The sequence below is a fragment of the Streptomyces sp. NPDC055243 genome (genome assembly GCF_044544025.1).
Taxonomy (GTDB): Bacteria; Actinomycetota; Actinomycetes; order Streptomycetales; family Streptomycetaceae; genus Streptomyces.
Map to the genome: position 1 here is coordinate 55830 of NZ_JBITWR010000013.1, position 51735 is coordinate 107564.

At 70.2% G+C, this 51735-nt stretch carries 62 protein-coding genes and 1 riboswitch (1 of these 63 cut by a window edge); of the genes, 33 read left to right on the plus strand and 29 right to left on the minus strand.

Going from position 1 to position 51735, the window contains the following annotated elements; genetic code table 11:
• The 4 genes from ACIGXX_RS31710 to ACIGXX_RS31725 all read right to left on the minus strand — a co-directional run.
• Positions 1-519, minus strand: the beginning of a protein-coding gene (locus ACIGXX_RS31710; protein WP_399980741.1) for an ABC-F family ATP-binding cassette domain-containing protein. It extends 1128 nt beyond the left edge of the window; only the first 519 of its 1647 coding nucleotides appear in the window; it begins with the start codon at positions 517-519; the stop codon falls past the left edge of the window.
• A 10-nt stretch (positions 520-529) separates the two neighbouring features.
• The gene (locus ACIGXX_RS31715; protein WP_351164255.1) at positions 530-1543 is read right to left on the minus strand and encodes a hemolysin family protein; all 1014 of its coding nucleotides are present in this window, start codon (positions 1541-1543) and stop codon (positions 530-532) included.
• Positions 1540-2871, minus strand: a complete 1332-nt coding sequence (locus tag ACIGXX_RS31720; RefSeq protein WP_351164256.1) for a hemolysin family protein — start codon at positions 2869-2871, stop codon at positions 1540-1542. The genes ACIGXX_RS31715 and ACIGXX_RS31720 overlap by 4 nt, the downstream gene beginning before the upstream one ends.
• Positions 2872-3052: 181 nt before the next feature.
• Complete coding sequence (locus ACIGXX_RS31725; protein ID WP_399980745.1) at positions 3053-3478, minus strand: GNAT family N-acetyltransferase; 426 nt, start codon at positions 3476-3478, stop codon at positions 3053-3055.
• 100 nt (positions 3479-3578) lie between these two features.
• Between ACIGXX_RS31725 and ACIGXX_RS31730 the strand changes: the two genes are divergently transcribed.
• Complete coding sequence (locus ACIGXX_RS31730; protein ID WP_361466792.1) at positions 3579-5147, plus strand: PQQ-binding-like beta-propeller repeat protein; 1569 nt, start codon at positions 3579-3581, stop codon at positions 5145-5147.
• Positions 5148-5283: 136 nt separating this feature from the next.
• A complete protein-coding gene (locus ACIGXX_RS31735) occupies positions 5284-6900 on the plus strand; it encodes a PQQ-binding-like beta-propeller repeat protein (RefSeq protein WP_399980748.1) in 1617 nt (538 codons plus the stop codon).
• Between the two features lie 18 nt (positions 6901-6918).
• On the opposite strand, the gene ACIGXX_RS31740 is transcribed toward ACIGXX_RS31735, so the two are convergent.
• The 3 genes from ACIGXX_RS31740 to ACIGXX_RS31750 are packed head-to-tail and all read right to left on the minus strand — an operon-like array spanning position 6919 to position 11290.
• Positions 6919-7809 (minus strand): LLM class F420-dependent oxidoreductase, encoded by an 891-nt coding sequence (locus ACIGXX_RS31740; RefSeq protein ID WP_351164261.1) that lies wholly within the window; start codon positions 7807-7809, stop codon positions 6919-6921.
• Positions 7810-7857: 48 nt separating this feature from the next.
• Positions 7858-10422, minus strand: coding sequence for an ABC transporter permease (locus ACIGXX_RS31745; protein ID WP_399980752.1), 2565 nt, complete (start codon positions 10420-10422; stop codon positions 7858-7860).
• Between the two features lie 13 nt (positions 10423-10435).
• Entirely contained in the window at positions 10436-11290 is an 855-nt protein-coding gene (locus ACIGXX_RS31750) for an ABC transporter ATP-binding protein (RefSeq protein ID WP_383821346.1), read from the minus strand.
• Between the two features lie 233 nt (positions 11291-11523).
• On the opposite strand from ACIGXX_RS31750, the gene ACIGXX_RS31755 reads away from it, so the two are divergent.
• Both ACIGXX_RS31755 and ACIGXX_RS31760 read left to right on the plus strand, forming a co-directional pair.
• A complete protein-coding gene (locus tag ACIGXX_RS31755) occupies positions 11524-11751 on the plus strand; it encodes an antitoxin (protein WP_190078868.1) in 228 nt (75 codons plus the stop codon).
• 4 nt (positions 11752-11755) lie between these two features.
• Complete coding sequence (locus ACIGXX_RS31760; protein ID WP_351164265.1) at positions 11756-12127, plus strand: fic family toxin-antitoxin system, toxin component; 372 nt, start codon at positions 11756-11758, stop codon at positions 12125-12127.
• 30 nt (positions 12128-12157) lie between these two features.
• On the opposite strand, the gene ACIGXX_RS31765 is transcribed toward ACIGXX_RS31760, so the two are convergent.
• A complete protein-coding gene (locus ACIGXX_RS31765) occupies positions 12158-12508 on the minus strand; it encodes a VOC family protein (RefSeq protein WP_351164266.1) in 351 nt (116 codons plus the stop codon).
• A 50-nt stretch (positions 12509-12558) separates the two neighbouring features.
• Between ACIGXX_RS31765 and ACIGXX_RS31770 the strand changes: the two genes are divergently transcribed.
• Entirely contained in the window at positions 12559-12921 is a 363-nt protein-coding gene (locus ACIGXX_RS31770) for a VOC family protein (protein ID WP_351164268.1), read from the plus strand.
• Positions 12922-12929: 8 nt separating this feature from the next.
• On the opposite strand, the gene ACIGXX_RS31775 is transcribed toward ACIGXX_RS31770, so the two are convergent.
• The 4 genes from ACIGXX_RS31775 to bioB form a co-directional block, all read right to left on the minus strand.
• Positions 12930-13601, minus strand: a complete 672-nt coding sequence (locus ACIGXX_RS31775) for a class I SAM-dependent methyltransferase (RefSeq protein WP_351164270.1) — start codon at positions 13599-13601, stop codon at positions 12930-12932.
• A 535-nt stretch (positions 13602-14136) separates the two neighbouring features.
• Positions 14137-14859, minus strand: coding sequence for a dethiobiotin synthase (gene bioD / locus ACIGXX_RS31780; protein ID WP_399980759.1), 723 nt, complete (start codon positions 14857-14859; stop codon positions 14137-14139).
• A 2-nt stretch (positions 14860-14861) separates the two neighbouring features.
• On the minus strand, positions 14862-16151 hold the full coding sequence (locus ACIGXX_RS31785) for an adenosylmethionine--8-amino-7-oxononanoate transaminase (RefSeq protein WP_366463883.1): 1290 nt from the start codon (positions 16149-16151) through the stop codon (positions 14862-14864).
• A complete protein-coding gene (bioB, locus tag ACIGXX_RS31790; protein ID WP_399980762.1) occupies positions 16144-17409 on the minus strand; it encodes a biotin synthase BioB in 1266 nt (421 codons plus the stop codon). The genes ACIGXX_RS31785 and bioB overlap by 8 nt, the downstream gene beginning before the upstream one ends.
• 163 nt (positions 17410-17572) lie before the next feature.
• Here bioB and ACIGXX_RS31795 point away from each other — a divergent pair, with 163 nt between their 5' ends.
• On the plus strand, positions 17573-18715 hold the full coding sequence (locus ACIGXX_RS31795) for an 8-amino-7-oxononanoate synthase (RefSeq protein ID WP_361466823.1): 1143 nt from the start codon (positions 17573-17575) through the stop codon (positions 18713-18715).
• Here ACIGXX_RS31795 and ACIGXX_RS31800 read toward each other — a convergent pair whose 3' ends face one another.
• Both ACIGXX_RS31800 and ACIGXX_RS31805 read right to left on the minus strand, forming a co-directional pair.
• Complete coding sequence (locus tag ACIGXX_RS31800) at positions 18716-18940, minus strand: DUF397 domain-containing protein (RefSeq protein WP_249585990.1); 225 nt, start codon at positions 18938-18940, stop codon at positions 18716-18718. It abuts the gene before it with no gap.
• Between the two features lie 9 nt (positions 18941-18949).
• Entirely contained in the window at positions 18950-19810 is an 861-nt protein-coding gene (locus tag ACIGXX_RS31805; protein WP_351164275.1) for a helix-turn-helix transcriptional regulator, read from the minus strand.
• 270 nt (positions 19811-20080) lie between these two features.
• On the opposite strand from ACIGXX_RS31805, the gene ACIGXX_RS31810 reads away from it, so the two are divergent.
• Positions 20081-20548: an ATP-binding protein gene (locus tag ACIGXX_RS31810; protein ID WP_351164277.1), complete on the plus strand. Its 468-nt coding sequence runs from the start codon at positions 20081-20083 to the stop codon at positions 20546-20548.
• Here ACIGXX_RS31810 and ACIGXX_RS31815 read toward each other — a convergent pair.
• Positions 20537-21448 carry a LysR family transcriptional regulator gene (locus tag ACIGXX_RS31815; RefSeq protein ID WP_351164278.1) on the minus strand — a complete coding sequence of 304 codons (912 nt, stop codon included), beginning with the start codon at positions 21446-21448 and terminating at the stop codon, positions 20537-20539. The genes ACIGXX_RS31810 and ACIGXX_RS31815 overlap by 12 nt on opposite strands.
• A gap of 130 nt (positions 21449-21578) precedes the next feature.
• Here ACIGXX_RS31815 and ACIGXX_RS31820 point away from each other — a divergent pair, with 130 nt between their 5' ends.
• Complete coding sequence (locus ACIGXX_RS31820) at positions 21579-22208, plus strand: LysE family transporter (RefSeq protein WP_361466830.1); 630 nt, start codon at positions 21579-21581, stop codon at positions 22206-22208.
• Here ACIGXX_RS31820 and ACIGXX_RS31825 read toward each other — a convergent pair.
• From ACIGXX_RS31825 to ACIGXX_RS31840, 4 genes are all read right to left on the minus strand, one after another.
• Positions 22186-22740 carry a DUF6328 family protein gene (locus ACIGXX_RS31825; protein ID WP_351164281.1) on the minus strand — a complete coding sequence of 185 codons (555 nt, stop codon included), beginning with the start codon at positions 22738-22740 and terminating at the stop codon, positions 22186-22188. The two genes, ACIGXX_RS31820 and ACIGXX_RS31825, sit on opposite strands and share 23 nt — an antisense overlap.
• Before the next feature lie 139 nt (positions 22741-22879).
• Positions 22880-23353: a C40 family peptidase gene (locus ACIGXX_RS31830; RefSeq protein ID WP_351164283.1), complete on the minus strand. Its 474-nt coding sequence runs from the start codon at positions 23351-23353 to the stop codon at positions 22880-22882.
• A 2-nt stretch (positions 23354-23355) separates the two neighbouring features.
• A riboswitch (cyclic di-AMP (ydaO/yuaA leader) is annotated at positions 23356-23529 on the minus strand.
• 354 nt (positions 23530-23883) lie between these two features.
• Positions 23884-24192 (minus strand): hypothetical protein, encoded by a 309-nt coding sequence (locus ACIGXX_RS31835; RefSeq protein WP_361466835.1) that lies wholly within the window; start codon positions 24190-24192, stop codon positions 23884-23886.
• Positions 24193-24199: 7 nt separating this feature from the next.
• Positions 24200-24835 (minus strand): ATP-dependent Clp protease proteolytic subunit, encoded by a 636-nt coding sequence (locus ACIGXX_RS31840; protein WP_366463879.1) that lies wholly within the window; start codon positions 24833-24835, stop codon positions 24200-24202.
• Positions 24836-25038: 203 nt separating this feature from the next.
• Here ACIGXX_RS31840 and ACIGXX_RS31845 point away from each other — a divergent pair, with 203 nt between their 5' ends.
• The 13 genes from ACIGXX_RS31845 (at position 25039) to ACIGXX_RS31905 (ending at position 33595) form a co-directional block, all read left to right on the plus strand.
• Positions 25039-26571 (plus strand): amidase, encoded by a 1533-nt coding sequence (locus ACIGXX_RS31845; RefSeq protein WP_351164287.1) that lies wholly within the window; start codon positions 25039-25041, stop codon positions 26569-26571.
• The gene (locus tag ACIGXX_RS31850) at positions 26531-27004 is read left to right on the plus strand and encodes a phage holin family protein (RefSeq protein ID WP_361466841.1); all 474 of its coding nucleotides are present in this window, start codon (positions 26531-26533) and stop codon (positions 27002-27004) included. The genes ACIGXX_RS31845 and ACIGXX_RS31850 overlap by 41 nt, the downstream gene beginning before the upstream one ends.
• Before the next feature lie 66 nt (positions 27005-27070).
• The gene (locus tag ACIGXX_RS31855; protein WP_399981047.1) at positions 27071-27445 is read left to right on the plus strand and encodes a gas vesicle protein; all 375 of its coding nucleotides are present in this window, start codon (positions 27071-27073) and stop codon (positions 27443-27445) included.
• Positions 27446-27510: 65 nt separating this feature from the next.
• Positions 27511-27936 carry a gas vesicle structural protein GvpA gene (locus ACIGXX_RS31860; RefSeq protein ID WP_351164290.1) on the plus strand — a complete coding sequence of 142 codons (426 nt, stop codon included), beginning with the start codon at positions 27511-27513 and terminating at the stop codon, positions 27934-27936.
• Complete coding sequence (locus ACIGXX_RS31865; protein ID WP_351164291.1) at positions 27933-28712, plus strand: GvpL/GvpF family gas vesicle protein; 780 nt, start codon at positions 27933-27935, stop codon at positions 28710-28712. Before ACIGXX_RS31860 ends, ACIGXX_RS31865 begins: the two co-directional genes overlap by 4 nt.
• Before the next feature lie 3 nt (positions 28713-28715).
• A complete protein-coding gene (locus ACIGXX_RS31870; protein ID WP_351164292.1) occupies positions 28716-28979 on the plus strand; it encodes a gas vesicle protein GvpG in 264 nt (87 codons plus the stop codon).
• Positions 28976-29674 (plus strand): DNA primase, encoded by a 699-nt coding sequence (locus ACIGXX_RS31875; protein ID WP_399980775.1) that lies wholly within the window; start codon positions 28976-28978, stop codon positions 29672-29674. The genes ACIGXX_RS31870 and ACIGXX_RS31875 overlap by 4 nt, the downstream gene beginning before the upstream one ends.
• Positions 29667-30836, plus strand: coding sequence for an SRPBCC family protein (locus ACIGXX_RS31880; protein ID WP_399980779.1), 1170 nt, complete (start codon positions 29667-29669; stop codon positions 30834-30836). Before ACIGXX_RS31875 ends, ACIGXX_RS31880 begins: the two co-directional genes overlap by 8 nt.
• The gene (locus ACIGXX_RS31885; RefSeq protein ID WP_361466851.1) at positions 30833-31255 is read left to right on the plus strand and encodes a gas vesicle protein; all 423 of its coding nucleotides are present in this window, start codon (positions 30833-30835) and stop codon (positions 31253-31255) included. The genes ACIGXX_RS31880 and ACIGXX_RS31885 overlap by 4 nt, the downstream gene beginning before the upstream one ends.
• Positions 31252-32052: a GvpL/GvpF family gas vesicle protein gene (locus ACIGXX_RS31890; protein WP_399980783.1), complete on the plus strand. Its 801-nt coding sequence runs from the start codon at positions 31252-31254 to the stop codon at positions 32050-32052. The genes ACIGXX_RS31885 and ACIGXX_RS31890 overlap by 4 nt, the downstream gene beginning before the upstream one ends.
• Entirely contained in the window at positions 32049-32237 is a 189-nt protein-coding gene (locus ACIGXX_RS31895) for a gas vesicle protein (RefSeq protein WP_160509195.1), read from the plus strand. Before ACIGXX_RS31890 ends, ACIGXX_RS31895 begins: the two co-directional genes overlap by 4 nt.
• A complete protein-coding gene (locus ACIGXX_RS31900) occupies positions 32234-32527 on the plus strand; it encodes a gas vesicle protein K (RefSeq protein WP_351164298.1) in 294 nt (97 codons plus the stop codon). Before ACIGXX_RS31895 ends, ACIGXX_RS31900 begins: the two co-directional genes overlap by 4 nt.
• A gap of 57 nt (positions 32528-32584) precedes the next feature.
• Positions 32585-33595 carry a Ppx/GppA family phosphatase gene (locus ACIGXX_RS31905; protein WP_351164299.1) on the plus strand — a complete coding sequence of 337 codons (1011 nt, stop codon included), beginning with the start codon at positions 32585-32587 and terminating at the stop codon, positions 33593-33595.
• On the opposite strand, the gene ACIGXX_RS31910 is transcribed toward ACIGXX_RS31905, so the two are convergent.
• Positions 33576-33869: a WhiB family transcriptional regulator gene (locus ACIGXX_RS31910; protein ID WP_351164300.1), complete on the minus strand. Its 294-nt coding sequence runs from the start codon at positions 33867-33869 to the stop codon at positions 33576-33578. The genes ACIGXX_RS31905 and ACIGXX_RS31910 overlap by 20 nt on opposite strands.
• 165 nt (positions 33870-34034) lie before the next feature.
• Positions 34035-34424, minus strand: a complete 390-nt coding sequence (locus ACIGXX_RS31915) for an ANTAR domain-containing protein (RefSeq protein WP_351164301.1) — start codon at positions 34422-34424, stop codon at positions 34035-34037.
• Positions 34425-34557: 133 nt separating this feature from the next.
• On the opposite strand from ACIGXX_RS31915, the gene ACIGXX_RS31920 reads away from it, so the two are divergent.
• Both ACIGXX_RS31920 and ACIGXX_RS31925 read left to right on the plus strand, forming a co-directional pair.
• On the plus strand, positions 34558-34881 hold the full coding sequence (locus ACIGXX_RS31920; protein WP_351164302.1) for a helix-turn-helix domain-containing protein: 324 nt from the start codon (positions 34558-34560) through the stop codon (positions 34879-34881).
• Between the two features lie 131 nt (positions 34882-35012).
• Positions 35013-35300 carry a type II toxin-antitoxin system Phd/YefM family antitoxin gene (locus ACIGXX_RS31925; protein ID WP_351164304.1) on the plus strand — a complete coding sequence of 96 codons (288 nt, stop codon included), beginning with the start codon at positions 35013-35015 and terminating at the stop codon, positions 35298-35300.
• A gap of 101 nt (positions 35301-35401) precedes the next feature.
• Here the strand turns inward: ACIGXX_RS31925 and ACIGXX_RS31930 are convergent, their stop codons facing one another.
• Positions 35402-36418 carry an ABC transporter permease gene (locus ACIGXX_RS31930; protein ID WP_399980791.1) on the minus strand — a complete coding sequence of 339 codons (1017 nt, stop codon included), beginning with the start codon at positions 36416-36418 and terminating at the stop codon, positions 35402-35404.
• 124 nt (positions 36419-36542) lie between these two features.
• Here ACIGXX_RS31930 and ACIGXX_RS31935 point away from each other — a divergent pair, with 124 nt between their 5' ends.
• The 8 genes from ACIGXX_RS31935 to ACIGXX_RS31970 all read left to right on the plus strand — a co-directional run bounded on the left by ACIGXX_RS31935 (position 36543) and on the right by ACIGXX_RS31970 (position 43839).
• The gene (locus tag ACIGXX_RS31935) at positions 36543-37163 is read left to right on the plus strand and encodes a TetR/AcrR family transcriptional regulator (RefSeq protein ID WP_361466866.1); all 621 of its coding nucleotides are present in this window, start codon (positions 36543-36545) and stop codon (positions 37161-37163) included.
• Between the two features lie 199 nt (positions 37164-37362).
• Positions 37363-37665, plus strand: coding sequence for an urease subunit gamma (locus ACIGXX_RS31940; protein ID WP_135330105.1), 303 nt, complete (start codon positions 37363-37365; stop codon positions 37663-37665).
• 14 nt (positions 37666-37679) lie between these two features.
• Positions 37680-38009 (plus strand): urease subunit beta, encoded by a 330-nt coding sequence (locus ACIGXX_RS31945; RefSeq protein ID WP_351164307.1) that lies wholly within the window; start codon positions 37680-37682, stop codon positions 38007-38009.
• The gene (locus ACIGXX_RS31950; protein WP_399980797.1) at positions 38002-39723 is read left to right on the plus strand and encodes an urease subunit alpha; all 1722 of its coding nucleotides are present in this window, start codon (positions 38002-38004) and stop codon (positions 39721-39723) included. Before ACIGXX_RS31945 ends, ACIGXX_RS31950 begins: the two co-directional genes overlap by 8 nt.
• Before the next feature lie 11 nt (positions 39724-39734).
• A complete protein-coding gene (locus ACIGXX_RS31955) occupies positions 39735-40409 on the plus strand; it encodes an urease accessory protein UreF (protein WP_399980800.1) in 675 nt (224 codons plus the stop codon).
• 91 nt (positions 40410-40500) lie between these two features.
• The gene (gene ureG / locus ACIGXX_RS31960; RefSeq protein WP_351164311.1) at positions 40501-41184 is read left to right on the plus strand and encodes an urease accessory protein UreG; all 684 of its coding nucleotides are present in this window, start codon (positions 40501-40503) and stop codon (positions 41182-41184) included.
• Positions 41181-41954 (plus strand): urease accessory protein UreD, encoded by a 774-nt coding sequence (locus ACIGXX_RS31965; RefSeq protein ID WP_366463871.1) that lies wholly within the window; start codon positions 41181-41183, stop codon positions 41952-41954. The genes ureG and ACIGXX_RS31965 overlap by 4 nt, the downstream gene beginning before the upstream one ends.
• Before the next feature lie 529 nt (positions 41955-42483).
• Positions 42484-43839: a hypothetical protein gene (locus ACIGXX_RS31970; RefSeq protein ID WP_399980805.1), complete on the plus strand. Its 1356-nt coding sequence runs from the start codon at positions 42484-42486 to the stop codon at positions 43837-43839.
• 53 nt (positions 43840-43892) lie between these two features.
• Here the strand turns inward: ACIGXX_RS31970 and ACIGXX_RS31975 are convergent, their stop codons facing one another.
• The 5 genes from ACIGXX_RS31975 to ACIGXX_RS31995 form a co-directional block, all read right to left on the minus strand.
• On the minus strand, positions 43893-44171 hold the full coding sequence (locus tag ACIGXX_RS31975) for a hypothetical protein (protein WP_399980808.1): 279 nt from the start codon (positions 44169-44171) through the stop codon (positions 43893-43895).
• Positions 44172-44235: 64 nt separating this feature from the next.
• A complete protein-coding gene (locus tag ACIGXX_RS31980; protein WP_399980811.1) occupies positions 44236-45438 on the minus strand; it encodes an IS110 family transposase in 1203 nt (400 codons plus the stop codon).
• Positions 45439-46005: 567 nt separating this feature from the next.
• Positions 46006-46857: a helix-turn-helix domain-containing protein gene (locus tag ACIGXX_RS31985; RefSeq protein WP_399980814.1), complete on the minus strand. Its 852-nt coding sequence runs from the start codon at positions 46855-46857 to the stop codon at positions 46006-46008.
• A gap of 26 nt (positions 46858-46883) precedes the next feature.
• Positions 46884-47399, minus strand: a complete 516-nt coding sequence (locus ACIGXX_RS31990; protein ID WP_399980817.1) for a DUF6879 family protein — start codon at positions 47397-47399, stop codon at positions 46884-46886.
• A complete protein-coding gene (locus ACIGXX_RS31995; RefSeq protein WP_399980820.1) occupies positions 47371-47625 on the minus strand; it encodes a hypothetical protein in 255 nt (84 codons plus the stop codon). The genes ACIGXX_RS31990 and ACIGXX_RS31995 overlap by 29 nt, the downstream gene beginning before the upstream one ends.
• Before the next feature lie 208 nt (positions 47626-47833).
• Between ACIGXX_RS31995 and ACIGXX_RS32000 the strand changes: the two genes are divergently transcribed.
• Together ACIGXX_RS32000 and ACIGXX_RS32005 are read left to right on the plus strand one after the other, a co-directional pair.
• Entirely contained in the window at positions 47834-48058 is a 225-nt protein-coding gene (locus ACIGXX_RS32000; RefSeq protein WP_399980823.1) for a hypothetical protein, read from the plus strand.
• A gap of 627 nt (positions 48059-48685) precedes the next feature.
• A complete protein-coding gene (locus tag ACIGXX_RS32005) occupies positions 48686-50287 on the plus strand; it encodes an alpha/beta hydrolase (protein WP_351164313.1) in 1602 nt (533 codons plus the stop codon).
• Between the two features lie 75 nt (positions 50288-50362).
• On the opposite strand, the gene ACIGXX_RS32010 is transcribed toward ACIGXX_RS32005, so the two are convergent.
• Together ACIGXX_RS32010 and ACIGXX_RS32015 are read right to left on the minus strand one after the other, a co-directional pair.
• A complete protein-coding gene (locus ACIGXX_RS32010; protein WP_351164315.1) occupies positions 50363-50857 on the minus strand; it encodes a YbaK/EbsC family protein in 495 nt (164 codons plus the stop codon).
• Between the two features lie 78 nt (positions 50858-50935).
• The gene (locus ACIGXX_RS32015; protein WP_351164316.1) at positions 50936-51664 is read right to left on the minus strand and encodes a lysophospholipid acyltransferase family protein; all 729 of its coding nucleotides are present in this window, start codon (positions 51662-51664) and stop codon (positions 50936-50938) included.
• Between the last annotated feature and the right edge of the window lie 71 nt (positions 51665-51735).

The window sequence follows — 51735 nt, forward strand, 5'->3', positions numbered from 1 at the left end:
GGCGAGCGCGAGGCGCGCCGCCTCGCCGCCGGAGAGCGACCCCAGGGGGCGCGAACGCTCCAGATGGGGGACGCCGAGGCCGTGCAGCGCGGCTTCCAGGCGCGCGTCGGCGCGGTAGCCCTCACGTGCCTCGAAGGCCGCGACGAGGTCCCCGTACGCGGCGAGTCCGTCCGGCCCCGCCGAGCCCAGCGAGTCCTCCGCCTCCCGGATGCGCCGCTCCAGGTCCCGCAGCTCGGCGAGCGCGTCGTCCACCGCGTCCTGCACGGTGGCGTGCGGCGGCAGGCGCAGGGTCTGCGCGAGATAGCCGGTGCCGCCGTCCGAGACGACGGCCACCTCGCCGTCGGCGGGCACGAACTCGCCCGCCATCAGGCGCAGGAGCGTCGACTTCCCCGAGCCGTTCTCACCGATGACACACGCCTTCTCGCCGGGCCGCACCGACAGGGAGACCCGTTCGAGAACGGGCCGCTCCGGATATCCGTACGACACGTCGCGCAGGACGAGTTGACTCACGGCGCGCATCCCCCTCGCGTCAGGCGGGCTGACCGAACAGCTCCCGCAGTACGTCCTCCATCGTGACCATGCCGGCCAGCCTGCCGTCCGAGCCGAGCACCGCCGCCACGTGCGTGCGGCTGCCGCGCATCGCGGTCAGCACGTCGTCCAGCGGCGTCGTCTCGCGGACCTGGGCGATCTTCCGCATGTCCGGCACCCGGAACGGCAGATCGCGGGGCATCCGGTCGAGCGCGTCCTTGACGTGCAGATAGCCGACGATACGACGGCCGTCGTCCACGACGGGAAAGCGCGAGAAACCGGACTCCGCCGAAAGCCGCTCCAGCTCCTCCGGTGTCACGCCCACCCGGGCGTAGACCACGCTCTCCAGCGGCAGCACCACGTCCCTCACGGGGCGGCGGCCCAGCTCCAGGGCGTCGTGCAGCCGCTCCTGGGCGCGGTCGTCGATGAGACCCGCCTCGCTGGAGTCCTTGACCATCCGGGCGAGCTCGTCGTCCGAGAAGGACGCGCTCACCTCGTCCTTCGCCTCGACCCTGAGCAGCTTCAGGAGGCCGTTGGCGAACGCGTTGATCGCGAAGATGACCGGGCGCAGCGCCCGCGCGGTCGCCACCAGCGGCGGACCGAGCAGCAGCGCCGTGCGCACCGGCTCGGCCAGCGAGATGTTCTTGGGGATCATCTCGCCGAGCAGCATGTGCAGGTACGTCGCCACCGTCAGGGCGATGACGAAGGAGATCGGGTGGACCAGTCCGTGCGGCACCCCGACCCCGTCGAACATCGGCTCCAGGAGGTGCGCGATCGCCGGTTCGGCGACGATGCCGAGCACCAGCGTGCACAGCGTGATGCCGAGCTGCGCCGCGGCGAGCAGCGCGGAGACGTGCTGCAGGCCCCACAGCACGCTCTTGGCACGCCGGTCGCCGTCCTCCGCGTACGGCTCGATCTGGCTCCTTCGTACGGAGATGAGGGCGAACTCGGCGCCCACGAAGAAGGCGTTGACGACGAGGGTCGCCAGGCCGATCAGCAACTGGACGGCGATCATCGCTCCTCCTCCTGGTGGTCGTCGTGCGGGGGTGCGTGCAGCAGGACGCGGGCGGCGCGGCGGCCGCGGGCGTCCACGACGTCGAGCCGCCAGCCACCCACCTCGACGCTGTCGCCCTCGGCGGGGATGCGGCCCAGCTCGGTCGCGACGAGCCCGGCGAGCGTCTCGTAGGGTCCGTCCGGCGCGCGCAGGCCGACGCGGGCCAGCTGGTCGGTGCGGGCCGAGCCGTCGGCGGAGTACCGCGTGCGGCCGTCGTCGTCCGCGCCCGCGGCGGCGATGTCGGGCGTCTCGTGCGGGTCGTGCTCGTCGCGGACCTCGCCGACGACCTCCTCGACGATGTCCTCCAGGGTCGCGACGCCGGCCGTGCCGCCGTACTCGTCGATGACCACGGCCATCGTGCGCTTGCCGGAGAGCCGGTCGAGCAGCCGGTCGACGGTCAGCGACTCCGGTACGAGGAGGGGCTCGCGCATCAGCTCGGCGACCGGGAAGCGCGCCCGGCGCTCGGCCGGTACCGCCAGGACGTCCTTGATGTGCGCGACGCCGACGACCGAGTCGAGGTTGCCGCGGTAGACGGGGAAGCGGGACAGGCCCGTCGCCCGGGTGGCGTTCGCGACATCCTCACAGGTGGCGAGGACGTCCAGGGCCATGACCTGGACGCGCGGCGTCATCACGTTCTCCGCGGTGAGGTCGGCGAGGTTGAGGGTGCGCACGAACAGCTCGGCGGTGTCCGCCTCCAGGGACCCCTCCTTCGCGGAGTGCCGGGCGAGGGCCACCAGCTCCTTGGGGCTGCGCGCGGAGGCCAGCTCCTCGGTGGGCTGGATGCCGAAGCGGCGTACGGAGCGGTTCGCGGTGTTGTTCAGATGCGCGATGAAGGGGCGGAACAGGGAGCTGAACAGGCGCTGCGGGGTCGCCACCCGTTTGGCGACGGCCAGCGGGGACGAGATCGCCCAGTTCTTGGGGACCAGCTCGCCGACGACCATCAGGAAGACCGTCGACAGGGCCGTGCCGATGACCAGGGCCACCGACGAGGCCGCCGACGAGGGGATGCCCATGGCGCGCAGCGGGCCCGAGATCAGCTTGGCGATGGAGGACTCGGAGAGCATGCCGACGACCAGGTTGGTCACGGTGATGCCCAGCTGGGCCCCGGAGAGCTGGAAGGTGAGGTTCTTGACCGCCTTGAGGGCGCCGGCGGCGCCGCGCTCGCCGCGTTCGGAGGCGCGCTCCAGTTCGCTGCGCTCGACCGTCGTGAGGGAGAACTCCGCCGCGACGAAGACGCCGCAGGCCAGCGAGAGCAGCACCGCCGCGAGGAGCAGGAGCACTTCGGTCATCGGGTCACCTCCGTCCCATGATCGGGCAGGGACCGGGGGAATGCGCGATGTCGGGTACTGGGAGGCTCGCCCATGGGCGGACGCTCACACCTTTCGTTGACGTTCGAGTGGTCCGTCCATGTTAAAGGACCAGCAAAGCCCACTCCTGCGGACCGATCTCGGGTACCCCGGGTTCGGCCGGTCAGTCGGTGAGGTGCTTCACCCAGCGGCTCCACTGCGGCTGGGGCGCGTAGCCCGCGGCGTGCCAGGCGTGGTGGGCCTGTTCGTTGCGGTCGAGGACCATGGCGTCGCCACGGCGCCCGCCGAGGCCCACGAAGCGCTCCTCCGCCGCGGCGAGCAGCGCCGAGCCGATGCCCTGGCGGCGGTGGTCGGGGTGCACGGCGAGGCGGTAGAGGTGGCAGCGCCAGCCGTCGAAGCCGGCTATCGCGGTGCCCGCGAGGATGCCGTCGCGCTCCGCGAGCAGCAGGGCCTCGGGGTCGCGTGCGACGAGGCGGGCCACTCCGTCGCGGTCGTCGCTGATGCTCGTTCCCTCCGCGGCCTCGCGCCAGAACCGCAGGACGGCGTCGATGTCCGATGGGGTCGCGCGGCGGATGTGGAGATCGCTCATGGGCAGATGTAAGCAGCGCGGCGCCCTGTCTGGCGAACGGTATAAACTTTTTCTAGAAAAAGACTCTAGAAACGGCGCTGTTTGGGCGAGAATCTCACTCATGGTCAATCGTGAGTCCCAGCCGGTGCACCAGCCGGTCCCCGGCAACCCCTACGCCCAGCCGCCACCCGCCCCGCCCACCCCGGGCCGCCCGCGGAGGCTCGGCGTCGCCATCGGTGCCGGCGCCGTCGCCCTGGTCCTGATCGGCGTGGGCCTCTATGCCGTCACCCAGGGAGATGACGGCGGGAGCGGTAACGGTTCCCGTGAGCCCGTCGCGGCGCAGACACGTCAGTCGCCCGACCGCGAGGGGGAGTCGGCCGAGCCGGACGGGGACGCCGACGCGAAGGACGACGGATCGGCCGAGGTGATCGACGTCAACGCGGGGCGCAAGCCCGGTGAGGCCAAGGCCTGGGCCGCCATGAACGACCTGGAGCTGCCCGGCAAGGGCGCGCAGCTCCAGGACCTCTGGCACGTGCCCGGGATCGTGGCCCAGGCCGAGTACAACGAGGTCACCGGCTACAAGACCGCGGACGGCTCCAAGGCGTGGACGGTGCCGCTGCCCGGTCCGGTGTGCGACACACCGGTGAACCCCACACCGGACGGCAAGGTCGTCGTCGCGTACACGAAGAGGAAGTCCGAGCAGAGCTCGAAGTGCGACCAGCTGCGGATGATCGACCTGAAGACCGGCGAGAAGGGCTGGCACAAGGAGCTCACCGCGGGCGGCTTCTGGGACGACACCAGCATGACCCACGTCTCCATCACGGGCAGCACCGTCCTGGTCGACCAGAGCGCCACCATGCGCGCCTACCGGATCGGCGACGGCAAGCGGCTGTACACGACCAAGCGGGAGCGGGAGGGCAACTGCTCCATGGACGGCGTCGCGGGTGGCACGGCGCTGCTCCAGGTGGAGTCCTGCGTGCCGGGGAGCCCCGGCACGCACGGCCGGCTCAAGAAGCTCGACCCCCGCACCGGTGACGTCAAGTGGAGCTACCGGACGAAGAAGGGCTGGGGCATCCGGAAGGTCTACTCCGTCGACCCCGTCGTGATCACCGTCCAGAACCGCGAGGAGATGGACAGGTGGGCCGTCGTCGCCGTCGACGACAAGGGAGAGCAGCGCTCCTGGATCACCGCCGACAAGGGCCCGCACGCGTTCGAGATGTGCGCCGGGGCGGGAGACTCCGGCGAGGGCGTCCAGAACTGCCCGGGGGCCGCGGTCGGCGCGGACACGCTCTACCTGGCGACCGAGCCCAAGGACGGCGTCCTTGGACCCAACAAGATCGTCGCCTTCGATCTCCGTACGGGGAAGGCCAAGTGGACCGGAGCGGTCGACGGCGGGCGGCAGATCACGCCGGTGGCGGTGGGCGGCGCCGACCGGCGCGGAACGGTCGTCTACGTACAGGCGCAGAGCGGCAAGAACGGGCAGACCGTGCGGTTCGGCCCCGGTGGCGGCAAGCCGGACGTGCTCCTGCGCCACACCTCGGCGGCCCAGGAGATGGAAGCCGGGATGTTCGCCGGCCACACCCTGTACGCCGACGGGCGGTTCTTCGTGACCCCCACGCTCCTGTCCGGCAAGAGCCACGGCGGCAAGGGCGAGGAGGGCAACGCCCGCATGCTCGCCTTCGCCCGGTGAGGCTCCCGCCCCGGGCGCATGCTCGCCTTCGCCCGGTGAAGCCCCGCACCGGGCACCCCCGTGCCCCCGCGGGCGGCCGGGCCCAGGCCTCGCCCCCGCAGCAGACACCCCCACCCGCCCCAGCAGTGGAGCCACGATGACGCAGCCCTTCCCGCCGCCCGAGCAGTCCCCGCAGGGCCCGCAGCCTCCCCAGGGCGGCTTCGGCCCGTCCCCGCAAGGCGCCTTCGGCCCGCCCCAGCAGGGGCAGACCCCCGGCTTCGGCCCGCCTCTCGCCCCGCCGCCCAGCGGCTTCGGCCCGCATCAGGTCTACCAGTCGATACCCGACCCCAGCCCGCCACCGGGACCGGGAGGCAGCCGGCGCGGGCGCCGCACCGCGATCGTCGTCTCCGTCGTCGCAGCCATCGGACTGATCGCGGGCGGCGGTGTCTGGTACGCCGTCTCCTCCGGCGACGGCAAGGACAAGACCGCGGCCAAGCCCGCCGGTGACCGAGCCAAGCCCCGGTACGTGAAGCCCCAGGAGAAGGCGCCCGCCGATCCGAAGGCCTACTTCAAGGCGTCGGGCGTGCAGCCCGAGCTGCCCAAGGGGGAGAACACCTGGCAGACCAAGGGCTCCTGGCTGACCGACAAGGTGTACGCCAAGGCGTCGGTCGACAAGATCGTGGGTCTCGACGCCACCACGGGGGAGGACAGGTGGACCCTGCCCAAGCCCGGCATGGCGTGCGCGGGCTCCCCGGACGTCGGCAAGGGCGGCGTCGCCGTGGTCGTCACGGGGGCCAAGGTGCACGACGACCGCGGCTTCCGCGCCCCGTGCACCGAGGTCACCGCGTTCGACGTCGACAAGGGCAAGAAGCTGTGGACCAAGTCGCTCACCATCGGCTACCAGAAGGAGAAGACGGCCTTCAACCAGGTCACCATCAGCGGTGACACGGTCGCCGTCGGCGGCCTGTACGGCGGCGCGGCGTTCGATCTGCGGAGCGGCGACATCCTGTGGGAGCCGAAGCAGGGGGACAAGTGCCGCGACGTCGGCTACGGAGGCGGCGCGCGGCTGGTCGCGGTCCGCTCCTGCGGTGAGTACGGATCGGAACGGTTCAAGGTCCAGCTCATCGACCCGGCCACGGGAAAGTCCCGGTGGACCCACAAGCTGCCCGCGGGCGTCCGGGCCCCCAGCGTGATCTCCACCGAGCCGGTGGTCGTCGCCCTCGACTCCGGTGAGATCAGCGCGTCCGGCGCCACGGACGTCTTCTCCCTCGACGAACGGGGCGAGCGGCGCACGCGGATTCCCCTGCCGGACGACAAGTACCTGCACGAGTGCGGCACCGCGTCCATCGTCCAGGACTGCCGGGGCATCGTGGTGGGCAACGACAAGCTCTACGTGCCCACCAAACAGCGCGACGGGGTCAAGGAGTTCTCGTCGACGAACGACATCGTGGTCTTCTCCCTGGCCACCGGAAAGACCACGGGGCAGAAGATGGAGGCGGGCGACAGTTCCCCCATCTTCCCGATCCGCATGGACGGCGGGAACGTACTCGTCTACAAGAGCGCCCCCGTCACGCAGGTCGTCTCCGTCGACGGCAGGACGCTGAAGAAGGAGACGGTGCTCCTGGACGCCACCACCCGGCCGAGCATGCTGTCGCCCTTGAGGTCCGAACTGCTCTTCAGGAAGAACACGCTCTACCTCAGCTCCGACCTGCTCGCGAAGCCGTCGACGAAGGGCAAGGAGACGATCATGATGTACGGGTTCGCCGCGAAGTAGCCGACGCGCGGCGAGCCCTCACTCGCCGCGCAGCTCCTCGATGACCGGACCGAACGCCTCGAAGTACGGTTCGAGGACGGTGATGTAGGAGAAGCCGTACCGCTCCCGCTGGGCGCGCACCTGGTCCGCGATCTGCCGGACGGTGCCGATCAGCAGGAGCGGCAGGGCGAGGGCCTCGTCCTCGGTGAGATGCGGGATGTGCTCCAGGACCGGTTTGACCGCTCCCCGGCGGTCGTCGGTCACCTCGACCAGCTGGATCAGCAGGTTCAGCTCGGCCGGTTCGGAGCGGCCCGCGGCGAAGCGCCGGTAGGCGGCGACCCGCTCGTCCAGCTCCTCGGGCGTGAGGTGGCTCATCTTGCCGCTGCTGTCGCCCGGGGCCACCTTGGCGCCGGTGAACGCCGCGATGTCGGCGTGCTCGGCGGCCAGCTTCAGCATGCGGTCGCCGTTGCCGCCGACGAGGAGCGGCGGCCGGGGTTTCTGCACAGGCCGCGGCTGGTGCTCCTCGGAGCCGAGGAGCCGGTCCAACTCCTCTACGGTGCGCCGGAGATGGCCCACGCGCTCACCGGGCGTGCCCCAGGGCAGGCCGGCCGCGTCGTGCTCCGGTTTGACGTAGCCCGTGCCGAGCCCCAGCTCCAGGCGGCCGTCCGTGAGCGCGTCCGTGGTCGCCACCTCGCGGGCGAGCAGCATGGGGTTCCAGAACCCGGCGTTCAGCACGAACGTCCCGACGCGTGGCCGCTCGGTGGCCTCGGCGGCGGCGACGACCGAAGGGAACGGGGCGGGCATGCCGAGATGGTCGGCCACCAGGATGACGTCGTAGCCGAGCGCCTCCGCCTTGCGGCACTTCTCGCGCCACGCGTCGCCGGTGGAAGCGGTGACCATGTTGACACCGAAACGGAACGGGCGGCTCATGAACTCTCCCCACGCGTACGCACAGTTGGGAACGACCGCCCCAGTCCATCACTCGTGCGCGATGGCCGCCAGCACATTCATGCGCGACGCACGCAGCGCGGGCAGCAGCGCCGCCGCGAGGCCGACGACCACCGATCCGATCAGCACCGCGATCACGGTCGTCCAGGGGATCGCGAACGCCGTCATGCCCTGTAGCGCGAGCACCTGCTGCGCCGCGACGCCCCACACCAGACCGAGCGCGAGCCCGAGCAGCGCGCCGAACACCGCGATCACCACCGACTCCAGGCGGATCATCCGGCGCAGCTGGCGCCGGGCGAGCCCGATGGCGCGCAGCAGACCGATCTCGCGGGTGCGCTCGACGACCGACAGGGCAAGGGTGTTGACCACGCCGAGCACCGCGATGATGATCGCCAGGCCGAGCAGGGCGTAGACGAGGTAGAGCATCACGGCGATCTGCTCGCGGATCAGTTCCTTGTAGTCGGCCTGGTCGCGGACCTGGACCTGCGGATACGGGTCGAGGGTCTTCTCCAGCCGGTCGCGCAGCGTGTCGTCGTTCGTGCCCGATGCCGCGTTCACGTACAGCGCGGAGTCCTGGCCGCCCGGCACGTACTCCTCGACCGTCTGCATCCCGAAGAAGATCCCGCCCTCGACGCCGAACCCCTCGGCTCCCGGCTGGTCGGTGAGCGCGCCCACCGTCAGCTCCGTCCTGCGTCCGCCGGGGAACTCCACGGGCAGCTCGGAGCCCATCCGCACCTTGTGGTCCCGCGCGAAGTCCCGCTGCATGGCGATGCTGCCGGGCGCGAGCGCCCGAGCGGTGTCGCCCTCGACGTACGTGACGCGGGCGACGTCGTCCAGGCGCGTGTCGTAGCCCGCCGCGGTCGTCTCCACGTTCTTGCCGTCCGGCATGGACACCTTCACGGGCGCGAACCGCTGGCGCACCACGAGCCCGGCGCCGTCGGTGTCCCGCACCTTCTCGGTGATCTCCTGCGAGAAGGGCATGAAGTTGCTGTTCTGTACGACGAAGTCGGCGCCCAGCGTCTTGTCGATCTGCTCGTCGAACGACTTGGTCATCGACGCGCTCGCCACCGACATGCCGCTCACCAGCGCGAGCCCCACCATCAGCGCGGCGGCCGTGGCGCCCGTGCGGCGCGGGTTGCGCAGCGCGTTGCGCTGGCTCATCCGGCCGACCGAGCCGAACAGGGCGGGGAACGCGCCGCCGAGCACCCGGATCACCGGGCGGACCAGGAGCGGTCCCGCGATCACGGTGGCGATCAGGGTGAGGACGAGGCCGAGGCCGAGCAGGGACGCCGCCGACGAGGTCTTCTCCGCGGTGGCGCAGCCCACGAGCGCTGCGGCGCCCGCGGCCCCGACGATCAGGCCGACCGCGGCACGGATCTTCAACGGCCGTCCCACGCCCGCGATCTCCGCGTCGGCGAGCGCCGCCATCGGCGAGACGTGCGCCGCACGCCGGGCCGGGAGATACGCCGCGACGAACGTGACGCCGACCCCGACGACGTACGAGGCGACGGGAGTTCCCCACCCGATGACCATCTCGGTGGACTTCAGGTTCATCCCGAACAGGCCCATCAGCTCGATGAGCCCGACCGCGAGACCGATCCCCGCCGCGAGACCGACCGTGGAGCCGACCGCGCCGAGCAGGACCGCCTCGGTGAGCACGGAGCGCCGGACCTGCCTGCGGTCGGCGCCAAGGGCGCGCAGCAGGCCCAGTTCGCGGGTGCGCTGCGCGATCAGCATCGAGAAGGTGTTGACGATGAGGAAGATGCCGACCAGGACGGCGATACCGGCGAAGCCGAGCATCACGTACTTGATGACGTCCAGGAACCCGCCCAGTTCGGACGCCGCCGAGTCGGCCTGTTCGTCGGCGGTCTTCAGGTCGTAGCCCGAGCCGAGGTCGGCGGCGATACGGCGCTTGAGCTCGGTGTCGCTCACGCCGGGAACGGCGTCCACCGAGATGCCCGTCGCCGCGTCCTTGTCGCCCAGGAGCTCACGCTGGGCGGTCGGGGTGTCCAGGAAGACCAGGGCCGCGCCGGGGTTGGTGGTGGTGAAGGTGACGATGCCGACGACCTCGACCTTGAACGAGCCGGGCGCGGCGAGCACCGTGAGGGTGTCGCCGATCTTCACGTCCTTCTTGTCGGCCGTGTCCTTGTCGAGCAGCGCCTGGTCCTCGCCGCGCGGGGCGTGACCCGATGTCAGCTCGACGGGGCTGCGGTCGGTGACGTACCAGTTGGTGGCGATGGTGGGGGCGCCGGTGGTGGAGCCCACCGATTCCTTCTCGCTGTCGACGACCGTGATGTTCTCCACGGCCGTGTCCACCCGCGTGCGGGCGACCCCGTCGACCTTGGCGACGCGGTCGGCGAGCTTGGCGGGGATCGTCGGCGTCTGCCCCGACGGCACCGCCTCGTCGAGGTTCTCCTTCGGCTCGACGGTCACATCGGCGGACGTCGAGGCGAAGAGCCGGTCGAAGGTGCGGGCCACCGTGTCCGAGAAGATGAGGCTGCCCGCGACGAACGCCACCGAGAGGATCACGGCGAGGGCGGAGAGCAGCAGCCTGCCCTTGTGCGCGAGGAAGCTCCTGAGCGTCGCCTTCAGCATCGCCGCAGCCGCCTCAGTCCCGGTCCGGAGCGCCGTCGGCGCCCGGGACGCCCTGGGAGCCGTCGGCTTCGGGACGGCTCTCCTGTGGCAGCGCGTGGATCACGTCGAACCGTTTGAGGCGTTCGAGGACCGACTCCGCCGTCGGGCGCGGCATCTCGTCGACGATGCGGCCGTCCGCGAGGAAGAGCACCAGGTCGGCGTGGGCGGCGGCGCCCGGGTCGTGGGTGACCATGACGACGGTCTGCTCCAGCTTGTCGACAGCCTCGCGCAGGAAGCCGAGCACTTCGAGTCCCGCGCGCGAGTCGAGGTTGCCGGTCGGCTCGTCCGCGAAGATCAGCTCGGGGCGCGATGCGAGCGCCCGCGCGCAGGCCACGCGCTGCTGCTGGCCGCCGGAGAGCTGGGCGGGCCGGTGTTTGAGGCGGTCGCGCAGGCCGAGCGTGTCGATGACGTGCTCCAGCCAGGCACGGTCGGGGCGCTGGCCCGCGATGTCCATCGGCAGCGTGATGTTCTCGACGGCGTTGAGGGTGGGGATGAGGTTGAAGGACTGGAACATGAATCCGATGCGGTCCCGCCGCAGCTGCGTCAGCTCCCGCTCCTTGAGCCCCGTGATCTCGGTGTCGCCGAGCCACACCTGACCCGCGGAGACCGTGTCGAGCCCGGCGAGCAGATGCATGAGCGTGGACTTGCCCGACCCGGACGGGCCCATGACCGCCGTGAAGCGGCCGCGTGCGATGTCCACGTCGACCGCGTCGAGGGCGAGCACGGTGGTCTCGCCGGAGCCGTACGCCTTGGTCAGACCGCGTGCGCGGGCGGCGACCTTGGCGGGCTCCGCGAGGCCGGTGGCCGGTGCAGAAGCAGGTGTGGACAAGGCCGCCTCCTGGGTCGTGACCGATCCAACTCCCGTAATCCTGCCGAGAGTAGAGGGTCGGGGCGGGTGCCGGTATCCCTCCAAGGTCGTGAACCGAAGACGTATGTAAGGGGCACTGTCCCGGGTGTGTTGTCCCGGTTCCGTCCCCCGGCCCGGTCCCGGCCGTCCTGTGCGCCCCTGCGCCCTCCCATGCCCTCTTGTCGGTGCTAGCGCCGCGGCGCTAGCTTGAGGGGATGGCGAAGACCCAGCTGAACGTGCGGGTGGACGAAGGCACCGCCCGGGCCGCGCGCGAGCGCGCTCTTGCCCGCGGGATGAGCGTGAACCGCTACATCGAGGAACTGGTCAAACAGGACGCCGGCGAGGTCGGTCACACCTTTGTCGAGGCCGCCGCCGACTTCATGAAGCAGTACGAATCCGTCTTCGCCGAAGAGTTCGGTCCCGAGCGCGAGGGTCGTCGTTAAGCCCTTGAACCTCAGAATCGATCTTGCCTGGCTGTTGATGATCGCCGAACACAAGACGCCCGGAGACCCGCAGGTCACCGACTGGGGTGCCCTGGTGGCCGCCGTCAGCCGGCACGAGGCGGAGATATTCGGTGTGCCCGTCTACGAAAGCGCGCACGACCGCGCCGCCGCCCTGCTCCAGGTCCTCCTGCACATCCCCGCCCTGGAACGCTCCAACGCCCTCTTCGCCTCGTCCGCCGCCTACGCCTATCTGGTCGCCAGCGGCCTGAAGGTCGTCACCTCGCCCGAGCAGGTGCGCGAACTGGCCCGGCTGGTGAAGGAGGACGGGGCGAGCGTGCACGCCATCGCGGACGAGCTGCGGAAGTGGAGCCTGTAGCCGCCCTACGAGCCGCCGTCCGGCAGCGCCTCACAGGTCGGTGGCCCGCTGGTGGCGCGGCTCGTACATGCCGACCTCGCCGCCGCCCGGCAGCTTGAAGCGGGTGAGCAGACCCCAGCCGGCGTCGGTGACCGGCTGGGTGAACTTCACGCCCCTGGCGGTCAGTTCACGCACCGTCGCCGCCACGTCGTCGCACATCAGATAGAGCTCGTGGGACTCGGGCCCGGGGGTGGGATGAATGGCGGCCTCGGCGGGCGGCAGCCTGAAGATCAGCCAGCCGCCTCCCGCGTCGACGTGCGGGTACTCCAGTACGTCCCGGAAGAAGGCCCGGTCGGCTTCGGCGTCGTTGCTGTAGATGATGAGGTGCGCACCATTGATCATGCGGCGAGGATAGGTTCGGTGGGAGAGAGCCGCACTTCAGGAGGACGCCCATGCCCGCCGCCATCCAGCCGATGATCATCACCCCTGATCTCGACCGCCTGTTGCGGTTCTACCAGGAGCTGCTCGGGGCCGAGGAGGTGTCGAGGACCCCGGAGGAGGGGCCCGCGTTCTTCGTCGACCTGCGCATCGGCGACTCGGAGCTCGGCGTCGTCGCGGACGCGAGCGTGCCGCTCGGCACGGCGCAGCGGATTCTGCTGAGCGTGGCGGTGGCGGAGGTGGACGACCTCCTCGAGCGGGTGGACGCCCTGGGCGGGGAGGCGCTCGGTCCGGCCAACGACATGCCGTGGGGGCAGCGCGTGGCGCACATCAAGGACCCGGACGGCAACGCGGTCAACCTCACGCAGGTGATCTGAGGTCCGCCCTAGTCGTGCTCCGGCCGCCGGGCCGTGCCGAGCACGCAGTAAGAAGAGGGCAGCTTCGGCCCCTTCGGCGGCACCAACAGCCTGCGATACGGGCCGAGTTCGAAGCCCGCGGCGCGCAGGGCGCCCACGGTGTCCCGCGCGACGTGGCAGCCGCCGAAGAGCAGGGGCCAGACCGTCCGGTCCAGTACGCGCTGCGCGACCGCCATCCCCGCGCCCGGAGCCACGCCGTGCTCGAAGAAGCGCAGCTCGCCGCCGGGGCGCAGGACGCGCCGCAGCTCGGCGAGGGCGCGGGGCACGTCGCGCACGCTGCACAGCACCAGCGAGGCCACGACGCCGTCGAAGGCCTCGCTCTTGACGGGCAGCGCCTCGGCGACGCCGGGCACGACATCGACCGGTACGTCGGCCCGCACGGCCGCGTCGGCGGCCAACTGCCGCAGCATGCGCTCCGGTTCGATGGCCACGACCTCGGAGACCGCCGTCGGATAGTGCGCGAAGTTCAGACCGTTTCCCGCACCGACCTCGATCACGCGCCCGGAGAGCCCGGCGAGCAGCTCCTTGCGGTACGCGGCGATCACGGGCTCGGCGGCCACGCTGTGACGGGCGTAGAAGCGGGCGAAGACGGGGTGATGCACGGCGTCCCGGGACGCGGCCTTGGCGGAGCGAGGTGACATGGGCCCTCCTCGACGGGGCGAGCGGATACCGCAATGGTGCCCCGGCAGCGCGGCTTTCCCCCACGCGCACGCCCCCGAGTCGCCCCGCCGCCGACGCGGCGCGGCGCGTGTTCGGGAAGATGCGGGGGTGGCGGCACGAGCGGCACCACCCGGGGACTCACGCAGGTACCGGGCGCCGAGGACGAGGCCGCTGCTGAGGCCGCCGACCACGGCCGCCCGCGCCCCTCTCCAGCAGCGCCCGGCACGCGCCCGAAACCCGCCCGACGCCGGGGCGGCCCGCCAAGAGGCTCCGCCTGACGCCGCCGGGAGCCCTCGGGGCTCACGCGCCTGTCCGCACATGGCGTCCGGCGCGCGGCAGAATCCGCCCGCTCCGGCCGGCCCCGCCCGGCAGCGCCGCTCTGCCGGCCCGCCTTGGGAGGTTGCACCTGGCGCTGTCGGGTGCCCTCGGGGCCAACGCTCTCGGACGTGCGTGGCGCCTGTGTCCCGTACAAGTCGCCCCCGGCCCGGGCTCCCTCAGGCCTCCCTCAGGCCTCCCTCATTCCGCCCTCTCCCGCGCCGTGAAGGCGGCGCTGTCCCACGCTCCGCCCAGTTCCGGTGCCAGCCAGCCCCCCGCGCGGGCGCGGAAGTCCGTGCGGGTGAGGGAGCCCGCTCCCTCGGGTACCGCGCCGAGCAGCGGTGCGCCCGCCTGTTCCGGCAGGTCCGCGAGGTTGCAGCGGGCCGCCAGGTCCGGGGTGGTGGGCCAGCTGCCGATCGTCACGCCCAGGGGGGCCAGGCCGCGGGCCCGCAGTGCCTCCGTGGTGAGTGCCGTCATGTTCAGGGTGCCGAGTCCCGCAGGAGTGACCACAAGAACCGGAGCCGTGAGGAGGCGCGCGGCGTCGGCGAGGGAGGCGCCCTCGTCGTCGTAGCGCACGAGCAGGCCGCCCGCGCCCTCGATCAGGACCAGGTCGTGCTCCGCCGCCAACTTCTGTGCCGCGTCGGCCACTTCGTACGGACGGACCGGCGCCATGCCCGCCCGCCGGGCGGCGGTGTTGGGCGCCAACGGCTCGGGGAAGCGGGCGAGTTCGAGGGTGGTGATCTCGTCGCCCGCCAGCCGCGTCACCTCCTGCGCGTCGCCCGGTTCACCGGGCGCCACCCCCGTCTGCGCGGGCTTGAGCACCGCGACACTGCGCCCCGCGGCCAGCGCGAGGGCGGCCACGGCGGCCGTAGTGATCGTCTTGCCGATCTCGGTGCCGGTGCCCGACACCACGATGACCGTCATCGTCAGCCCTCCTTCGCCGCCGCGCACACCGCGCGTCCGATCCGTGCCACGTCGTCGTCGCTCGTGATGAACGGCGGCATCGTGTAGATGAGGTCGCGGAACGGCCGCACCCACACCCCCTCACGCGTCGCCGCGCGCGTGGCCGCCGCCATGTCCACGTCGTGGTCCAGCTGCACGACACCGATCGCGCCGAGCACGCGTACGTCCCGGACACCGGGCAGCGCGGCCGCCTCGGCCAGCGTGCCGCGCAGGCCCGCCTCGATGCGCTTGACCTCGGTCCGCCAGTCCTGCCCGAGCAGCAGCTCGATCGAGGCGCTGGCCACCGCGACGGCGAGCGGATTGCCCATGAACGTCGGGCCGTGGGCCAGCACCGGCACCTCGCCCTGTGAGATGCCGTCCGCGACCCGCGGCGTGCACAGCGTCGCCGCCAGCGTGAGATAACCGCCGGTCAACGCCTTGCCCAGGCACATCACATCGGGCGTGACCCCCGCGTGGTCAGCTGCGAACAGCGCGCCCGTGCGGCCGAACCCCGTGGCGATCTCGTCGAACACGAGCAGGACGTCGTGCTCGTCGCAGGCCTCCCGCAACACCCGCAGATAGACGGGGGAGTGGAACCGCATACCGCCCGCGCCCTGCACCACCGGCTCCACGATCACGGCGGCAAGCTCGTCGGCGTGGCGCCCGATCATCTCGCGCAGATGGTCGGCGTACGCGTCGTCGTACGCCTCGAACCCCGCGGGCGGCGCGTCCGCGAACACCTGCTGGGGCAGCGCCCCCTGCCACAGCTCGTGCATGCCGCCCTGGGGGTCGCACACCGACATGGGCTGCCAGGTGTCCCCGTGGTAGCCGCCGCGCCAGGTCAGCATCCGCCGCTTGGCCGGACGGCCGAGCGAGCGCCAGTGCTGCAGGCACATCTTGACCGCGACCTCGACCGACACCGATCCGGAGTCCGCGAGGAAGACGTGCTCGAGGCCCTCCGGCGATATGTCGACGAGGAGCTTCGCCAGGCGGACGGCGGGCTCATGGGTGAGGCCGCCGAACATGACGTGGCTCATCCGGTCCAGCTGAGCGCGGACCGCGTCGTTGAGCACGGGGTGGTTGTAGCCGTGGATCGCCGCCCACCAGGACGACATGCCGTCGACCAGCTCGCCCCCGTCGCCCGCGAGCCGCAGCCGCACGCCGCTCGCCGACTCGACGACCAGCGGCTCGTGCCGACCGGGCATGGGGCCGTACGGATGCCACACGTGGCGCCGGTCCAGATCGAGCAGTTCGGGTACGGAGAGGTCAGGCATTGGGCGCCAGGTCCGTTCCCGCGCCCCGGCGGCGTACCGCCACCAGGTCCGTGCGCGCCTCGGGCGTCTCGCCCTCCACGGCCTCGGCAGCGGCGGCCTCGGCCTGAGCGGGCACGGAGGACGTCGCGGGCCCGGCGGCAGCCGCGGGCTCGGCCGAGCCGCACGGCCCACAGCCGCCCCCGCCGTTCTCGTGCGGCCCGCAGCCGCCCCCGCCGCTCCCGTGCGACCCGCATCCCGCCGCCGCCAGCGCGTCCGCGCGGTGCTCCGGCAGCGTCACCGTGCCGGCGCCCTCGACCTCGAAACCGGCGTCCGCGATCATCTCCAGGTCGGTCTTGCCGGCCTGGCCCTCACTGGTCAGGTAGTCGCCCAGGAAGATCGAGTTGGCGAGGTGCAGCGCCAGGGGCTGCATCGTGCGCAGGTGCACCTCGCGGCCGCCCGCGATGCGCACCTCCACGTCGGGGCAGACGAAGCGGACCATCGCCAGGATGCGCAGGCAGCGCTGCGGGGTGAGGTTCCACTCCTTGGCCAGCGGGGTGCCCTCGAAGGGGATCAGGAAGTTGACCGGCACCGAGTCGGGGTCGAGGTCGCGCAGCGCGTAGACCACGTCCACCAGGTCCTCATCCGTCTCGCCCATGCCCGCGATCAGCCCCGAACAGGCGGAGAGGCCCGCAGCCTGCGCCTGCTGCACGGTGTCCACGCGGTCGGCGTACGTGTGGGTGGTGGTGATCTCGCCGTACGTCGCCTCGGACGTATTGAGGTTGTGGTTGTACGCGTCCGCGCCCGCCGTGCGCAGTTTGTCCGCCTGGCCGGCGGAGAGGAGCCCGAGGCACGCGCACACCTCGACGTCCTCGTTCTGCTCCTTGATCGCCTCGATGGTCTTCGAGACCCGGTCGACGTCGCGGTCGGTCGGACCACGGCCGCTCGCGACCAGGCAGACCCGCTTGGCGCCGCCCGCGACCCCGGCAGCGGCGGCCTGCGAGGCCTCGTCGGGCTTCAGCCAGGTGTACTTGAGGATGCTGGCCGTCGAGCCCAGACGCTGCGAACAGTACGAGCAGTCCTCCGGGCAGAGACCCGACTTGAGATTGACCAGATAGTTGAGTTTCACCCGCCGCCCGAACCACTGCCGCCGTACCTTCCCGGCGGCGGCGACCACGTCGAGGAGCTCGTCGTCGGAAGTGGCCAGTACGGCCAGCGCTTCTTCACGGGTCGGCAGCTCGCGCCGAAGCCCCTTGTCCACCAGCGTGTTCAGCAGATCCATGGCGCTGATCCTTACGTACGAGAGCCTCCCTTTCCAAGGAGACTTCGCACAACAGAAACGCTGAGAGGTGTGGGTATTGCCACATCCTGGCCCGGTGGCCGGACGGCTAGGGTCTGTGCACTGTCTACAAACCGGCCAGTCCCGACGACCCGGAGGAACCCCCATGGCGAGCGCGCCGTTCGACTGGATCGACGAGCAGGCGAGCCTGCGCGCACAGGCCGGACTCGTCCGCACCCTGCGCCCCCGCCCCGCCGACGCGGGCGGCCTTCTCGACCTGGCGAGCAACGACTACCTGGGCCTGGCCAGGCATCCCGAGATCACCGAGGGCGCGGCGGCCGCCGCCCGGCGCTGGGGCGGCGGGGCCACCGGCTCCCGCCTGGTGACGGGCTCCACCGAACTGCACGCGGAACTCGAGCGGGAGCTGGCCGAGTTCTGCGGCTTCGAGGCGGCCCTGGTCCTTTCCTCCGGATACGCCGCGAACCTCGCCGCCGTCACCGCCCTGGCCCCGCACGGCTCGCTGATCGTCTCGGACGCGGGCAACCACGCCTCGCTGATCGACGGCTGCCGCCTCGCGCGCGGGACGACGCAGGTGGTGCCGCACGCCGATCCCGAAGCGGTGCGCAAGGCGCTGGACGGCCACGCGGGTCCCGCGGTCGTGGTGTCGGACACGGTCTTCTCGGTCGACGGCGACGCGGCTTCACTGACCGAACTCGCTTCCGTTTGTGACGAGTTCGGCGCCGGTCTCATCGTCGACGACGCCCATGGGCTCGGCGTGCTCGGCGACGGCGGGCGGGGTGCCCCGCAGGCGGCCGAACTCGCGGGCACGGACCACACGGTGGCCACGGTCACCTTGTCCAAGTCCTTCGGCAGCCAGGGCGGCGCGGTCCTCGGCCCGGCCAAGGTCATCGATCATCTGGTCAACGCGGCCCGCACCTTCATCTTCGACACCGGGCTCGCCCCTGCCGCCGCGGGTGCGGCGCTGGCCGCCCTGCGGCTGCTGCGCAGGGAGCCCGAGCGTGCCGCGCGGGCCCGCGCGGTCGCGGCCGAACTGCATGAACGCCTCACGGCGGAAGGTCTCTCGGCGGTACGTCCCGACGCCGCCGTCGTCTCCGTGCGCGCGCCGTCACCGGAAGCGGCCGTGCGGTGGGCCGCCGACTGCAGGGGTGCGGGCCTGGCCGTCGGCTGCTTCCGTCCGCCGTCGGTGCCCGACGGCATCTCGCGGCTGCGGCTGACCGCCCGAGCGGATCTCACCGGCGCACAGATCGCCGATGCCGTACGGGTGATCAGCCGCAACGCACCCCGGTAGTCACCGGAGGCCGTGGACGAAGGCCTCCCATGTGGCGGGTGAGAAGAGCAGGGCGGGCCCTGCCGTGTTCTTCGAATCGCGTACGGCGAGCAGCCCCTGCTTCGGCCCTGAAGCGAGCGAGGCTGTCTCCACACAGTTGTTCATGCCGTTGCTGCGGCTGCTGCGATACCACCGTGCGCCGTGCAGAGATGTGCTGGAAGGTACGTGCCGAGGCAGTGCAGTCATGGTGCCCCCTTACGCGCCGTCACCTATCCCGGCGATGTGATCCGTTGATTCCTCGGGTGAAAGTGCTTTTCCTTGAAGGGAGTTGAAGGCGTCCGTGTATGCCTGGAGGTCTTCTTTCCGTTCGAGGTAGAGGCTACTCGTCAAGTGGTCTAGAACAACCACATCCAGATCAGCAATGTTCGGAAAGGAGAAGATAACGAAAGATCCGATGAGGCCCACGTGCTCTCCGGCGGCGAACGGCAACACCTGAAGTCGTACATGGGGCAACTGTGCGGCTTCCAGTAACCGTTTCAACTGGCCCGCGAGCACCTGACGGCCGCCCACGGGGCGGTGCAGCACCGCCTCGTCCAGGATCACGCTCAGTCGCAGCGGCGGAGCCGCGCGCAGCACGTCCTGACGGGCCAGACGCACCTCGACCAGCGTGTCCACCTGCTCGTCCGGCAGTCCGTCAAGGGCGGCCCGCGTCACCGCACGCGCGTAGTCCGGCGTCTGGAGCAGGCCGGGCACGACGGTGGTCTCCAGGGTGCGCATCCGGCAGGCCTGTGACTCCAGGCTGATGAAGTCGCGGTAGGCGGGCGGCAGCAGCTCGCGGTAGGCGTGCCACCAGTGGCGGCGACCGCCTTCGTCGTCCGAGCCCGCCAGCGCGACCAGCAGCTGGCGGAGTTGGGGGTCCTTCACCTCGTACGCCTCGAGCAGCAGGCGTACGTCGGCCGCCTTGACGCTGCTACGCCCCGTCTCGATCCGGCTCACCTTCGACTGATGCCAGCCGACCCGGTCCGCCGCCTGGCCACTGGTGAGCCCGGCGTGCGTGCGCAGCGCACGCAGTTCGGCGCCGAGTTTCCGGCGGCGCACCGCGGGACCGTACCGCATGTCCGTCTCCTTTCGGACGGAGCCTCCTTTTTCGGCCTCCCGCCGCCCTCTCCCCGGCGACAGTAGGGGAAGCGCCAGCCTCCCACCCAAATACGGTCTCTCGTAGCAGAGTTCACCGCTTCGAGCGACAGATATATGCACATCTTGGTGGATGGCACCCTGTGAGCACCCCATGAGTGGCAGGGTGGCTCGCAGCACCATTCCGGGACTGTCCTCGTGCTTTCCGCTACGAGTCGGAGCCGAGCCCCGGTGGGAAAGGGACACGTCGCCATGGCCGACCTTCAGGAAGCATCCGTCACCCTGCCGAGCGATCCTGCCTCGGTCTCCGCGGCCCGGAAGTTCGTTTCGAACGTCCTCACCGAGTGGGGCCTGCCGGGCGACACCGAAGTCGCCGACACGGTCCGGCTGATCGTCTCCGAACTCGCCACGAACGCCGTCCAGCACACCCGGGGCCAGTCGCCCACCTTCACGGTGGACGTCGAGCTGGACCGGGACGAGCAGCTGCGCATCGGGGTCACCGACAGCCACCCCCGCTACCCCAAGCGATTGCCCGCCGCCGTCCAGCAGGACAACGGCCGTGGCCTGGTGATCATCCGCTGGCTGACCATGGAGTGCGGCGGCAGGCTGTCGGTCACGCCGACGCCCGAGGGCGGCAAGACGGTCTGGATCGCACTGCCGTGGACCGCGCCGGTCCGAGGCGAGGCCGCGGCCCCCTCGGCCTGGCCCTCACCCCGCTGAGCGTCCGAAGGCGCCCCGGAGCAGGGCCCGGAAGGTGTCCGCCGCGGGATGCGGCTCGTCGGTGCGGTGGACGACCGAGATCGTGCGGCGCAGATCCCCCGGCTCCAGCGGCCTGACCCCCACCGGCGTCGCCGCCGTCCGCGCCACCATCTCCGGTACGACGGCCACTCCGAGCCCGGCGCTGACCAGCGCGCACACCAGCGCGTAGCCCGGGGTCTCGACCAGGACCGCGGGCGTCGCCCCGGCCCGCACGAGCGCGGACTCCACGCCCTGGCGGGGCGGATGCGTCGGCGCCATGCTGATCAGCGGCTGCCCGGCGAGCTCGGTCAGGGGCAGCCGCGACGAGGCGCTCGCGAGCGCGTGACCGGGCGAGGTCACCAGGACCAGCTCCTCGACCAGGATCGGCTCAGCGGTCACGGAGGCGGGCAGCGGAACCGGGTCCGCCGGCTCGTACGTGTGCGTGAGGGCCAGGTCGACCTCGCCCGCCGCCACGGCCGCGATGCCGAGCGGCGGTTCATAGCCCCGTACCGTCAGATCGACGTCCGGATGGGCGCGGCGGAACGCGGTCAGCGCGGGCGGCACCAGATGGATCCCGGCGGTGGTGAAGGTCCCCACGCTCAGCCTGCCCCCGGACAGGCCCGCCAGCTGGGCCAGTTCGTGCCGGGCCTGCTCCATCTCGTCCAGGACCCGGCGCGCCCGCGCCAGGAGCAGCTCGCCGGCGCCGGTCAGCCGCGCCCCGCGGTGGTGCCGGACCAGGAGCGCGGTGCCCGCCTCCCGTTCGAGCTTGGCCAGCTGCTGGGAGAGGGCGGGCACGGTGTAGCCGAGGCGCTCGGCGGCCCGGGTGATCGACCCGGCCTCGGAGACCGCCACCAGTGCGGCGAGCCGTGTCGGGTCGTACATGGTCGCTCCCGGTGCAGGAGCCGGCGGGCGGCGGGGGCCGTCCGGCGGCGTGGGGCTAAACGTCTGCTTAAGGCAGACCCAGGATATTCCACATACCTGCTGAAGGCAGAAGAACGGCAGGCTGGGGGCCATGGACGCTCAACTGGTCGCCTTCACCGGAGTCGCCGCGGGCATGGTCGCGATGCCGGGCGCAGACTTCGCCGTCGTGGTGCGCAACTCGCTCGCGTCGCGCCGCGCCGGAGTCGCCTGCGCGATCGGCGTCGCGGGCGGGCTCCTGGTGCACACGGCGCTCGCGGTGGCCGGGGTCGCGGCGGTCCTCGCGGCCGTCCCCACCCTCTTCCGGGCGCTACAGGTCCTGGGCGGTGCCTATGTGCTGTACCTGGGATACCGCGCGCTGCGGTCGGCGGCCCGGCCGGTGGCGAGCTTCGGGGCGCCGGACGGCGGGGAGCAGCCGGCGACCGGGGGCAGCCTGCGGCAGGGCTTCCTCACCAACGCCCTCAACCCCAAGGCGCCCGTCACCTTCCTCAGCGTGCTGCCCCAGTTCGTGCCCGCGGGCAGCCCAGCCATGCCCAGGACCCTGCTGCTCGCGTCGATCATCGTCGCCCTGGCCCTGGTGTGGTTCCCGGTCGTCGCGCTCCTGGTCGACCGGCTGGGGCACTGGCTGCGCAGGCCGCGTACGGCCCGCGCGATCGAGGGCGGCACGGGCGTCGCGCTGAGCGTCCTCGGCCTGGTGCTGCTCACCGAGGCCCTGTCGGCGTGATGTCGCCCGACGCGCCGGTGTCCGAGTCCTTGTTCTTGTCCCGGCCACGCACCAGGACGGGCAGCAGGCCCCAGAGGCCCGCGCACACGAGCAGCGTGCCCGCACTCGCGATGATCCCGCCGGTGCGGCCCACCGCCACGTCCACGACCAGGAGCACGGAACCGGCGAGCGCGAACACCAGGACCGCCATGCCGATGCCGGCCAGCCGGGACGACACCCGCACGATCCGCGGCTTGGAGTGCTGCCCGAACAGCGATCTGTGCACGGCGGCCGGCGCGGTGAACAGTGCGGCGGACAGGACGGCGAGCAGCAGCGTGGTGACGTACGTGGCGCGCTGCACCGTGTCGAGCGAGGGAAAGCGCTCGGTGAAGGCGAGCGTCAGCAGGAACGCGAAGAGGATCTGCACTCCGGCCTGCGTGACGCGCAGCTCCTGGAGGAGCTCGGAGAAGTTCCGGTCGGCGCGTTCCATCGGTGTCTCATTGCGTGCGTCGGACGACTCACCCGTGGAGCGGTAACCATTGTTTTCGGACATGGCGTCCGAGTATCCGCGTCGCCGCGCTCCACGCCTGGCGGGCGCGCCGACCAGAGGGCCGGTCGAGCGGCGGCAAGGGCCGTACGGCCCCTGCCGCCATCCTCCGACAGGTCTGCGATCGGCGGTCAGTGACGGGCGATCAGCGCACCCGGCCGTACGAGACGCTCTTCGTCCAGATCTTCTCGAGGCGCACGACGGTCCCCCTCTTGGGCGCGTGCCAGATCTTTCCCTTCCCGGCGTAGATGCCCACGTGGTAGACGCTCCGGCCGGAGCGGAAGAAGACCAGGTCGCCGCGGGAACGCTTCGACGCCGAGATGTGACGGGTCTTGTTGTACTGCTGCGCGGCGGTGCGCGGCAGCTTCTTGCCCGTGCGCTTGAACGAGTAGAGCGTCAGGCCCGAGCAGTCGAACCGGTTCGGCCCCGCCGCTCCGTAGCCATACGGAGAGCCCTTCTTGGAGGCAGCGATCTTGAGCGCTTTCGTCCCGTGAGTCGCGGCCTCTGCTTCCGACGTGAGCCCTGGGGCCACGAGGGTGCCGCCTACGACGGCGAGCGTGAGGGCCGATACGGAACCGGCCCTGGTGAGCAGCGACGGAACATGATTCAGCGCGGTCATGCGCAACCCTTCGTCAGCCGCCTGTGAAGGATGACCTGTCGGATTCGGGCTGACAAAGTTGCCCGGCCGCTGTGTGCGGCTTCACCCCAAGGGTCGTTGTCCGGACCTTCCGGACCGACCCGTCATGCCTGGGTCCTCCACTCCTGCCGATGCACCGATGTCGACCGGTCATCCGGGCGGCGGCAGGACTCGGCGTCCGCCCGGATCGCCCCGCCGCTGTGGCGGGGGCTTGTCGTCGGAAGGGATCTTGACCCGTCAAGGGGTCGAATTCCGAGCCGAAACGGCCTTTTATGAGGTTCCTCACGCCTGAACCGTTCGGGTGGACACGGTCGGATTCGGGATCGGACCGCGTAACCCGACGATCGTTCGACCAGCACCGGAACGAGGAATTCCGGCCATCGCGTACACATCTGACGCAACTGAGGTCAGCTCGAATTGGGAGGATCGTCTACGCCGAACGAGGTAGCCCGTTTGGTTCGTTTGAGCCGAACCCCGGACGGTTCGGACGTCAGTGCGGGGTTGACGGGCGCTCAGAACGCCGACGGGGGCGGCACGGTGACCCGCCCCGCCCGGCGCTCCCCGTCCAGCACACGCAGCGCCCGGGCCAACGTCGGCGCGTGCACGGCGCTCTCGCCCCGCTGGTGCATGAGCGTCAGCGCGTCCCGCAGGGCGGTGGCGCTGCCGACCAGTGCCTGGGCGGCGCGCAGTCCGCCGTAGGTGTCCGAGGCGCGGGCGGGGTTGATCCGGCCCAGCAGGTCGACCACTTCGAGATACCGGTCGATCAACTCGCCCTCGGCGCGGGTGAGTGCGGGCAGCGGAGGAAGTTCGGGCGGCAGCATCGGCGGATCACCTCGCGTCCGGGGTGCGCAGGGACGACTTGCGGTTGGCGACGATCCGGTCCACCAGGCCGTACTCGACCGCCTCGGAGGCGGTGAGGATCTTGTCCCGTTCGATGTCGGCCGCGACGCGCTCCGGGCTCCGGCCCGTGTGTTGCACCAGAAGCTTCTCCAGTTTTGCGCGGGTGCGCAGGAGTTCGTCGGCCTGGATCGCCAAGTCGGTTGCCTGGCCGTGGATCGGCTCGGCGAGTGAGGGCTGGTGGATCAGCACCCGGGCGCCGGGCAGCGCGAACCGTTTGCCGGGGGTGCCCGCCGCGAGCAGGACGGCGGCCGCCGACGCGGCCTGGCCCAGACAGGTCGTCTCCACGTCGCAGCTGACGAATTGGATCGTGTCGTAGATCGCCGTCATCGCGCTGAACGAGCCGCCGGGGGAGTTGATGTAGAGCGAGATGTCGCGGTCGGGCGCCAGGTACTCGAGGTGCATGAACTGCGCCATCACGTCGTTGGCCGAGGTGTCGTCGATCGGTGTGCCCAGGAAGACGATGCGCTCGTCGAGCAGCTTCGAGTACGGATCGAGAGTCCGTTGCCCCGAGCCGGTGCGCTCGGTGAACTCGGGCAGGACATGGCGGGCGAACGGTCGGTTCATGGCACGTCTCTCCTCTGCCGGGGTCGGCTGCTCCCCAAGGCTTCCTGTAAAAAATGTACAGGACGTACGTAACGTCGTGGCAGGGCGAGGAGAATGCTCGGGTGATCCGCCGGGGTCAGCAGTCAGCAGTCAGTAGTCAGCAGTTGGTCGCCAGTCGCCAGTCGTCAGCCGTCCCGAGCCGAAGGCGTCGTATGAGTCCTGAAATGAGTCCTGAAGCCAGCCAGGCTCCTCAAGTACCCCAAGTCCCCGAGGCCGCCGAACTCGTCCACCTCACCGCCCGCGAACTCGCCGCCAGGATCCGCACCCGCGAGCTGTCCGCGCGCGAGGTCGTCCAGGCGCACCTGGACCGGATCGAGCAGGCCGACGGCGCCGTGAACGCCGTGGTGACCCTGGCGGCCGAGCGCGCGCTCGACGAGGCGCGCACCGCCGACGAAGAAGCCGTGCGCGGCGCACCGCTCGGCCCGCTGCACGGGCTGCCCGTCGCCCACAAGGACACCCACGACACCCGTGGCATCCGCACCACCTACGGGACGCCGCTGCTCGCGGACAACGTCCCGGACCGCGACGAGCTGATCGTCGAGCGCATCCGTGCCGCCGGAGCGATCACCATCGGCAAGACCAACGTCCCCGAGTTCGCGGCCGGTTCGCACACCTTCAACCCGGTCTTCGGGGCCACCCGCAATCCGTACGACCTCCGGCGGTCGGCGGGCGGCAGCAGCGGGGGAGCGGCGGCCGCGCTCGCCTGCGGCATGCACCCCCTGGCCGACGGCAGCGACATGGGCGGTTCGCTGCGCAACCCCGCCTCGTTCTGCAACGTGGTGGGCCTGCGTCCCTCGCCGGGCCGGGTGCCGAGCTGGCCGGACACCGCCCCGTGGTCGACGATGGCCGTGCAGGGGCCGATGGCGCGCACGGTCGCCGACGCGGCGCTGCTGCTCTCCGTCGTCGCCGGGCCCGACCCGCGCTCGCCGATCGCCCTGGAGACGCCGGGGAGCGCGTTCGGCGTGCCGCTGGACCGGGATCTGACGGGGCTCCGGATCGCCTGGTCGCCCGACCTGGGAGGAGCGGTGCCGGTCGACCGCGAGGTCACCGATGTGCTCGCGCCCGCCGTCACGGTCTTCGCCGACCTGGGGTGCGCGGTCGAGGAGGCGTGCCCCGACCTGTCCGGCGCCGACGAGGTGTTCCGCACCTTCCGCGCCTGGCAGTTCCACCTGGCGCTCGGCGGACTCCTGGACACCGCTGCGGACCGGATGAAGCCCAGCCTGGTCCGGAACGTACGCCAGGGGCGCGCGCTCACCGGCGTCGACCTGGAGCGGGCCACCGTGCTGCACGCCGAACTCTTCCACCGGGTGCGCGCGTTCTTCGAGCGGTACGACGCCCTGATCCTGCCGACCAGTCAAGTGGTCCCATTCCCTGTCGAGTTGGAGTATCCGGACAAGGTCGACGGGGTGGAGATGGCGGACTACCTGGACTGGATGCGCTCGGCGTACCTGGTGTCCGCGACCGGCAGCCCGGCGCTGTCCGTGCCCGCCGGTTTCACCCCGGGCGGCCTGCCGGTCGGGCTCCAGATCGTCGGGCCGCACCGTGCCGATCTACGGGTCCTGCAGATCGGTCACGCCTTTGAACGAGCCACCCGGCACGGCGAGCGCCGGCCGCCGTGCCGCGTTACGCGTCCGGGCGGCCGGGTACTCGGGCGCCATGAATCGTTTGGAGCATCTGGACAAGAGCCTCGTCGATGAACTGACGCGTGCCGCCCGCGAGGCGGTGCGCGACGAGCTGAGGGAACAGACACGCAAGCAGCGCCGCAAGGCCGCGCTGTACGCCGGGGCGGGCGCCGCCGGTCTCTATGCGGGTGCCGCGCTGGCGCTCGCCTTCGGGCTCGCGCTCGCGCTGGGACTGCCCGACTGGGCGGCCGCGCTGATCACAGCGGTGGTCCTCGGTGTCGTGGCCTACTTCCTGCGGAGCGCGGCCCGGCCTTCCGCGGACCGCCCCTCCGCGGACCACCCTGCCGTGGACCGGTCTGCCGCGGACGGGCCCTCCATGGGCACACCGTCCGTGACTCCTCCGCCCGTGTCGCCGCCGGCGCCCGAGCGGCCGGTGGCGCCGCCGACCGTGGACGCGGCCCATGGGGCGGGTGTGGACCCTGAGGTGCCGCACCGTTGGGGCCGGTGAGCCGGGACGCCTGACGAGAGATGTTTGGCCAACGGATTACGGGCCACTCGTGAAGAAGAGGTGGCCATATTGAACACATCGTCAGATCCAGAGAAGAAGAAGGCGGGTTCGCAGAACTCGCGCAATTCGACCGATTCGACCGAAAAAGCGGAAAGCGGCAGGGCGAAGCGCCGCCCCGGCCCCATGGAGGTGCTGCGCACAGCGCGCACCCAGCTTGCCGAGCTGACCGGGATGGCCGCCGAGTCCGTGTCTTCCTTCGAACAGACCGATGACGGCTGGACGTTGGAGATCGAGGTCCTGGAACTTACCCGGGTTCCGGACACGATGAGTCTCCTCGCGAGCTATCAGGTGGAGTGCGACCCACAGGGCGAGCTCCTGGGCTACCGACGCGTCCGCCGCTACGAACGCGGGCGTGCCGACTCCAAGTCCAGCGGTCGTTAGAGCCCGTTCCGTACGGGTTTTTGCAGTTCATCCACAGACTTCCCAGACAAGGAGGGCCGGTCGGCATGACCGTTGTCCCTGCACAGCAAGCCGGCGGATCGGGCGGCTCCAGTGGCCTGTACGACGTCCTGGAGCTAGTCCTCGACCGCGGTCTCGTCATCGACGCCTTCGTGCGTGTCTCGATCGTCGGCATCGAGATCCTGAAGATCGACGTGCGTGTGGTCGTCGCCAGCGTCGACACCTATCTGCGCTTCGCCGAGGCGTGCAACCGCCTCGACCTGGAGTCGGGCCCGCACAAGGACCCCGGGCTCCCCGACCTGGTGGGCGAGATCACCGAGTCCGGTGCGCGCGGCAAGTCCAAGGGCGCGCTGTCCGGCGCCGCCGAGACCATTTCCGACGCCTTCAAGCAGTCGCGTGAAGAGGGCCAGGCGGAGTCCCGCCCGCGTGCCCGCAAGAGCGCCCCGTCGCGCAGGAAGGAGGAGCAGGAATGAGCACGTACGTCTATGGCATCGCAGCGAGTTCGCACCCTTCGCTCCCCGAAGGCATGAACGGCGTGGGCAAACCGGCGCGCCAGGTGCGCATCCTCAGGGAAGGCGACCTGGCGGCGATCGTCAGTGAGGCCCCCGAGGGGCTGCGCGCCAAGCGCAACGACCTGCTGGCCCACCAGAACGTCCTGAGCGAGGCGGGTGCGGCGGGTCCGGTCCTGCCCATGCGCTTCGGCAACGTCGCCCCGGACGACGAGTCCGTCACGAGCGTGCTCGCCGAACGTGCCGAGCACTACCGCGAGCGGCTCGCGACCCTGGCGGGCAAGGTCGAGTACAACGTCAAGGCCAGCCACGACGAGCAGGCCGCCCTGCACCGCGTGATGGCCGACAACGCCGAGGTGCAGGCGCTGGCCGAGGCCAACCGGCAGGCGGGCGGCGGCAGTTACGAACAGAAGCTGCAGCTCGGCGAGATGGTGGTGGCCGCGCTCCAGAGCCGCGAGGCCGAGGACGCCGTGGAGCTGCACCGCATTCTGGAGCCGGCCGCGCACGCCGTCAGCGTGGGCCCGGAGTCCACGGGATGGCTGGCCAACCTGTCGTTCCTGGTGGAGCGCGATGCGGCCGAGGTGTTCCTCGCCGCCGTCGAGGAAGCCCGCAAGGCGCACCCGCACGTCGAACTGCGCGTCAACGGCCCGCTGCCGCCCTACAGCTTCGTCGAGCCCGGGCCCTCCGAGCCGACGGGAGCCACGCCGGAGTCGGCGGGCTCGCAGGCCGGCCGGGAGTAACGCATGGGACTGATCGGCGAAGTGCTGATGCTGCCGTTCGCACCTGTGCGCGGCGGCCTCTGGGCGGTGAGCCAGGTACTCGCCGAGGCCGAGCGCCTCTACTACGACCCGGCCACCGTCCGGTCCGAACTCGCCCTTCTCGAGCAGCGGCTCGAGTCGGGGGAGATCGGTGAGGAGGAATTCGACCGCCAGGAGGACGAGTTGCTCGACCGACTGGAAATAGGCCTGCACTCCGGTGCGGGAACTGACAACGGGACCACACGATGAATCGACTGGGACTTGGCCTCGCCGTAGGGGCCGGATACGTCCTCGGACGTACGAAGAAGATGAAGCTGGCGTTCGCCGTCGGCACCATGGTGGCCGGCAAACGGATGAACCTGAGCCCGCGTGCCCTGGGTGACCTGGTGTCGCAACAGCTCCAGAACAACCCGCAGTTCAAGGAGATCGGCGACCAGCTGCGCGGAGACCTGCGCGGAGTCGGCAAGGCCGCCACCGGGGCACTGGTGGAGCGGCAGATCTCGGGCCTCGCCGACCGCCTGCACGGTCGGACGGCGGACGTGCGCGATCAACTCGCGGGCGTGAAGCCGGACATACCGGGGCGCGGCAAGGAAGACGAGCGGGAGTCGGACGACGCGTACGACGAGTACGAGGAGTACGACGACCAGGACGAGGCGGACGACGCGGACGACCGGGACCGCGAGGAGCCCGCGGAGGCGGAACACGAGCCGGAGCACGACTCGGAGCCCGAGCAGGAGCGCCGGCCCAGGAAGAAGGCTTCGGAGCAGAGCGCCGCCCCCAAGAAGGCGGCGGCCAAGCGGAGCACCGCCCGTAAGACGGCGACCCAGAAGAGCCCCGCGAAGAAGACGGCGGCGAAGAAGACCCCCGCCAGGGCCGCGACGAAGAGCACCGCGCGCCGCGCCACCGGCGCCCGGCTGCCGAAGGAGGGTGGCCGCAGTGAGTGACACCCTGAAGTCCGCGACAGACAAGGCCAAGGACAACCCCATCACCGGCATCGTGCAGAGCGAGGCCGCCGACCGGCTCAAGGCGGAGGTCCAGGAGTATCTCGCCGCCCAGGCCCAGCGCATGCTGGTCGGTGTGGGCCACAAGCTCGGCCAGACGACGGGCAAACTCAACGACATCGCCGAGGGCAACAGCCCGGGCTTCGCCAAGCTCGCCCTCGACGGCGGCCGCAAGATGGCCGAGGGCAAGGGGCCGCTCCGGTCCGCGATCGAGGTCGGCGCCGGACGGGCCAAGGACAATGTGGTCGACGCCTTCAAGAACATGACCGGCGGCAAGGGCCGCCGCAAGGGCGGGGCCGGCAAGAAGCCGACGGTCATCATGGAGTTCGTGGACGTCGGGGTGCCGCTGCGCACCGCGTACGACCAGTGGACCCAGTACCAGGACTTCAGCAACTTCGCCAAGGGCGTCAAGAGCGCGAACCGCGCCGACGACACCACCTCCGACTGGCAGGCCAAGGTCTTCTGGTCCAGCCGGAGTTGGAAGGCCCACACCACCGAACAGGTGGCGGACGACCGGATCGCCTGGACCTCGGAGGGCGCGAAGGGCACGACGAAGGGCGTCGTCTCCTTCCACTCGCTGGCCGAGAGCCTCACGCGCGTCCTGCTGGTCCTGGAGTACTACCCGAAGGGTCTCTTCGAGAAGACCGGCAACATCTGGCGCGCCCAGGGCCGCCGGGCGCGGCTCGACCTGAAGAACTACGCGCGCTTCATCACCATCAAGGGTGAGGCGGAGGACGGCTGGCGCGGTGAGATCCGCGACGGCGAGGTCGTGGTCAGCCACGAGGACGCGCTCGCGGAGGAGCAGGACGAGGGCGAATCGCAGGACGTCGCCGAGGACGAGTACGAGCACGACGAGGACGAGCGCGACGAGGAACACCCCGAGGACTCCTACGAGGACGAGGACGAGCACGAGGGCACGGAAGAGGACGAGGACGAGCGGGACACCTACGGCGAGGTGGAGGAAGAAGAGGACGAGGAGGACGCGGACGAGGAAGAGGACGAGCGCGAGGCGAAGTACGCCCAGGACGAGGAGGACGAAGGAGACGAAGGGGAAGACGAGGCCAAGTACGAAGAAGAGGCCGCAGTGAGCGGGAGTCGCCGATGACCATGCCAAGTCGGATCCCGGAGCCGTACGGGCAGGGCGGCGGCGCGAACCTGGCGGACATCCTGGAGCGCGTGCTCGACAAGGGCATCGTGATCGCGGGTGACATCAGGATCAACCTGCTCGACATCGAACTGCTCACCATCAAGCTGCGGCTCATCGTCTGCTCCGTCGACAAGGCGAAGGAGATGGGGATCGACTGGTGGGAGGACGACCCCGAGCTGTCCTCCCGCGCACACAGCAAGGAACTCACACGTGAGAACGCCGAGTTGCGTGCCCATGTCGCCGAGCTCGAGCAGCTGGAGCAGAGCCGGGCGGAGCGCAGCAAGTCGCCGCGGCGCAAGGTGGAGCAGGGCAGGCCTGAGGAGCGCAGGACGGAGCCACGCAAGACGGGCCAACGCAAGACGGAGGAAAGCACATGAGCGGACTGCGGTACGTCTACGCCATCTGCCGCCCCTTCGACGCGGCGCTCCAGGCGCAGGTGACCGGGGTGGACGGCGCTCCCCCCGGTCAGCTGCCGCACCACGGCCTGATCGCCGTGGTCGGCACCGTGCCGGAGGAGGACTTCGCCGAAGGGCCGCTCCGGCAGCATCTGGAGGACCTGGACTGGCTGAGCGCGACCGCGCGTGCCCACCAGGCGGTGATCGACGCGCTCACCGCGGTCACCACACCGCTGCCGATGCGGCTCGCCACCGTGTTCCGGGACGACGCGGGCGTGCGCGCGATGATGGAGGAGCGGGAGGACGCGTTCCGGCGGACGCTCGACCGGCTCGACGGCCGTGTGGAGTGGGGCGTCAAGATCCATGCCGAAGCGGAGCCCGCCCGCCCGGCGCAGGAGCCGCAGAAGGCGGCGTCGGGCCGGGACTACCTGCGCCAGCGCCGTCAGCGCAACAGGGCTCACGAAGAGATGTGGGAGAGCGCCGAGAAGTTCGCCCAGCGGCTGCACGACACGCTCTGCGAACACGCGGAGGACGCCCGGCTGCACGCCCCGCAGAACACCGCGCTCTCCAAGGAGTCGGGGCGCAACGTGCTCAACGCGGCCTATCTGGTGTCGCGTTCGGACTCCGAGGCCTTCGTGGAACTGGTGGAGAGAGTGCAGGGCGAGGGGCCCGGTATGCGCGTGGAACTTACCGGACCGTGGGCCGCCTACTCCTTCGCCGGCCTGGAGTCCGACGGCGACGAGACCGCGGGCGGCACGGCGGGGGAGGCGGGACTGTGACCGTGGTCGAACGCCGGGAGGTGGCCTTGGTCGACCTGCTCGACCGGCTGCTGGCGGGCGGGGTCGTCATCACCGGTGACCTCACCCTGCGCATCGCGGACGTCGATCTCGTCCGCATCGATCTGAACGCACTCATCAGCTCGGTGAACGAGCAAGTGCCATCGCCCTTCGAGGAGTTGCTGTGAGCGAGCGGACTCCGGGAAAGAACCGCCTGGAACTCGAGCCGGACACGGTGGAGCGCGACCTGATCAAGCTCGTCCTGACCGTCGTGGAACTCCTGCGCCAGCTCATGGAGCGCCAGGCCGTGCGCCGCTTCGACACCGGGGAGCTGAGCGAGGACCAGGAGGAGCGCATCGGGCTCACCCTCATGCTCCTCGACGACCGCATGACCGAACTGCGCGAGCGCTACGGCCTGCGGCCCGAGGACCTGAATCTGGACCTCGGGCCGCTGGGGTCGCTGCTTCCGAGGGAGTGATCCCGCGCGCGTCGATCGGAGTGACTGACGCGTGGCCTGATGGGTACTCAGAGTCACATGCGAATGAGTGTGATGGATGTGGGCTCGAACGCGGTCCGGCTGGTCGTCGTGGACGCGAAGGACGGTGTGCCGTTGCCGGTCCACACCGCCAAATGGAAGCTGAGACTCTCCGAGGAGGTCGGGCCGAGCGGGGAGATCCCCGAGGAATCCGTGGGGCAGCTGGTGACAGCGGTCTCCGAGGCCGCCGCGACCGCACGGCGCTGGGGTTCGGAGGAGCCGCTCGCCTTCGCCACGACCGTCGTACGCAGTGCGCCCAACCGGCTTGACGTGTTGCGGACGACCCGCGAGGAGACCGGCGTGGCGCTGTGCACCATGCCCGGCGAGGTGGAGGCCGAACTCACCTTCCTGGGGGCCCGCCGGTGGATGGGCTGGCGGGCCGGGCCCCTCGCGCTGTTCGACATCGGGGGCGGCTCGCTCGAGGTGGCCTTCGGGCGCGGGCGGCTTCCGGACTACGTGGCCTCGCTGCCCCTGGGCGCGCGCCGGCTGACCCGGGAGTTCTTCGAGGGCCAGGACCCGCCGACCGAGCAGAGCGTGAAGGCGCTGCGGCGCAAGGTGCGCCACCAGCTGCGGGACGTCGCCGCGCGGATCCGCTGGGAGGGGCCGCGCACCGCGGTGGCCACGTCGCGGACGTTCCAGCAGCTGGCGCGGCTCGGGGGCGCCGCGCCCGGCCGCCACGGGCCCTTCATGGCCCGGCAGTTGAGCCGAGCGGAACTGCGTGCCTGCCGCGACCGGCTCGCCGCGCTCCCGGCGGCCGAGCGCGCCAGGCTGCCGGGGGTGTCGGCGCCGCGAGCGGTGCAGAGCCTGGCCGGGGCGATCGTGGGGCACACGGCGATGAAGCTGACGGGCGTCAAGTCGGTCACCATCTGCCCCTGGGCCATCCGTGAGGGCGTGCTGCTGCGGCACATGGAGGACGGCGGGGCGTGGTGGGCGGAGGTCAGTCAGCGCGAGCCGGCGCCGGAGTTCCTGGTGCACTCGGTGCCGTTGCGGATCACCGCTCTGCAGAACTGAGGGGTGCGCGTGCGGGCACGCCGTCCTTGGCGTCCTTGTGGTTCGTGTCGCCCTTGCGGCGCAGCGCCGCACGCTCCTCCGCGCTGGTGCCGCCCCAGACGCCGTAGGCCTGCCCGCTGTCGAGAGCCCAGGTGAGGCAGGGGCGGAGCACGGGGCAGCGCAGGCAGACCCGCTTGGCGGCCAGCTCCTCGCGCAGCGCTGGGCCGCTCACGCTGACGGGGAAGAACAGCTCGGGGTCCTCGCGCGCGCAGAGCGCGCTTGTCATCCACTCCATCAACGCCTCCCTCGGGGGTGGAGTCGGCCTCTGTCCGGACCGGTACGGAACCGGGGCACGAGTGCCCTCGCCGGGCGGAGGGAAACCGATGAGCGCCGGGAGAGCCGGGAGAGCCGGGAGAGCCGGGAGAGCCGGGAGAAGGGAGGGGCCCATGTTCCTGCGGGCTCATCTCTCCTCGGCGTGGGGCGCCACCGTCGGCGGCCGCAGCTGGGCGACCGCCGCGGCCAGCTGCCGGCGGAGCGGCCTGGGGATCCTGCCTCCCGTGGCGGCGCCGACCAGGTCGGCGGCCACGATATGCAGCTTGGTGTTCGTGTTCTGGGAGACCGAGACCAGGACGCTCCACGCGTCGTCGGCGCCCAGGCCGAAGGAGGCCATCAGGATGCCGCGGGCCATGTCGATGACGGGCCGTGTTCGCATGGCCCGCCGCAGCTGACCCAGTTCGACGCGCGGATCCGGCTGGGCGTCCTCGACGCCATGGCCCGGCAGGGCGGGGGACGCGGCGTGGGTGGCTTCGCTGTCCTGCGCGACCGGCGCAGGAAGTGCGTGTTCTGTCATGGCGGCCACTCCGTATGCGTCCGTGCGTCGTCACCTCACTCAGCGTGGGTCCGGCGGGGTTCACCCGTCAAGAGATACCGGAAATGTAGTTCGTCTTTTTGAATACGTGAATCAAAGGCCCTATCTTGGAGGCATGGGTGCAGTACCTGAACCACACGTCGGTTGGACGTTCCTGACCAACCACGCCCGTGTGCTGGCCGCGATCGCCGCCGACCCCGCCACGCGCATCCGGGACATCGCCGCGCGCTGCCATCTCACCGAGCGTGCCGTACAGAAGATCGTTTCCGATCTGGAGGAGGGTGGATATCTCTCCCACACACGCCAGGGCCGCTCCAACGCCTACCGCATCGAAGCGGGGACGATCCTGCGTCACCCCGCCGAATCAGGCCTCGCCGTGGCGGAACTCCTCACGCTCCTGGCCCAGCATGACGTCGAACGCGGCGACGGCCCTCAGTAGTTGCAGCCGCCGGGGAGCGACGGGACGCGTCGGCCGCATCGCTCACCCGCCTCGGGTGCGCCCCTGACCTGCGGCGTATCCGTCTAGCGCGGGCCGGATCGGGGCGCGGGGCGGCGGTTAAGCTGGGGAGCATGGCCTACGAGATTCCGGTGACGCAAGCCCGTGCAGAGCTCGCCGATCTGATCAACCGCGTCGTCTACGGCGGTGAGCGGGTGGTCGTCACCCGCCATGGCAAGCCACTCGTGGCCCTTGTCTCCGCCGCCGACCTGGAACGGCTCGAGGCGCTGCCGGACGCGGAGGAGGAGCAGGTGGTCAGCTCCGTGTCGGCGCTGCGCTCGACCTCGTCCCCGGCGTCCGGTGCGGGGGAGCGGCGGGGTTTCGGCATCGCCGCCGAGCACCGCGGTCCCAACGCGACGTAGCCGTAGGGCGATTGAGTACGCGAAAGGCCGTACGCCCCCGTCCGCTACAGCGGAGGCGTACGGCCGTCTCTGTGTGCTGCCGGGCCCTGTGTGCTGCCGGGTCAGGCGGCCGGCACCGCTTCCCTCGCCGCGGTCGGCGACTCGTCGCGGGCCGCGGCGGCGGGGCGGCGGCGGAGCGCACCGAGCAGCACGGCCGTCAGGCCGAGCAGGGCCCAGACGGCGAGGGTGACGAGGGGGCCCGTGACGCGCGCGCCGTCGAAGAAGGAGACCGAGCGCAGCAGGGTGCCCCCGGCGCCGGGCGGCAGCAACTGGCCGAGGAATCCGACCGGTTCGGGCAGCAGCTGCGGCGCGGACGTCACGCCGGAGAACGGGTTGCCGAGGAGCACCATCGTCAGCGCGCCGACCCCGATGCCCGCCGGGCCCAGGAGCGCGGCGCACCCGGCGACGATGCCGCCCACCGCGAGCGTCGAGAGGCTCAACACCCCTGCCTCCGCCCACCAGTTGCCCGTCAGTACGCCGAGCCAGCTGTGGGTCACGGCGGCGGCGACCACGCCGACCAGCGCGGCGGCAAGGGCAAGGGAGGCCACCGCGCGGATGCCGCGCAGGCCGAGCATCGTCACGATCGCACCGGCCGCGACCCCCGCGATCACCAGCGGCAGCACGCTCGCCCCGAGGGCGGAGCCCCGCGGGTCGTTCGCGGGCGCGGCCACCACGTCGGTGGTGGTCACCTCGGCCCCCTTCGGTGCCTGACCGGCCACCGCCTGCTCCAGGTGCTGGGCGACCACCGGGCTCGCGGCCGTCGCGGTCAGCAGTTCCATGCCCCGCGGGGTGACGACCACCGCGCCGTATACGGCCCGGTCCTCGATGGCGTCGCGGGCCGCGGCTTCATCGGCGTACCGATGGATCTCGAACGCGCCCTCGTGCTGGGCGAGTTTGGCCTGGAGTGGCGCCGCCGCCGCGGCGGGACCCGCGACGCCGAGTGGCAGGTCGCGGGGGGCGGTCCTGGCGGCGGGCCAGGCGAAGGCCCACAGGGCGAGGGCCACGAGCGCGGAGACCAGGAGGGCCACCGCCACCATGCGGCGGCCCTGTGGAGGCGGGGTGGCGACCGACGTGGACATGAGCTGAGCTCCTTCGGGATCTTCGCGAGTTAAAGAGAAGGATCGTTCGTTTTACGAGATGCCCACACTGTGCTTCCGGGCGCGCCGCTTGTCAAGAATGAATGTTCGTTTTAGTTTTGGCGGTATGGCCCGCGTATCCCAGGAGCACCTCGACGCACGCCGCCGCCAGATCATCGACGGCGCCGCCCTCTGCTTCGCCCGCAATGGCTTCCACGCCACCTCGATGCAGGACGTGCTCAAGGAGGTCGGCCTCTCGGCCGGAGCGGTCTACCGCTACTTCGGGGGCAAGGAAGAGCTGATCGGGGCGATCGTCGGCGAGGTCCTGGAGTGGATCCAGGCGACCTTCGAGGCCGCGGCCAAGGAGACCCCGCCGCCCCCGCCGGACGTGCTCGTCGGCCGTGCGCTGAGCCAGGTGCTCAGCCGGAGGACGGGGGTCGAGGAGGGGGAGGCCTCGTACTTCCCGCGGCTGATCGTCCAGGTCTGGGCGGAGACCCTGCGCAACAAGGAACTCGCCGCCCTGATGAACCAGGGGTACACCAGGGTGCGGGTGGCCTGGGTGAAGATCGTCGAGGGGTATCAGGCCGCGGGCATGATGCGCGACGACATCCCGGCCGACCACGTCGCGCGGGTCATGGTCGCCACCGCCCAGGGCTTCGCCGCGCAACTGGCGCTCTTCGACGATGTTCCGCTCGACGCGCTGGAGGACGGCTTGCGCGGCCTGATGAGTATGGGGCAGCCCAGCTGACGGTCATGGAGCGGTCAAGCGCTGGTTAACCTCGTTGAAACTCCTCCCAACTAGCCTGCGATGCCACGCCACCAGGGGATTTCGTAACCGGGGTGCGCAAGATCGAGCGCACTGCCTGTGTGTTACATCTATATCCGTCGCGGTGGCCGCGGCAGCCGGACCCCGCACGGTCCGGAGCGAGGACTGTGAGGTGGGACGCGTGCAACTGACCCCGCACGAGCAGGAGAGACTGCTCATCCATGTGGCCGCGGACGTGGCCGAGAAGCGAAGGGCGCGGGGGCTGCTGCTCAACCACCCCGAGGCGATCGCCCTCATCACGTCCCACATCCTCGAAGGCGCGCGCGACGGCCGCACCGTCGCCGAACTCATGTCCTCGGGACGCAAGGTGCTCACCCGGGACGACGTCATGGGCGGCATCCCGGAGATGATCCACGACGTCCAGGTCGAGGCCACCTTCCCGGACGGCACCAAGCTCGTCACCGTCCACGACCCGATCGTCTGACGGGGGCCGGCCGCATGAGTCCCGCCCAGCCCCTCGTACCCGGCGAGATCCTCTTCGCCGACGAGCCCGTCGCCTACAACGTGGGCCGCGAGGTCACCGCCCTCACCGTCCTCAACGCCGCCGACCGCCCCGTCCAGGTCGGCTCCCACTACCACTTCGCCGAGGCCAACCCCGGCCTCGACTTCGACCGCGCCGCCGCGCACGGCAAGCGGCTCAACATCGCCGCGGGCACCGCCGTGCGCTTCGAGCCCGGAATCCCCGTCGACGTCGAACTCGTCCCCCTGGCCGGCCTGCGCATCGTGCCCGGACTGCGCGGCGAGACCGGAGGTCCCCTCGATGCCTGAGCTGTCCCGCGCCGCGTACGCCGACCTGTTCGGCCCCACCACGGGCGACCGGATCCGCCTCGCCGACACCGACCTGCTCGTCGAGATCGAGGAGGACCGCTCCGGCGGCCCCGGACTCTCCGGCGACGAGTCGGTGTTCGGCGGCGGCAAGGTCATCCGCGAGTCGATGGGCCAGTCGCGCGCGACGCGCGCCGAAGGGGCCCCCGACACCGTCATCACCGGCGCCGTCATCATCGATCACTGGGGCGTCGTCAAGGCCGACGTCGGCATACGCGACGGCCGCATCACCGGCATCGGCAAGTCCGGCAACCCGGACACGATGGACGGCGTACACCCCGATCTCGTCATCGGCCCGGAGACCGAAGTCATCGCGGGCAACGGGAAGATCCTCACCGCCGGCGCCATCGACACCCACATCCACTTCATCTCGCCGACCATCGTCGACGAGGCGCTCGCCTCCGGCGTCACCACCCTCATCGGCGGCGGCACCGGACCGGCCGAGGGCAGCAAGGCCACCACGATCACCCCCGGCGCGTGGCACCTGGCCCGGATGTTCGCGGCGATGGAGTCCAGCCCCGTCAACATCGGCTTCCTCGGCAAGGGCAACACGGTCTCCAGCGAGTCCATGCACGCCCAACTGCGCACCGGAGCCGTCAGCTTCAAGATCCACGAGGACTGGGGCGCGACCCCGGCCACCATCGACGCGTGCCTGAACGTCTGTGAGGACACCGGGGCCCAGCTCGCCGTCCACACCGACACCCTCAACGAAGCGGGCTTCGTCGGCGACACGTTCAAGGCCGTCGCGGGCCGCACCCTGCACGCCTTCCACGTCGAGGGCGCGGGCGGCGGGCACGCCCCGGACATGATCACGGCGGTCTCCCTGCCGAACATGCTGCCCAGCTCCACCAACCCGACCCGGCCGCACACCGTCAACACCATCGAGGAACACCTCGACATGCTGATGGTCTGTCACCACCTCAACCCGGCGGTCCCCGAGGACCTCGCCTTCGCCGAGTCGCGGATCCGGCCCACCACCATCGGGGCCGAGGACATCCTGCACGACCTCGGCGCCATCTCGATCATGTCCTCGGACTCGCAGGCCATGGGCCGCATCGGCGAGGTCGTCATGCGCACCTGGCAGACCGCGCACGTGATGAAGCGGCGGCGCGGCTTCCTGCCGGGGGACACCCGGGCGGACAACCGTCGTGCACGTCGCTACGTCGCCAAGTACACGATCAACGCGGCGGTCGCGCAGGGCGTCGACCACGAGATCGGCTCGGTCGAGAGCGGCAAGCTCGCCGACCTGGTGCTGTGGGCCCCGGCGTTCTTCGGCGTCAAGCCGCAGCTGGTCATCAAGGGCGGGCAGATCGCCTACGCGCAGATGGGCGACGCCAACGCGTCCATTCCCACGCCGCAGCCGGTGCTCCCGCGCCCCATGTTCGGCGCGCACGGCAGGGCGCCCGGGCTGAACTCCTTCAACTTCGTGACCCAGTCGGCGCTGGACGACGGCCTGCCCGAACGCCTCGGCCTGGCCAAGGAGTTCAGGGCGATCCGCTCGACGCGCGGACGCACGAAGGCGGACATGCGCGAGAACGACGCCCTGCCGAGGGTGGAGGTCGCTCCCGACAGCTTCGCCGTCACCATCGACGGGGAGCTCGTCGAGCCGTCGCCCGCAGCCGAACTGCCGCTCGCGCAGCGGTACTTCCTGTTCTGACGGGCGCTGATATGTCCAGAGCCGCACTGCTCGTCCTGGCCGACGGCCGGTTCCCCGCCGGAGGGCACGCGCACTCCGGCGGGGCCGAAGAGGCCGTCAAGGCGGGGCGCGTCACCGGCGCGGCCACCCTGGAGGAATTCTGCCGGGGACGGCTGCACACGACGGGGCTGGTCTCCGCCGCGCTGGCGGCGGCCGCCGCGCTGGGGATCGATCCACTGGAGCTGGACGAGGCCGCCGACGCGCGGACGCCCTCGGCCGCGCTGCGGGTCGCCGGGCGGCGGCTGGGGCGGCAGATGATGCGGGCCGCGCGCGCCGCGTGGCCCGATCCCTCGCTGGACCGGCTGGCCGCCGCGAAGCCCAAGGGAGCGCACCAGCCCGTCGTGCTCGGCCTCGCCGCCCGGTCGGCGGGGCTGGGGGCCCAGGACGCCGCGTACTGCTCCGCGTACGAGTGTGTGAGCGGGCCCGCGACGGCGACCGTGCGGTTGCTGAGCCTGGACCCCTTCGACGCCACGGGCGTCCTGGCCCGGCTGGCACCCGAGCTCGACCTCGTCGCCCGGGCGGCGGCGGAGGCGGGCCGGGAGGCCCTGGCGGACGGAGTCGACGCGTTGCCCGCGGCATCCGCGCCGCTCCTGGAGGTCGGGGCGGAGGCGCATGCGGCCTGGCCCGCGCGGCTGTTCGCTTCCTAGCTCCTGGCCAGGCCTCCCTCCGGCGCACGAGGCACCCCACCAGCCCGTCGCGCAAGGCGCAATGAACTGCTGAACCACAGAGGAGTCGCACATGCATCTCGATCACTCCCACGACGAGTCCACCGCCGTGAGCGCCGACGCGCACCGCCCCGACGGGCGCCGCCGCGCCCTGCGGATCGGGCTCGGCGGACCCGTCGGATCCGGCAAGACCGCCACCGTCGCCGCGCTCTGCAAGGAGCTGCGCGACGAGCGCTCCCTCGCCGTCGTCACGAACGACATCTACACCCGCGAGGACGCGGAGTTCCTGCTGCGCGAGGCCGTGCTGCCGCCCGAGCGGATCACCGCAGTGGAGACCGGCGCCTGCCCGCACACCGCGATCCGCGACGACATCTCCGCCAACCTGGAGGCCGTGGAGGACCTGGAGGACGAGGTCGGGCCGCTGGACCTGATCCTCGTGGAGTCCGGCGGGGACAACCTCACCGCCACCTTCTCCAAGGGGCTCGTCGACGCGCAGATCTTCGTCATCGACGTCGCGGGCGGCGACGACATCCCGCGCAAGGGCGGCCCCGGCGTCACCACCGCCGACCTGCTCGTCGTCAACAAGACCGACCTCGCCCCGCACGTCGGCTCCGACCTCGCCCGGATGGCCGCGGACGCCAAGGCCCAGCGCGCCGAACTGCCGGTGATCTTCCAGTCGTTGCGGTCGGACGAGGGCATCGGGCCCGTCGCGGCCTGGGTGCGTGCCCAGTACGCCGCCTGGACCGCGTCCGCATGACCGTGCACGCCGTCGCGGCATCCGGGGTACGCGGCATCGCCCGCATCACCGCCCGGGGCAACGGGCGGGGCGGCACCGTCCTGCCCGTGCTCGACGGAGAGGGGCCGCTCGCCCCGCGCCGCACCCGGTCGGCCGGCGTGGGCGCCCAGGTCACCCTCGTCGGGGCGATGAGCGGCCCCCTCGGGGGCGACCACCTCACTGTCGAGGCCGCCGCCGAGGAAGGGGCCCGGCTGCACATCGGCTCGGCCGCCGCCACGCTCGCCCTGCCGGGGCAGTCGAAGGAGGCGGCGCGGTACGACGTGCGGCTCACGGTCGGTGACGGCGCGGAACTGTGCTGGCTGCCGGAGCAGTTGATCTCCGTACGCGACAGCGACCTGCGGGTCACCACGCGGGCCGAGCTCGCCGCGAGCGCGAGCCTCGTGCTGCGGGAGGAGCAGGTGCTCGGCCGGACCGGCGAAGAGCCGGGGCGCCTCACCAGCCGCCTGACCGTGCGCAGGGCGGGCCGCCTGCTCCTCGACCAGGAACTGTCGTGCGGCCCCGGAGCACCCGGCGGCTGGGACGGCCCGGCGGTCCTGGCGGGCCACCGGGCGATCGGCCAACTCGTGATCGTACGCCCGGAATTCGAGCACCACAGGCCCGAGCCCACCCTCCTCGCCGAAGCGACCGCACTCACGCCCCTCGCCGGTCCGGCCGTGCTCGTCACGGCACTCGCCCCCGACGCGCTACGGGTCCGCCGCGTCCTCGACGAGGCGCTGCGCACACTCACGTGAACAGGGGCATATCCGCTGAGCGGAGTTCCCTGCACCGTCTATCGGATTGGCAAGTCCGGGGAAGGCCTGAGCGAGGCCAACTGGTTTGCTGACCTGCTCAAATGGGTCGCCGCTGTTCGCGGATGCCTGGGGGCGTCCGTCGGTGTTGTCACGCAGCTAGACACTCATCCCCGCCTCCTGATTGTCGCTCGTCGTCGATGGTCGGAGCGGTAAGAAATACCCCATTTTGCCTGAGGTCCAGCCCTGGGGGAACATGCAGAGCCGGGGCCCTGCGGACCTGGGGGTTCGCGACTGGCGGCTGTAGCGCCACTGTCACTGTCGGTCGTCGTCGAGTGGCCTCGGGGGCGTCGGACGGCCCAGGATGCAGACGTCGAGCCCGAACAAGTCCTCTATCGACTGGCTCACGCACTCCAGGTCAGCTGGCGGTACGGAGAGGGCATCTGCCGCGTTGATCTGCATGTACGCACGGTGAGGTTGAGAAGCCAGAAAGCGGTGGACCTAAGCAGGTCAATAGGTGAAAATGCGTTGCATGTTGAGACTTTCCATGTGGCGGGCAGCTGTTGATGCTCAGCAGGCTGCCAAGTTTTGGGATGTCGTTCGAGCGGTGCCAGAACAGTACATCCGAGTGCTCTCCTCGTCCCGTCAGGCGATGGCCACCGCCTTTGCGTTGGGTGCGCCGGACGAAGGGGCAAGGTTCCCGGACCGGTTCGGTCAAGCAAGTAACTTGATCCGGGCAGAGATCCTCGCCGAAGGCGGTGTTACATATATCTTGGCGCTCCGCAACCGCCGGGATCCGTCGAGGACATGGACCCTCTTCAGCGACGAAGTCGAGCAGCCCCCTGAAATGAAGTCGGGTCCGGGTCACCTCTTCCTTTACGTAATCACGAATACGCGAGGGGAGCTTGACGTATCGGACTTCCAGAGGGCGTGCGCTGACACGCTAGGAACCGAGCTGAGAAAGCATGAGTTCTCAGCCAAAAAGTTCGGGGAACTAAAACAGGAGGGCCGACGGGAGAGCATCAACCTTACTCCGGAAAAGGTAACCGCTGCGAGACTTCTCTGCGACAAGGGGGCTCGCGTTCTCGCAACGGCGATTAAGTCATCCCTGGGCGGCTTGATTCTATCTGACGTCGAGAAGCAGCTAAAAAGGGAGCGGGTTGATAACGTTGAGGCTGTGTTGAGTAACCTTCAGGAACACGGGTTGATCAGCTCGGAGTATGTCATTGTGTGCGCAAAAAGCCATCAGCAAGTGGCTAGGGTGGCTGATGTGGCGATAATCCAGGAAATGTCTCAGCGCGGCGTTCGTTGTGGATGCGGTCGAAGGCTGGCGGAGGAGCGACCTGAAGAGGCAGTAGCCATTACTGACCTAGGGCGAGAGCTGCTAGACAAGAGCACGTGGATGTCGGTCATCCTCGTTGAGGAGTTGCGTGACCTGGGAGTCTCAGATGACCGAATCATGATCGAATACTCATCCGGCGGCGACGAGATGGATTGCATCGCCGACATTAACGGTGAAGTAATATTGTTCGAGCTCAAAGACAAGGAGTTCAGTCTTCGCGAAGCGTATTCCTTCGGGGCTAAAATCGGGCTGGTCCGGCCGAAGTATCCTGTCATCGTGACGACAGAGAAGGTAGGAGGTGACGCCAAGGAACACTTTCAGAAAGCACAGCTGGCCGGGAAGCGTAATTTGCCCCGAGATCCCGATGATGCAATGCCGATCAGGTTCATTGAAGGTATTGCCGACCTTCGAGGGCAACTTGATGAACTGGCATCCTCTGTGCATCGAGGCGATGCGCACCGAGCGTTGCGTGAAGTAATGCCCTTCGCTTCTATCTCACCCAGGTACTTGCTGGATGGAATCGCTGCTAGCACGCCTGATGATTAGGTTGGTGGAGTCTTAATGGCTGAGTCAAGAGGCTCCGCTGGCCGGCGGTGTTGTCAGGCGTCCTGGTCGGCGGCCTCTTCGAGTAGGTCCATGGCGTGGTTGTGGAAGCGGCGTGCGGCGTCGCGGCATGGGGCGTTGAAGAAGGCTCGTTGAGCTTCGGCGAGATCGCAGTTCAGCAGTCCCATGGTCACGAATACGGCTTCCACGCCGTGACATCCGTTGTCCTTGAGGAACTGCTGGAGTGTGTCCGTGTCGCCGGTGGCATCCCAGAGGGGCCGGGCGGTTTCCTGCATGGCGGCGATGCGCGCTGATCGTTCTGCGTCGAAGGCCACTGGGCCCACCTTCCTGGTTTGGCCCGCAGGCTATCGCCAGGTAGGGGGAGTGCGCTGGCTCCTTCTAAGCGGCCTGGGCGACGGGCGGATGGAGGGTGAAGAGTCTGCCGTCACGCAAGAGCGCCCATAGGACATCGACACGTCGGCGGGCGAGGGCGATGACGGCCTGGACGTGCTTGCAGCCTTCGGTTCGCTTCTTCAAGTAGTAGTCGCGGTTGGGGCCTTCGCGGATGATGCTGGTCTGGGCGGACAGGTAGAAGACGCGGCGGAGGCGTCGGCTGTAGCGCTTGGGGCGGTGGAGGTTGCCGGTGCGGCGTCCGGAGTCGCGTGGAACGGGCACGAGGCCGGCGGCGGAGGCGAGGTGGCCTGCGTCGGCGTAGGTGCTCAGGTCTCCGGCTGCGACGAGGAACTCGGCTCCCAGGATGGGACCCATGCCCGGCAGGGACTCGATGATGTGGGCTCGGGGGTGGCTGTGGAAGGTCTGCCGGATCTGCTGATCGATGTGCTTGAGCCGGTCGTCCAAGGCGAGGATCTGTGTGGCGATGTCCGCGACGATGCTGGCCGCGACGTCTTGGCCGGGCAGCGTGGCGTGCTGAGCCCTGGCGGCCTGCAGGGCGGTGGCGGCGATCGCGTCGGGGTTGCGGACGTTGCGTCCCTTGAGCCAGGCAGTGAGGCGGGCTTGGCCGCGGCGCCGTATGGCTGCCGGGGCCTGGTGCCGGGTGAGCAGGATGAGCGCACCTTTGTGATCTGCGTAGTCGAAGGCCCGTTCCAGCGCGGGGAAGATCCCGGTGAGCACGTCGCGGAGCCGGTTGAGCATGCGGACCCGGTCGGAGATCAGGTCGGTGCGGTGAGCTGTCAACAGAGCCAGATCAGCTGCCAGCTGGGCGGGGACGTCAATGAACGCGAAGTCCCGCCGCAGCCGGGCCGTGTCTGCGATCACGTAGGTGTCCCGGGCGTCGGTCTTGGCTTCACCGCGGTAGGACCCGGACATCCGGTTGACCGTCCGGCCGGGAACGTAGACGGCCTGTTGTCCGTGGGCGGCGAGTAAGGCCAGTAACAGCGCGGACGCCGTACCGGCGATGTCAACGGCCCAGTGCACCTCGTCGGAGAGGGCGAGGAGCTCACCAAGAGCGGTCAGAATCACGCTCTCGTCGTTGGCGACCTTCTTGCTCCACATCGTTGCCCCGGTTTCGTCGACCGCGGCAAGCCAGTGATGGGCTTTACCGGCGTCGATCCCGACCCAGAGGCGGGTCAGCTGCTCGGCCATGTGCGTCTCCTCGGTTCAGGCAGCATGCCGTTCGGCCCGAGGAACACCCGCCGTCAGCTCCGTAAACAGCGATCTTGCGCAGATCTCAATCAGCGGCCAGGCGTCCCGAAGAGCGGGGCGGCCACTCCACCGGAGCCACCGGGGGCAAGCGACTTTAGAGCCACACCCCACTCCGGACCGCCAAACAACTTACGGAGCGGCTTTGGGCGGGAGCTGCTTTGGGGCGAGTGATCATGGCCCCTTAAGCTTCCGGCGAGTCGGGCAGTCTGTGGACCTGGCCGTTAAAGCACGACGTTGGGGCCATGATCTTAGAGGCTCGCCCCAAAGTGGCTGCCTAAAGCCGTGGAGCCGACCGCCCCAGCCACAGCGGGTATCCCCTCTGGCCCGCCGCGCGCATATGGCGCGCCGCCTGCGCGTACCGCCAGGCCGAAGGCATGAGGCGGGAAGCGCGATGGGCGGCGCTCGCCCGCGTCGCGGGCGGGCCTTGATGATGTAGGGAAAGTTTGTCCGAACAGTCTTGGAGGGACAGTCCGGGCGGCCCACTTCCAGTGGATGTGGTGTCGGATGTCAGCCGTCCAGTGCTCCGAGCGCCGTTGTGATCAGCGCTCTTGCTTCTGCTCCGTGGACGGCCAGCCGTGCCAGCTCTTCGAATGCCCGGGTGTACAGGGCCACTTCAGTGGGTTGTGTGAGAGTGACGGCTGCGCTGAGTGAGTCCGTGTGGACCCGGTTGTCATCGAAGATCGTGAAGGTCTCCAGGGGCCACATTGAGCGGGGTGCGTTGAAGGGGATTACGCCGAGGGAGACCGACGGCAGGGCTATGGCGGAGAGTAGTGAGCCGAGTTGGGCGGCCATCGTGTCGGTGGCGCCGATCCGGTAGCGCAGGACGGCTTCCTCTACGAGCACGGCGAATCGGTGATTGCCCTCGTGCACGACGCGGGAGCGCTCCATACGTGCCGCGACGGCCTCGCTGACGTCGTCGGGGGTGCCCCGGAACGCTGCGATGGATGACAGCAGTGCTGTGGCGTAGCCGGGGCCTTGCAGGAATCCGGGCATCACGTTGGAGCAGTAGACCCGGAAGAGTTGGGTGCGTTGGTACAGGGCCGCGCCTGATTCCTGCAGCTGGCGGAGCCCGCTGCGCTGCAGGCGCCGCCACTCCACATACATGGCGTCGACATGGCGGTTGGCCGCGATCAGGTCGGCGGTCTGGCCCTCGGCCTCGCACGCGCGGCACCAGGCGCCGATGTCGGCGTCCGACGGAGGGGTCTTGGCGTGCTCGATTCGCGACGACTTGGACTCGCTCCACTGGCACCGGAGGGCCAGCTCACGCGCGGTGATCCCGGCATCCAGGCGCAACTCGCGCAGGCGCGCGGCGAGCGCCTCGCGCGCTTGTTGTACGCGGGCTGAGGGATGTGTGGGCATGGGCTGGCTGTCCGGTCCTCCCGTGATCAGACGTGGTAGTCGTCGTGTGGGGTGGCACGCTCCCATACGGCCTCGAACGCTGAGACGCACAGCTTCACCGTGGCGGGATCGTCCGTGATCTCGTCTTCGACGACGGCCCCATCACCCGAGAAGTGATGGATGCGCAGGAGTGTGCCGTCGAAGGCCCAGAAGTCGTTGCCGGGCAGGGCGAGGCCTGAGGTCATTCGCCGTGGCAGCCAGCGGACTTGCTCGCCGGCCGTCGTATTCGCGCGGGTGACGTAGTGCTCCCACTTGATGTACTCGGTCACCGGCTCCGACACGATGCGGGCGCGCCGGATCACCACGCCCCGCGCAACTGCATCCGCGATCAACTGATCGTAGGAGTGCCACCAGGACGCGCGATCGTCCCAGTTGATCCGGGCGCCCCGTTGCCACGCTTCGAACCGCTCGTTCGTCGCGTAGCTGTCGCGCATCTCCAAGTGCACGCCGGATCGACGGCAGTTGGCCAGCAGCTCACCGAAGCTCGGGACGCTCAAGGGCATCGCAGGCCTCTCTGATCAACGGCACCATGCGGGCCGGGATGCGGATGATCGCCTCGCTCTGGGGGACCGATCCGTTCGCCGGGCTGGTGGCCTCGCACGCGGCTTGCGTCGGGGTCTCGGGCTTCCAGCCCTGCAGCAGGAGTTCGTCGGCCTCGGGGTCCACCCACACGGTGGGGCAGTGATCGCGATCGGTCTCGGGGTCGATGCCGATGAACTGTACGGCCATGCCAGCCTCCCGCACCCGGATACTTGCTCTGACTTGCATCACCGTCTTGCTGTTCGGAGTAGACGTCAAGGCCCTGAACTCCGCCAATAATTGGTGTGCAAGCTGCTGCAAGCTCATGGATCTCGATCTTGGAGTCTCTCTAGCGTCAGTCCCGAGGCAACCCCCATCGGCGGTGCGCCAGGCGCCGTCAGCAACGCCGGGAGTGCAAATGGACAGCAAGGCTGTACCGGACGTCGGGGCTGTGGCCGTTGACATCGCTACCGGGCGCGTAGGGGTGGTGATGGAGCGGGGCCCATCGCGCGTCTACCTGCGTCCGCCGGGTGGCGGCAAGGAGTGGGAGACCGAGCACGGCAGCGTGCGGAAGGCCAACCCGCACGAGGAACTTCAGGCGAAGGTAGCCATGGTCAATGCGGAAAGCAGGCGGCCCCGGTGAGTACCCCGTCGCTCGCGCCCGTCGACTGGCGCACGTTGAACGGTGACCAGCTGAAGGGCTGGGCATGCGCCCTGTGCGGCGCCCGGTTGTACGCGGACCGGTCAATTGGCAAAGTGACCACCCAATTCATGCACAGCCAACCCGAAGACGTCGAATTGTGGGCATGCGCGCCTGCGTGCAAGGGCGTCGCTTCGTGACCGCCCAACGGTGCGCATGACATCAAGCTCGTGTTCGCCTCAGCTGTCGGTACGCGGTACCGACCAACGGAGCGCCGCTGGAAGAGATTTCGCGGTTGGTGGGTCACTCCAGTCAGGTCGCGACCGTGATCGTGTGTCGGAAGCAGGTCCGTCCGGTGGTCCAGGCCGGGGTAACCGGCAGGGATGACATTTTCCGGCGCCGCCCCCAACGGAGACGTAGGCACTCAGTTCGTCACGTACGCAGGGGGCGAGGCCCGATTCGTCGGAGGATCAGGCCTCTTACCTGGACGAACCGCTCACCGGTTCCAGTAGCCCGGTTATCGGATTGGTAAAGAAACACCCGCCCCGTCTGTCGCACTGAACCCTCCGACCGACAGGATCCTCCTACTGTTCGAAAATCGACAGGTAGATCGACAGGGGGAGGAACCAGTTGAGACGCACCACAGCATTCGGCGCAGCCGGCACGCTGATCACGGGCTCGCTCATAGCGGGCGCGATCATGGCGCCCGTCGCCAATGCGGACGCTCGGAGCAGCGCCGGCGCTGACGCCCGCCAGCGCACCAGCTCGGAGGCGCGCGGGGTCGCGCTCGCCGCGCAGCGCGCCGCCAAGGCCGGCATCGACTGGCAGGCGTGCCCGGCCGACTGGGGTCTGGAGAAGGCCGTCACGTGCGGCTGGGTGACCGTCCCGGTCGATTACGCCAAGCCCAACGGCAAGAAGATCAAACTCGCCGTGGACCACATCGGCAACACCGGGACGAAGAAGGAGCGCCAGGGCGCGCTCGTCTACAACCCCGGCGGCCCCGGCGGTTCCGGGCTCCGCTTCCCCAACCGCGTGGCCACCAAGGCCAAGCTCTGGGAGAAGACGGCCAAGGCCTACGACTTCGTGGGCTTCGACCCGCGCGGTGTCGGCCGCTCGGCGCCCATCTCCTGCGTCGACCCGCAGGAGTTCGTCAAGGCCCCCAAGCTCGACCCGGTGCCGGACTCCGAGGCGGACAAGCGCGCCCAGCGCAAGCTCGCCGCCGAGTACGCGGACGGCTGCGCCGAGCGCAGCGGCGAGATGCTGCCGCACATGACGACGCCGAACACCGCACGTGACCTGGACGTCATCCGGGCCGCGCTCGGCGAGAAGAAGCTGAACTTCCTCGGCGTCTCCTACGGCACCTACCTCGGCGCGGTCTACGGAACGCTGTTCCCGACGCACGTGCGCCGCATGGTCGTCGACTCGGTGGTCAACCCCTCGAAGAAGAAGATCTGGTACGAGGCCAACCTCGACCAGGACGTCGCCTTCGAGATCCGTCTCAAGGACTGGATGACGTGGGTCGCCAAGTACGACGCCACCTTCCACCTCGGCAACACCGCCGAGAAGGTCAGCGCGAACTGGGACAAGCTGCGCGCCGCCGCGAAGAAGGAGCCCCTGGGCGGAGTGGTCGGCCCCGCCGAGCTCATCGCCTACTTCCAGAGCGCTCCGTACTACGACTCCGCCTGGGTGGGGATCGCGACGAACTTCAGCAAGTACGTCGCCGGTGACGCCAAGCCGCTGATCGAGGCAGCCAGCCCCGACCTGTCGGACACCGCGGGCAACATCGCGTCGGAGAACGGCAACGCCGTCTACACGGCCGTCGAGTGCGCGGACGCCAAGTGGCCCACCAGCTGGAAGAAGTGGGACCGCGACAACACCCGCATCCACCGCGACAACCCGTTCATGACGTGGTCCAACGCCTGGATGAACCTGCCCTGCGCGACCTGGAAGAGCAAGCAGCACGAGCCGGTCGAGGTCAAGACCGGCAAGGGCCTGCCGCCCGTCCTCATCGCGCAGTCGACCCGCGACGCGGCCACCCCGTACGAGGGTGCCGTCGAGCTGCACAAGCGGTTCAAGGGCTCGCGTCTGATCACGGAGAAGGACGCCGGCTCGCACGGCATCACGAACCTGGTCAACCCGTGCCTGAACGACCGTGTCGACACCTACCTGCTGACCGGCAAGGTGGACGGCAAGGACGTGACGTGCGCACCGCACGCCACGCCCAAGCCGTGACAACCTGCCGCTAGGCATGTCGGCAAGGGGCGACCGGGACCTCCCGGTCGCCCCTTCGCCGTGCCGTCTCCCTCGCTATGCCGCTTCCTGCGCGATCGCGGCCGTACGCGGCTCGGCGATCGCCTCGTAGTCCGCGGTCCGCAGCGCCAGCGAACGGTCAAGACGCGCCGCGTTGAAGAACAGCTCGTCGTGGGCGAGCAGCGCCGGGTCCACGACCAGTTCCAGCTCGGGATCGAAGGAGAACGGCAGGATGGTGCCGCTCACACTGCCCGCGAGCCGCTCGGCCGCCTCCTGCGTGGCGAAGCCCGCGTACGTACCGCCCAGGAGCTGCTTGACGGCGTTCAGGTCGACGCGGCGGTCGCCGGGCACCACCGCGAGCACGTACCGCTTCGTCTTCTTGCCGATCTTCACCATCACCACGATGCACTTGGCGGCCTGCTGGAGGGTGTTGCCCCGCAGCGCGCTCACCGCCTCCGTGGCGCCCTCTTCTTCGTGCGCGATGACGCGGTACGCCGCGCCCCGCTCGTCCAGCAGCCCGATCAGCTTGGTGTACAGGCTGTGCTCGCTCATCCGCTTCTTCTCCCCTGGTGCCGGCAAGGCGTCTTGTCCGCGCGGTGCCGCTCGTTGGCAGGACCGTACGTCAGGGCGTCAACTCAGCGGCATCCGGGGGAATCTGCGCCTGCCGGCCGCGGCGGCCCGCTCGGCCTCCTCCGCTTTGGCGACCGCGGCGTACTTGTCGACGTACTCCTGTCCGGAGAGGCCGAGAATGGCGTACATGATCTCGTCCGTGACCGCGCGCAGCACCGCCTTCTCGTTCTCCATGCCCGCGTAGCGCGAGAAGTCCAGCGGTGCGCCGAAGCGGATGGACACCTTCTGGAAGTTCGGCATCTTCTGGCCCGGCGGCTGCGCCTCGAACGTGCCGATCATCGCGCACGGGATCACCGGCACCTGGGCCTTGAGCGCCATCGCGGCGACGCCGACCTTGCCCTTGTACAGGCGCCCGTCGTGCGACCGGGTGCCCTCTGGGTAGATGCCGAGCAGCTCCCCCTTGCGCAGCACGCCCAGGCCCTCGCGGATCGCCGCCTGGCCCGCCTCCTTGCCGGAGCGGTCCACCGGGATCTGCCCGGCGCTGTGGAAGAACGCGGCCGTGAGGCGGCCCCTGATGCCGGGCCCGGTGAAGTACTCGGCCTTCGCCAGGAAGGTGATCCTCCGCTTGATGATGGCGGGCATCAGGAAGTGGTCCGAGAACGAGAGATGGTTCCCCGCCACGATCGCCGCGCCGTTCTCCGGTATGTGCTCGAGCCCCTCGATGCGCGGCCGGAACATGAGCCGCAGCAGCGGCCCCAGGACGACGTACTTGAGCAGGTAGTAGAACACCCGTTGCTCCTTGACGTAGGTGGACCGGCCTGGGTGCTGCGTCGTCGCAGGTCACGGGTCCTCACGCAGCG

What these genes read in the sequence shown, in the direction of transcription:
- ACIGXX_RS31930 (WP_399980791.1), bottom strand. Translation starts at nt 36,418, where the DNA reads ATGTCCACGTCGGTCGCCACCCCGCCTCCACAGGGCCGCCGCATGGTG.
- ACIGXX_RS31805 (WP_351164275.1), bottom strand. Translation starts at nt 19,810, where the DNA reads ATGCGGTACGGTCCCGCGGTGCGCCGCCGGAAACTCGGCGCCGAACTG.
- ACIGXX_RS31830 (WP_351164283.1), bottom strand. Translation starts at nt 23,353, where the DNA reads ATGACCGCGCTGAATCATGTTCCGTCGCTGCTCACCAGGGCCGGTTCC.
- ACIGXX_RS31775 (WP_351164270.1), bottom strand. Translation starts at nt 13,601, where the DNA reads ATGTCACCTCGCTCCGCCAAGGCCGCGTCCCGGGACGCCGTGCATCAC.
- ACIGXX_RS31730 (WP_361466792.1), top strand. Translation starts at nt 3,579, where the DNA reads ATGGTCAATCGTGAGTCCCAGCCGGTGCACCAGCCGGTCCCCGGCAAC.
- ACIGXX_RS31990 (WP_399980817.1), bottom strand. Translation starts at nt 47,399, where the DNA reads ATGCCCTTGAGCGTCCCGAGCTTCGGTGAGCTGCTGGCCAACTGCCGT.
- ACIGXX_RS31825 (WP_351164281.1), bottom strand. Translation starts at nt 22,740, where the DNA reads ATGTCCGAAAACAATGGTTACCGCTCCACGGGTGAGTCGTCCGACGCA.
- ACIGXX_RS31745 (WP_399980752.1), bottom strand. Translation starts at nt 10,422, where the DNA reads ATGCTGAAGGCGACGCTCAGGAGCTTCCTCGCGCACAAGGGCAGGCTG.
- ACIGXX_RS31725 (WP_399980745.1), bottom strand. Translation starts at nt 3,478, where the DNA reads ATGAGCGATCTCCACATCCGCCGCGCGACCCCATCGGACATCGACGCC.
- ACIGXX_RS31815 (WP_351164278.1), bottom strand. Translation starts at nt 21,448, where the DNA reads ATGTACGACCCGACACGGCTCGCCGCACTGGTGGCGGTCTCCGAGGCC.
- ACIGXX_RS31955 (WP_399980800.1), top strand. Translation starts at nt 39,735, where the DNA reads ATGTCCAGAGCCGCACTGCTCGTCCTGGCCGACGGCCGGTTCCCCGCC.
- ACIGXX_RS31720 (WP_351164256.1), bottom strand. Translation starts at nt 2,871, where the DNA reads ATGACCGAAGTGCTCCTGCTCCTCGCGGCGGTGCTGCTCTCGCTGGCC.
- ACIGXX_RS31845 (WP_351164287.1), top strand. Translation starts at nt 25,039, where the DNA reads ATGAGTCCTGAAGCCAGCCAGGCTCCTCAAGTACCCCAAGTCCCCGAG.
- ACIGXX_RS31800 (WP_249585990.1), bottom strand. Translation starts at nt 18,940, where the DNA reads ATGACTGCACTGCCTCGGCACGTACCTTCCAGCACATCTCTGCACGGC.
- bioB (WP_399980762.1), bottom strand. Translation starts at nt 17,409, where the DNA reads ATGGATCTGCTGAACACGCTGGTGGACAAGGGGCTTCGGCGCGAGCTG.
- ACIGXX_RS31970 (WP_399980805.1), top strand. Translation starts at nt 42,484, where the DNA reads ATGTTGAGACTTTCCATGTGGCGGGCAGCTGTTGATGCTCAGCAGGCT.
- ACIGXX_RS31765 (WP_351164266.1), bottom strand. Translation starts at nt 12,508, where the DNA reads ATGATCAATGGTGCGCACCTCATCATCTACAGCAACGACGCCGAAGCC.
- ACIGXX_RS31925 (WP_351164304.1), top strand. Translation starts at nt 35,013, where the DNA reads ATGGCCTACGAGATTCCGGTGACGCAAGCCCGTGCAGAGCTCGCCGAT.
- ACIGXX_RS31875 (WP_399980775.1), top strand. Translation starts at nt 28,976, where the DNA reads ATGAATCGACTGGGACTTGGCCTCGCCGTAGGGGCCGGATACGTCCTC.
- ACIGXX_RS31850 (WP_361466841.1), top strand. Translation starts at nt 26,531, where the DNA reads ATGAATCGTTTGGAGCATCTGGACAAGAGCCTCGTCGATGAACTGACG.
- ACIGXX_RS31860 (WP_351164290.1), top strand. Translation starts at nt 27,511, where the DNA reads ATGACCGTTGTCCCTGCACAGCAAGCCGGCGGATCGGGCGGCTCCAGT.
- ACIGXX_RS32000 (WP_399980823.1), top strand. Translation starts at nt 47,834, where the DNA reads ATGGACAGCAAGGCTGTACCGGACGTCGGGGCTGTGGCCGTTGACATC.
- ACIGXX_RS31950 (WP_399980797.1), top strand. Translation starts at nt 38,002, where the DNA reads ATGCCTGAGCTGTCCCGCGCCGCGTACGCCGACCTGTTCGGCCCCACC.
- ACIGXX_RS31785 (WP_366463883.1), bottom strand. Translation starts at nt 16,151, where the DNA reads ATGCCTGACCTCTCCGTACCCGAACTGCTCGATCTGGACCGGCGCCAC.
- ACIGXX_RS31810 (WP_351164277.1), top strand. Translation starts at nt 20,081, where the DNA reads ATGGCCGACCTTCAGGAAGCATCCGTCACCCTGCCGAGCGATCCTGCC.
- ACIGXX_RS31945 (WP_351164307.1), top strand. Translation starts at nt 37,680, where the DNA reads ATGAGTCCCGCCCAGCCCCTCGTACCCGGCGAGATCCTCTTCGCCGAC.
- ACIGXX_RS31965 (WP_366463871.1), top strand. Translation starts at nt 41,181, where the DNA reads ATGACCGTGCACGCCGTCGCGGCATCCGGGGTACGCGGCATCGCCCGC.
- ACIGXX_RS31935 (WP_361466866.1), top strand. Translation starts at nt 36,543, where the DNA reads ATGGCCCGCGTATCCCAGGAGCACCTCGACGCACGCCGCCGCCAGATC.
- ACIGXX_RS31915 (WP_351164301.1), bottom strand. Translation starts at nt 34,424, where the DNA reads ATGACAGAACACGCACTTCCTGCGCCGGTCGCGCAGGACAGCGAAGCC.
- ACIGXX_RS31995 (WP_399980820.1), bottom strand. Translation starts at nt 47,625, where the DNA reads ATGGCCGTACAGTTCATCGGCATCGACCCCGAGACCGATCGCGATCAC.
- ACIGXX_RS31985 (WP_399980814.1), bottom strand. Translation starts at nt 46,857, where the DNA reads ATGCCCACACATCCCTCAGCCCGCGTACAACAAGCGCGCGAGGCGCTC.
- ACIGXX_RS31980 (WP_399980811.1), bottom strand. Translation starts at nt 45,438, where the DNA reads ATGGCCGAGCAGCTGACCCGCCTCTGGGTCGGGATCGACGCCGGTAAA.
- ACIGXX_RS31715 (WP_351164255.1), bottom strand. Translation starts at nt 1,543, where the DNA reads ATGATCGCCGTCCAGTTGCTGATCGGCCTGGCGACCCTCGTCGTCAAC.
- ACIGXX_RS31885 (WP_361466851.1), top strand. Translation starts at nt 30,833, where the DNA reads ATGACCATGCCAAGTCGGATCCCGGAGCCGTACGGGCAGGGCGGCGGC.
- ACIGXX_RS31840 (WP_366463879.1), bottom strand. Translation starts at nt 24,835, where the DNA reads ATGAACCGACCGTTCGCCCGCCATGTCCTGCCCGAGTTCACCGAGCGC.
- ACIGXX_RS31735 (WP_399980748.1), top strand. Translation starts at nt 5,284, where the DNA reads ATGACGCAGCCCTTCCCGCCGCCCGAGCAGTCCCCGCAGGGCCCGCAG.
- ACIGXX_RS31905 (WP_351164299.1), top strand. Translation starts at nt 32,585, where the DNA reads ATGCGAATGAGTGTGATGGATGTGGGCTCGAACGCGGTCCGGCTGGTC.
- ACIGXX_RS31835 (WP_361466835.1), bottom strand. Translation starts at nt 24,192, where the DNA reads ATGCTGCCGCCCGAACTTCCTCCGCTGCCCGCACTCACCCGCGCCGAG.
- ACIGXX_RS31865 (WP_351164291.1), top strand. Translation starts at nt 27,933, where the DNA reads ATGAGCACGTACGTCTATGGCATCGCAGCGAGTTCGCACCCTTCGCTC.
- ACIGXX_RS31890 (WP_399980783.1), top strand. Translation starts at nt 31,252, where the DNA reads ATGAGCGGACTGCGGTACGTCTACGCCATCTGCCGCCCCTTCGACGCG.
- ACIGXX_RS31740 (WP_351164261.1), bottom strand. Translation starts at nt 7,809, where the DNA reads ATGAGCCGCCCGTTCCGTTTCGGTGTCAACATGGTCACCGCTTCCACC.
- ACIGXX_RS31770 (WP_351164268.1), top strand. Translation starts at nt 12,559, where the DNA reads ATGCCCGCCGCCATCCAGCCGATGATCATCACCCCTGATCTCGACCGC.
- ACIGXX_RS31870 (WP_351164292.1), top strand. Translation starts at nt 28,716, where the DNA reads ATGGGACTGATCGGCGAAGTGCTGATGCTGCCGTTCGCACCTGTGCGC.
- ACIGXX_RS31910 (WP_351164300.1), bottom strand. Translation starts at nt 33,869, where the DNA reads ATGGAGTGGATGACAAGCGCGCTCTGCGCGCGCGAGGACCCCGAGCTG.
- ureG (WP_351164311.1), top strand. Translation starts at nt 40,501, where the DNA reads ATGCATCTCGATCACTCCCACGACGAGTCCACCGCCGTGAGCGCCGAC.
- ACIGXX_RS32010 (WP_351164315.1), bottom strand. Translation starts at nt 50,857, where the DNA reads ATGAGCGAGCACAGCCTGTACACCAAGCTGATCGGGCTGCTGGACGAG.
- ACIGXX_RS31795 (WP_361466823.1), top strand. Translation starts at nt 17,573, where the DNA reads ATGGCGAGCGCGCCGTTCGACTGGATCGACGAGCAGGCGAGCCTGCGC.
- ACIGXX_RS31920 (WP_351164302.1), top strand. Translation starts at nt 34,558, where the DNA reads ATGGGTGCAGTACCTGAACCACACGTCGGTTGGACGTTCCTGACCAAC.
- bioD (WP_399980759.1), bottom strand. Translation starts at nt 14,859, where the DNA reads ATGACGGTCATCGTGGTGTCGGGCACCGGCACCGAGATCGGCAAGACG.
- ACIGXX_RS31820 (WP_361466830.1), top strand. Translation starts at nt 21,579, where the DNA reads ATGGACGCTCAACTGGTCGCCTTCACCGGAGTCGCCGCGGGCATGGTC.
- ACIGXX_RS31755 (WP_190078868.1), top strand. Translation starts at nt 11,524, where the DNA reads ATGGCGAAGACCCAGCTGAACGTGCGGGTGGACGAAGGCACCGCCCGG.